The organism is Streptomyces sp. NPDC037301 (genome assembly GCF_055602785.1).
Map to the genome: position 1 here is coordinate 1 of NZ_JBVJWD010000040.1, position 56,527 is coordinate 56,527.

Here is a 56,527-nt window from a genome sequence, read left to right on the forward strand (position 1 = left end):
CCCCCCCCCCCCCCCCCCCCCCCCCCCCCCCCCCCCCCCCCCCCCCCCCCCCCCCCCCCCCCCCCCCCCCCCCCCCCCCCCCCCCCCCCCCCCTCACCCCCCCCCCCCCCCCCCCCCCCCCCCCCCCCCCCCCCCCCCGCTCCCGTCGGGGCCGGTGCCTCTTCCCCTTGCCGCACCGGCCCGGTCGCTGCCTCAGCCGGTGGCCGTCACCCCTCGGCCGGCAGCACGTCCAGGCAGCGCCGTGGGCCAGTTGGCCAGCGCCGCCGTCGCCCCGTACCAGGCGGCGAGACCGGCCGCCGCGGCGAGCCAGCCGCCGGCCTCGGCCAGGCTCCCGCTGTCCGCGAACTGCCCGACTCCCAGGAGCAGAAGCGCCAGGAACAGCAGTGCGTACGTCCCCTGGGCGAGCAGACCGCCACCGGCCGCGCCGAGGGTCAGGCTGAGCGCGAACAGGGCCCAGAGCAACAGGAACAGCCCTGACGCATGGCCGGAGACATGCGCGCCGGCGCCGGTGCCCCAGGTGAACCAGAAGGCGCCGAGCCCGGCGAAGGCCGTGCCGGTGAAGCCGCTTCCCGCGCGGAACTCCAGGAGTCCGGCGACGAACAGGGCGATACCGCCGACATACAGCGCGAGCGAGACGGCGTCGGCTGCCGTCACACCGTCCACGACCCCGGTGTGACCGATACCGAACGCCAACAGGGTGATTCCCAGGGCGAGATGGCCGAGGGTAGAGGTGCTGGTGCTTCCCGCAGAGACGTCATTGTCCACGGCGGGCTCCCTTCACATGCAGTGGTCCTGCTTCCCAATGACCCTTATGTACCCTTCACAAGCGCACAATCCACCTCTACGCATCGGTAGATTGCCGGTTTCCACAGGCGAGTTGACGCCACGTCGACTGAGGGGTCCGGAACCGGTGACGAGGGTGATGGCAGGGGCGTCCGGGACGGGGAACGCTCAGGGAATGACGACGACCGGGCGCTGTGCGCGCCGCGCGAGGCGCCCCGCCACCGAGCCGAAGATGCGGCCGACGATGCCGTGCGTGGAGCCGACGACGATGGCGTCGGCCGAGTACTCCCGGCCGACCTCCTCCAGCTCGTGACAGATGTCCCCGCCGCGCTCGACGAGCACCCAGGGAACCTCGGAGAGGTAGTCCGCGCAGGCGAGCTCCAGGCCGAGGACCTCGGTGCGGTGGTCGGGCACGTCGACGAAGACGGGCGGCTCGCAGCCTGCCCAGACTGTGGTCGGCAGCCGATTGGCGACATGGACGATGATCAGGCCCGAACCTGATCTGCGGGCCATGCCGATGGCGTACGCGAGGGCGCGCTCACTGGACGTCGAGCCGTCGAAGCCGACCACGACCCCATGCCGGAAGGCGGGGTCGCAGGAATGACGCGTTTCTTCGACCGCCTGCGGGTCCGACATGGGGTCGGCTACCTGCTTGCGGTCGGCGGGTTCGGGGATTTCGTGACCGGCCATCGGTGTCTCGGCGAAGAGAGTCCTCGTGAGGAGAGCGACTTGGGGAAGGTGCGTCAGCGGGCGGTGTTGCGGTGTCCGGGAATCATCTTCCCAACCCCTTACCCCCAAGGGTACGGCGCCACTCCTCCACTGCCCAGACCCGCGCAAAGCGCGTGCGACGTTTCACGGAGCATGCCCGAGGCGGACCCGTATGGCAATGCCGGTTGCTCTGTACATCGACGTCGGCGGGCCGGAACGACTGCCCTCGGTGACCGGACAGGTCCGTATCCGTCACCCACTCCACGGCGCCCCGGGGCCGCCGCACCCCCGGTGTGGATCACCGCTCCGCCGCCGGGCGCCGAGCCGGCGGTCCACTCCCAGGAGTCACACCGCGCCGGCCCCGGCACGTCCGCCCCGTCCGGAGCCCTCCACCCAACCCCGGACCGATATCGGCCCGCCGGTCGGGATTCCGCTGCCCGCCGGCACACCGAGCCCTTCCGTACGATCGGCCGTCCAACCTGCCTAGGGGCGTAAAGAAGCGGCCGCCCATCGGGGTTGTGCGCCGGGCGACTGACTGAATCACGTACGCACAACCGTCTATTTTCAGCCAACTTCACCCCCCTGTCGCTTCCTTGCCGAATTGGCCGATCAACCCCCTTGCCACCAGGCAGGAAGAGACCGCGCGGTACGCTTCCACCCGACGGGGACGGGCCATGAACCGGAGGCGCACTTCCCTGCACGGCCGCTGGATGAAACCCTTCGTGATCGAATGCTTCCCGCCAAGTTGCCTTGTCGACATAACGCCGGTTGGTGAACTTGTCACGCCGGCACCACGGGACGCAGTAGATTCGATCTTGAGTATCGAAGACGGGGACTCGTGCAGGACCGAGGGGAAAAGTGCAGGAGCGACAGGCCCGTAAGGACCAGGAAGACGCGAACACCGAGGGGGGCTTAGCGTCATGAGCCAGGACTCCGCCGCCGCAACGGAGGCTGTACGGAAGCTCAGTGGACGACGACGACGGGAAGTCGTCGCCGTACTGCTGTTCAGCGGCGGCCCCATCTTCGAGAGCTCGATCCCGCTCTCCGTGTTCGGAATCGACCGCCAGGACGCGGGAGTTCCGCGCTACCGACTCCTCGTCTGCGGCGGGGAAGAGGGGCCGCTGCGGACCACCGGGGGACTCGAACTGACCGCGCCCTACGGGCTGGAGGCGATCAGCAGGGCAGGCACCGTCGTGGTGCCCGCCTGGCGTTCGATCACCTCGCCGCCGCCCGCGGAGGCGCTGGACGCGCTGCGCCGCGCCCACGAGGAAGGGGCCCGCATCGTCGGGCTGTGCACCGGCGCGTTCGTGCTCGCCGCCGCCGGCCTGCTGGACGGCCGCCCGGCGACCACGCACTGGATGTACGCACCGACGCTGGCCAAGCGCTATCCGTCGGTGCATGTCGATCCGCGCGAGCTCTTCGTCGACGACGGCGATGTGCTCACCTCCGCCGGGACAGCGGCCGGGATCGATCTCTGTCTGCACATCGTCCGCACGGACCACGGCACGGAAGCCGCCGGGGCACTGGCCCGCCGGCTCGTCGTGCCGCCGCGGCGCAGTGGCGGTCAGGAGCGCTACCTCGACAGGTCTTTACCTGAGGAGATCGGCTCCGACCCGCTCGCCGAGGTCGTGGCCTGGGCGCTGGAGCATCTCCACGAGCAGTTCGACGTGGAGACGCTGGCCGCGCGCGCCTACATGAGCAGGCGGACCTTTGACCGGAGGTTCCGCTCGCTCACCGGCAGCGCACCGCTCCAGTGGCTGATCACCCAGCGGGTGCTGCAGGCGCAGCGGCTGCTGGAGACGTCCGAGTACTCGGTCGACGAGGTCGCGGGCCGCTGCGGCTTCCGCTCGCCGGTCGCGCTGCGCGGACACTTCCGGCGCCAGCTGGGCTCCTCCCCCGCCGCGTACCGGGCCGCATACCGGGCCCGCCGTCCGCAGGGCGGTGGCGCGGAGGCCCTCGCCCCGGCGATCGAGCCGATGGTGCCCGCACAGGGCACCTCGGCGGGCCGGCGTGCCACGGCTGCGGCCACCCCACCGGGTCCGCATGCCGTCACGTCGGCGACGGCCGGAGCGGGGCAGCCGGAGCACGGGAAACCGGGCCCCGACGCGTACTCCACCGGTCGCCCGACCCTGCCGGGTCAACGGAGTGCCCCGTAGGGTGGAGCCATGAACGATCGCATGGTGTGGATCGACTGCGAGATGACCGGGCTCTCGTTGACGGAAGACGCACTCATCGAGGTGGCCGCGCTGGTCACCGACTCGGAGCTGAACGTGCTCGGCGAAGGGGTGGACATCGTGATCCGCCCGCCGGACGCGGCCCTGGAGACGATGCCCGAGGTGGTGCGCCAGATGCACACCGCCTCGGGTCTCCTCGACGAGCTGGCCCAGGGCACCACCCTGGCCGACGCCGAGGCCCAGGTGCTGGCCTATGTCCGCGAGCATGTGAAGGAGCCCGGCAAGGCCCCGCTCTGCGGGAACTCGGTCTCCACCGACCGCGGCTTCCTGGCGCGGGACATGTCGGCCCTGGAGGGCTACCTCCACTACCGGATCGTCGATGTGTCCTCGGTCAAGGAGCTGGCGCGCCGCTGGTACCCGAGGGCGTACTTCAACAGTCCCGACAAGAACGGCAACCACCGGGCGCTCGCGGACATCCGTGACTCCATCACGGAGCTGCGTTACTACCGCGAGGCGATCTTCGTGCCGCAGCCCGGACCGGACTCGGAGCGTGCCAAGGCGATCGCGGCACGTGTCGCGCCGCCCACGCCGTAGGACGTTGCGAAGCCGCTGGTCATGGGCCTTTCGGGGGCCAGGATCAGCGGCTGAACAACTGGGGCGCGAGCACCCTCTCGGACCCTGTACACTTTTTCTCGGCCGGTCAGAAAAAAGACCGGACATGGTGGGTATAGCTCAGATGGTAGAGCACCTGGTTGTGGTCCAGGATGTCGCGGGTTCGAGTCCCGTTACTCACCCTGAAGGGAAGGGCCCCGGTCAATGACCGGGGCCCTTCTCATGCCTGAGCCACCCTCACCGGCGGCTGTGTGACGGTCGTCACGAGGAGTCGCGGACAATCAGTTCCGTGGGGAGCACGATCTGCGGACGCTCCTGGTTCTCGCCCGCGATCTCCTGGAGCAGTACGCGGGCCATCGTGCGGCCCATCTCCTCGATCGGCTGGCGCACGCTGGTGAGCGCCGGGTCCATGTGACGGGCCACGGCCGAGTCGTCGAAGCCGATGAGAGCCACATCGTCCGGGATGCGCCGGCCGGCCCCGCGCAGCACCTGGCGGGCCCCTGCGGCCATGACGTCGGAGGCGGCGAAGACCGCATCGACGTCGGGGCGGCGGGCGAGCAGGTCACGCATGGCCTGTGCGCCGCCTTCCTCGGTGAAGTCGGCGGGGGCGATCAGCTGCTCGTCCGGTCCGAGACCGGCCGCCAAGACCGCCTTGCGGTAGCCGTCGAGGCGGCGCCGGGCACCGTAGACATCGAGGCACCCGGTGATCGTGGCGATGGAGCGGCGATCCCGGGAGATCAGATGGTCGACGGCTGCGCGGGCGCCCTCGAAGTTGTCGGAGTCGACCGCGGCGAGCGGTTCCGAGGCGGATCTGCGGCCGCTCATCACGGCCGGCATGCCGAGTTGCTCCAGCAGTCGGTGCTGCGATCATCATGACGAGGCGCGGCCGAGGGGGAGCGGGATGATTTCTGAGCCGGAGATGGCGGGGGAGTTCGGTGGGGTTGAAACCCGCGAGGTGATCGGCGACTTCGACCGGGAGTTCATTGGGGAACGTCGGCCGCGAAGGCCGTGGCTGTGGGCACTGGGCGGGGTGGTAACGGCGTCGGCCCTCTGGGCGGCGGCGCTGTTCCTGTATGGAGTAGGCGATCGGAAGCCGGACATGCATGGGTACCAGCTGAGCCAAGACCCTTGCCCATCTCTACAGCTGAAGTCGATCGGCGCGGCGATCGCACCGAGAGAGCCCACCGCCAAGGTCGAATCAGGGCTGTTGAACCATGCCGTCCTCGACCAGATCCAGTGCTTCATTCCTCTTCGGTCCCGGGCCGGGGCGGAGCGGCCCGAGAACGGCTGGTCCATCGAGTACACCGTCGGAATCACGGTGGCACTGCACAAGAAGACCGACCCCGGCGCCGAATTCGAGGCGCGGCGAGGGGTGACCGAGCTCGGCGTTGATCCTGAAGCGAAGCTGGAGATAGTTCCGGAACTTGGTGACAAGGCGTATCTGCTGACCCGGGATGACGGTAACTCGGAGCTGCGGGTGCTGGAGGGCGGAGCGGTCCTCACGCTGAGTCTCTCCGCCTTCACGGTGCACCAGAGCGGCGACCGCAGCGAAGACGAGGCCGGTGACGGGCCGGACGTCCCTGACCTGTCCCCGCACCAATCGGCCATGATCAGCGACATGCGTGACCTGATGTCAAGCCTCAAGCAGTGAGCTTGAGATTCAACCTCCGCGAACATCGACCGGCGCGTCACCGGACCCGGCGAGCATTCGTGGTCACCGCACTAACCGAATGCCGACGGCGGCGGCGCCGGTGAAGGCCTGGCGTCCGCGTCGCTCACCGCCGCCGCGCCGCCGGTGAAGTCGGCGAGCGCCCGCCCGTGTTCGACGCGTCCGGGGTGCGGGTCGGTCGCGACCCGGCGGGTCAGCTCCGCGACCTTCAGCGGCAGATCCGAGGCGAGCAGCACGGCGTTGCCGAAGCGACGGCCGCGCCACACGGTCGGGTCGGCGGCGAGCGCCAGTTCGGGGAAGACCGTGGCCGCGGTGGCGATCTGGCCGCGCAGATGGGTCAGCGGCGGGCCGTCCGCGAGGTTGGCCACGTAACTCCCGCCGGGCTTGAGGATCCGGCGCACCTCGGCGAGGAACTCGGTGCTGGTGAGGTGTGCGGGGGTACGGGCCCCGCTGAAGACATCGGCGATGACGAGATCCGCCCAGTCGTCCTGGATCTTTCCGAGCCCGGCGCGGGCATCGGTGGCCCGGACCCGGATCCTGGCCTGTGGGTCCAGTGGCAGCTCCCGGCGGACCAGTTGGACGAGCGCGGCGTCCACCTCGACGATCTGCTGGGTGGAGCGGGGCCGGGTCGCGGCGATGTAGCGGGCGAGCGTGAAGGCGCCGCCGCCCAGGTGCACCACGTGCAGGGGCTGCCCAGGGGGTGCGACGAGGTCGGCGATGTGGCCGATCCTGCGCTGGTACTCGAAGGACAGATACGTGGGGTCGTCGAGGTCCACATGGGACTGGGGGGCTCCGTCGAGCGTCAGCGTCCAGGCGTGCGGGCGCTCGCGGTCGGGCACCAGCTCGGCGAGACCGCCGTCCACCGGTTCGGCGAGGGGTTCCGTCCTGCGCCCGCTCCCGCGTTCGCCCCTGCCGTCGGCCTTGCGGTCGGACCGCTTACGGGCGCCCGCGCCTGCGCTCGACGCTCCTCGACGTGCCACTGCTGCTCGTGCCTGCTCACTGCTCATCGCTCCGGGCCGGTACGGAACCGGCCGTGCCGGGGAAACCCGGCCACCGGCCCATTATGGGCGCGCGGGCGGGGAGCCCGCGGTCAGCGGCAGTTGTCGGCCGCCTCGATCAGCCGGGCCGCCTGGTCGAGAGCGGCCCGCAGCACGGCCGGGTCGGTGACCGGGGCGTCCTCCTCGGGCGGCAGCAGCCAGCCGCTGCCGGTGACGGGCGGCTCGGCGGGGATGCGCAGCCCGCGGCCGTCGGTCCGCGTACAGGCGCTGCCCGGTACGTCCCATGCCTCGGCGGTCCCCGGGGGAACCAGGAAGCCGAGGGTGTCACAGGCGCCGTCGTGCAGGACCGGGCCGACGGCTTCCTGGTCGGCGCCCCGGCGCAGGATGTCCACGGCCTCCAGTCCCTGGCGTGCCGGGACGGTCACCAGGTCGCAGGGTACGGCGCCGTGGTCCTCCGTGGGCGCGGTGGGCACCGTGGCACCCGTTGCGGCCGTGGTCGTCGCAGTCGTCCGCGAGCCGGTCTCCGTGCCGATGTGCAACAAGGGACCTCTCCTCTCATCGCCGGGCGGAGCCGGATTCCGTCTCCACGTGGACCAACGCGCCGACGGCGTCAAGGGCTACGGTGCCACGCCGCCGCAAAGGGTGGCAGTTCATGGCGGATCACGGGCGAGATATCCCTTTTGTAGGCAAACGCTGTGTGTGTGGTCCGTCACAACAGGTACGTTCTTGCTCCGCCGGGACACCGGAAGCAGGAGCCCGGCTGCACCAGAGAGGGCTCAGCCATGGTGTCGACAGGGGCAGTTCCCAACCTCGCCTTCCGGCGGCTGCGCGGACCGCGCTCCGCCGGAGAGTTCGCTGCCGCGGTACGCAGGTCCGCCCGCGAGATCGGCGAGCAGGTCGCGTGCGACGCCCGGTACATCGGACGCGTGGAGTCCGGCGAGATCCGCTGTCCCAACTACGCGTACGAGCGGGTCTTCCTGCACATGTTCCCCGGCGCCACCCTGGCGGACCTGGGCTTCTCACCGCGCGAATCGGTACGCGGCCGGGGGGCACGGACCACTGCCGAAACCCCACCGCCCCCCACGCTCCACAGCGACACCGACGAGGAGAGCGACGTGCTGCGTCGCGTATTCATGACGAGCGGCACCACCACGATGGCGGCCGCAACCCTGGGCCTCGGCCTCGGCGGCACGTCCGCCGCCGCCCTGCCCGACCGGCACCGGGTCGGAGAGGCCGAGGTGAGCGCCGTCGAGAAGGCAGTACGGCAGATCCGGCTGCTCGACGACCGGCACGGCGGTGACGGCCTGTACCGCAGGGCGTCCCAGCCGCTGCGGGCGGCGTACGCACTGCTCGACTCCACAACCGCCACCAAGCGTTCCACGGCCGACCGGCTGCATGCCGGGGCGGGCGAACTGGCCATCTCGGTGGGCTGGCTGGCCCATGACTCGGGCCGGTTCGAGGACGCCCGCTCGCACTATGCGGAGGCGCTGGCCACGGCGCGGGTGGCGGGTGACGCGGCGCTGGAGGCGCATGCGTTCTGCAATGCGTCGTTCCTGGCCAGGGACACGGAGCGGCCCCGCGAGTCCGTACGCGCCGCCGAGGCCGGGCAGCGGGCGGCGCAGCCGCTGGGCTCGCCGCGGCTGCTGGCGCTGCTCGCGCTGCGGGAGGCGGGGGGCCGGGCGGGGCTCGGGGACCGTACGGGCTGCGAACGGGCGATCGGCCGGGCGCACACCGCGTTCGAGCGCGGTCCGTCCGACGCCGATCCGGAGTGGATGACCTTCTTCCGGGAGGCGGAACTGGAGATGCTGGAGGCACAGTGCTGGTCGGCGCTGGGCGACTGGTCGCGGGCGGCCCGCCATGCGCTGCGGGCGACGCGGCTCCAGGACCCGCACTTCACCCGGAACCAGGCGCTGTACCGGGCCGAGCTGACCACGGACCTGGCCCGGGCGGGCCGGGCCGCGGAGGCGGCGACGGCGGGCCACCAGGTGCTGGACCTGCTGGACCGCGTCCAGTCGTCCCGCATCCGGGCGATGCTGGCGGGGGCGGCGGGGGTACTGGCGCCGCAGCGGGGTGCGGCGGAGGTACGGGGGTTCCTCGAGCGGCACGCGGAGGTCTCCGCGACGGGGGCGTAAGGGTTCGCCGAACGGCCCGGATTCCAGACGCCCCGCGCCACGTGACCGGTTCCGTCCTCAATCACCGGACGGGCCGGCTTCACCGCGCGCCGGCAAGATCAAGCCCGTCCGGCGATCGAGGACCCCCGCTGCCGGGGGCGGCAGGACTAGCTGTCCAGGTGGCCCGTGTCGTTCCAGCGTTCTACCGCGGGCGCACCGTACGCCCACCCCAGCACCGACAGCGATGTCGGATCGAGCCGTATGCGCGCCGCGAACGACACGTCCTCGCCCAGCCACCGCGCCCCCAGCGCCCGCAGGATGTGACCGTGGGCGAAGACCAGGACGTCGCGGTCGGCCGAGCGGGCCCAGTCGACGATCTCGTCGGCGCGGGCGGACAGCTCGGCCAGGGTCTCCCCCTCCGGCACCCCGTCGCGCCAGATGAACCAGTCGGGACGGATCGCCTTGATCTGTGCCGGGGTCATCCCCTCGTACGCCCCGTAGTCCCACTCCAGCAGCGCGTCCCACGGCTCGGCCCGGTCCCCGAAACCCGCGATGTCGCAGGTCTCCTTGGCCCGCAGCAGCGGACTGGTGCGGACTTCCAGGCCCGGCAGGTCCGCCCACGGCTTGCGGTGCAGCCGCTCACCGAGGAGCTTGGCGCCCGCACGGCCGGTGTCGAGCAGTGGGATGTCCGTCCTGCCTGTGTGATTGCCCTTGACGGACCATTCCGTCTGGCCGTGCCGGGCGAGCAGGATACGCGGTGCCATGACGGCTCTCCCTGGGACTGAGATCTGAGGCCGGAGATCGAGACAGAACGGATCGTCCGGTTTTCCCATCATCGCGCACGTCTTCTGGAGGCAACCTCCGGGGCCGAACCGGCGTCACTTCCTGCGCGGAGAAATCTGTGCACACACGGGGCACCCGACAAGGACCCCCGGGGGAATCGCGGCCGACACGCACCGTACGGTTGAACGCTCGCCGTTGGTCGCATGAACACATGATGGAGAGCTTCCGGATGCAGCCTGCCAGCACCGCGTACGTGCCGCGCCCGCGGCCCCGTTGGTGGACCGAGCTGCCGTTGCTGGCGCTGGTGTACGCAGCCTACTCGGCGGGCCGGCTGGTGGCGCGCGGCGACGTGTCCACGGCCGTCGACAACGGTCTGCGCATCCTGCACCTGGAGAAGACGCTCCACATCAACTTCGAGCACCCGCTCAACCGGCTGCTGACCGCCCACCCCTCGATAGGCATACCCGCCGACTTCACCTACGCGTCTCTGCACTATCTGGTCACCCCGGCCGTTCTGATCTGGCTCTTCCGCCGCCGCCAGGCCCTGTACCGCCGGGCCCGCACCTGGCTGATGACCTCCACACTGCTCGGCCTGATCGGCTTCACGCTGATGCCGACCTGCCCGCCCCGGCTGCTCCACGCCACTCACGGCTTCGTCGACACGATGGCGCAGTACAGCTCGTACGGCTGGTGGGGCACCGAGGCGAGTGCTCCGCGCGGCATGGGCGGAATGACGAACCAGTACGCGGCGATGCCGAGCCTGCACGTCGGCTGGGCGCTCTGGTGCGGAATCCTGCTGTGGCGTCACGGCCGGCACCCGCTCGTACGGGCCGCGGGCATCGCGTACCCCCTGGTCACCACGTTCGTGGTGATGGGCACGGCCAATCACTACTTCCTCGACGCGGTCGCGGGCGCTGCCGTGATGGGCGTCGGAGCCCTGCTGGCCGGACCGGTGATGCGTATCGCCGACCGGTTCGCAGCCCGCTTCCCGCGGTTCGCCCGGACCACGAAGTCCCCGGTTGTCAGTGCCGGATGCAAGACTTCGGCGGGTGAGCGAATCCCTGGCCAGCGGACCACCTCCGCAGATTCCACCGATGCCGCAGCATCGGCCGACGCAGACGCCTCGGCCGGTCGCGCACCCCGGGCCGACGCCGCTGCCCCCGCAGGCGCGGGAGCAGCGGGGGACGACACTCCGGCAGCGGCTCGCTGAGCTGCGGGGCCCGGCTGTCGCACCGCGTCCGCTGGATGCCCGCGCGCTGGCCGCCCTCGCCGCCAACCCCGGCTGCCGGCGCCGCGCCCTGCTGGACGGCGCCGGGGTGGACAAGGCCGCGCTGGCCACGGCGCTCGGTTCACCGGCCCCCTTCGGCCAGTCGCAGTTCGCTTTCGTCCGGGGCAACGCCTTCGAGGCCAAGGTCAAGGCCGACGGCGGTACGGAGCTGATGCGGCTGCTCCACGAGCGCCTCGGCGGCGCCGCCGAGGCGCCGCACGAGGTCCTGGTGCCCGATCTGACCGCGGCCGGTCCCGAGGGCCGCGCGGCGCGTACGGCGCTGGCGCTGCGGGAGGCGACCGAGACAGGCGGCTGGGCGCTGCTGGACCACCCGATGCTGGCCCTGGATGTGGCGGGCTCCCCCACCTATCTGGAGCCGGACGCGGTCGCGGTGCACCCCGACGGCACCTGGACGGTCGTCGAGATCAAGTCCTTCCCCATGATCGACGGTTCTGCCGACGCGGCGAAGGTCGGTGCGGCGGCCCGGCAGTCCGCCGTCTATGTACTGGCGCTGGAGCGGATCGCGGAGCTGACCGAGGGCGCGGAGGTCGGCCACCGGGTGCTGCTGGTCTGCCCGAAGGACTTCTCCAATCTGCCCACCGCCTCGGTCGTCGACGTACGCAAGCAGCGTGCGGTCACCCGGCGCCAACTGGCCAGGCTGACCCGGATCGAGGACATCGCGGCGGCCCTGCCCGAGGGCACCACCTTCGATCCGGAGTGCTCCCCGCAGCAGCTCGACGCCGCGGTCGAATCCGTCGGCGCGGCGTATGCCCCGGAGTGCCTGGCCGCTTGTGAACTGGCCTTCCACTGCCGGGCGAAGGCCCGCGCGGCCGGTGCCGTGGAGGCGCTGGGGCGGAGCGTGCGGGGTGAGCTCGGCGGGCTGACGACGGTGGGTGCGGTGCTGGCCGCCGCCGCGGGCAAGGAGGGCGACCCGGCGGATCCGACGGTCGTGGCCCTGCGGCGTGCGGCGGCGCTGCGTGCCGAGGCGCTGGAGGGCAGTGCGGCATGTCGCTGATCAGCACCCTGGCCCGGCTGGAGGCCGTGGAGAGCGGCCGGGCGCAGCCGACGACGACGGTCCTGCACCGCCATCTCACCGACCGGCCGCTCGTCCTGGTGCCGCTGACCACCGCCGGTGAGGCGGGCGCCCCGCTGGGCGCGCTCGTCGGGACCGACCGGGAGGCGCCCCGGCTGCTGGCGGTTTCGCAGCCGCGCGACCGGGATCTGCGGTTCGCGTTCCTCGCCGAGCTGGCCGAGGCGGTGCTGCCGCACATCGAGGCGTACGAGGATGTCGTCGAGCCCGCCGAGCGCAATGAGACCGATCCGGAGACCGGGAAGAAGGTCAAGGTCGAGGTCGAGCTGTGTGCGGACGCACCGCAGTTGATCGTGCCCAGCCGGGCGGGCATCGATTTCGTACGGCTGCTCGGCCGCTCCATGCGGTTCAGGCGCACGGCTGAGGACGATCCCGACACCCCGTGCCCCGCCCCTGCCCGTGTCCCGCTGCTGGGTCGCTGGCTGACGCACTACGGGGAGCGGGCCAGGGTGCCGGGCTCCTCGCTGCTGCTGGCCACGACCGATCTGCTGAACCGGCACTGGGCGACCGGTCAGAGCAGCCTGGAGGATCAGCATCTGGGCGCGCTGCTGGCCTGGATCGCCGCCCCGGCGGGCGAGTCCGGGGCGCGGGCCGCACTCCGTGCGGAGCTGGAGCGGGACGGCGAAGGACAGCTGCTGTGCCCGCCGGCCGGTCCGGCCACGGACCCCGCGTTCGACAACCGGCTGCTGGCGCCCGCCATCGAGAAGTACGACCGGGCGCGCACCTCCCTCGCAGCGGCCGAGGACGGTCTGGCGGCCGATGCCCGGCTCGCCGGACTGACCGCCGCCGAGCGGGACATCAGGGCGCTGCTGGCCGGGGTGATGCGGCCGACCTGGGACGCGGTGTGGCGGGGGCTCGATCTGCTGAAGGAACTGCCCGAGGGGTCTCGGGCCGAGGACCGCTGGACGAGGGACCGCTGGTCGTTCACCGGTCACCGGGACCGGGTGCGGTCCGGTGAGCCGCCGCAGCCGCGCCGGGACGACGCGGTGACGGCCGCGCAGAAGCTGGCCTCGCGCGAGACGGCGCAGGCCCAGCTGGAGGCGCAGGAGGCGCTGGACGATCCGCTGGTGCTGGCCGGGCGGCGGCTGGCCGGTGAGGCGTTCGTCGGCGACGTGACGGAGGTGGTGATGGCGTACAGCGAGTCGAAGCGCCCGTCCCCGCGCCCGCTGGTCACGGTCCGCACGGACGAGCGCCCGCATCTCGGGGAGCGCACCAAGGTGTACCGCTCGCTGGACGGCAAGCCGCAGACCGCCGAGTTCGTGGAGTACGCCGCGGAGCCGGAGGACGGGAGTGCGCCCCTGCTGGTGCTGAGGATCACCGACCGGATGGGCCGGAGCAAGGAGCCGGTGCCGGGTTCGGTGCCCGAGCCGGGCGACCGGATCGCCTGGACGCTGTTCGAGCACGATCAGCGCGGCGGCCCGAAGCTGCCGGATCCCGAGGAGACGCCCTGGACGCACGGCGGCCCGCCGGGCGCCACTGCCGGGCAGGCCGAGAGCCCCGATCCCGTGACCGCGGAGGACCTTCTATGACGGCCGTATTCGACCCGGGCGCCCAGGCCGCGCGGGCGACCGACGCGATCCTCGCCGACACACTGAGCGGTACGTCGCGCGGCATCGTGGTGGACTCCCCGCCGGGCGCGGGCAAGTCGACGCTCGTGGTGCGTGCCGCACTCGAACTCGCGGCGGCCGGGCACCCGTTGATGGTGGTCGCGCAGACCAATGCCCAGGTGGACGACCTGGTGGTGCGGCTGGCCGAGAAGGACCCGGGGCTGCCGGTCGGGCGGTTGCACAGCAATGACTCCGACCCGTACGACAAGGTGCTGGACGGCCTGGCCAATGTACGGAAGTCGGCCAAGGCGTCGGATCTCGCCGGACTCGATGTCGTCATCTCGACGGCCGCCAAGTGGGCCCATGTGAAGAACGTCGAGCCGTGGGGGCACGCGATCGTCGATGAGGCGTACCAGATGCGTTCGGATGCGCTGCTGGCCGTCGCGGGCCTTTTCGAACGGGCGCTGTTCGTCGGCGATCCGGGCCAGTTGGACCCGTTCTCGATCGTGGGCGCGGACCAGTGGGCGGGGCTGTCGTACGACCCGTCCGCGAGCGCGGTCTCCACGTTGCTCGCGCACAATCCCCAACTGCCGCAGCACCGGCTGCCGGTGTCGTGGCGGCTGCCCGCCTCCGCCGCGCCGCTCGTCTCAAACGCGTTCTACCCGTACACCCCGTTCCGCAGCGGTACGGACCACGGGGACCGGCGGCTTTCGTTCGGCGTCGCGTCCGACGGCTCGGCGCCGGACCGGGTGCTGGACGAGGCCGCGGAATCCGGCTGGGGCCTGCTCGAACTCCCGGCCCGGCACACCCCGCGCACCGATCCGGAGGCGGTACGGGCGGTGGCCCTGGTCGTCCGCCGGCTCCTCGACCGGGGTGGCGCGGCGACGAGCGAGCGCTCCCCGGATCCGGTCCCGGTGACGGCGGACCGGGTCGCGGTCGGCACCGCCCACCGTGACCAGGCGGCGGCGGTACGGGCGGCGCTGGCGGATCTGGGTGTGTCGGGTGTGGCGGTGGACACGGCGAACCGGCTCCAGGGCCGCGAGTTCGATGTGACGGTGGTCCTGCACCCGCTGTCCGGCCGCCCGGACGCCACGGCGTTCCATCTGGAGACGGGCCGGCTGTGCGTTTTGGCCTCGCGCCACCGGCATGCGTGCATCGTGGTGTGCCGGGCGGGCGTCGCGGAACTGCTGGACGAGCACCCGTCGACGGAGCCGGTGCAGCTGGGGGTCACGGTGAAGTTCCCGGACGGCTGGGAGGCGAACCACGCGGTGCTGGCGCATCTGGGCGAGCACCGGGTGCGGTGGGAGGCGTGAGGGCGCCCGGTCCCGGCAGGTCGCAGCCCCGCTTCCAAGGAGCCACGGAGCCCCCTTGCGCGACGTTGGACAATGGAGCGTGGCCGTCGGGCCCACCGAAGGAGGAAACACCACATGCCACAACCCGAGCGGAACGAGCAGCAGCGGCTGCGCCCCGCACCCCTGCTCTTCGAGCCGTCGGCGGCAGTCGCCGATCCTGAGCACTTCTTCGACCTGGAGTCGATGGACGACCCGAAGGAGATGCTGTCCCGCGCCACCGAGCTGACCCTGGCGTTCAGTGCCGCGGCCGACCGTGCGGCCGAGTTCCAGGCGATCGCCGCCGCCCAGCTCGCCGATCCGCGCCGGTTCGACCGGCTGACGACCGCGGACATCGCGCAGCGTGCGGAGTGGACCGAGGACTATGCCAAGAAGATGGTCGAGTTCGGCCGGAGCCTGCTGGGCGGCTCCACGCCCTGACCGCCGTACCGGCCCCGGCGCGACCATCGCACCAGTCCCACCGGGCCTGCCGTCGGCCCCAGCCCGCCATCGCGCCGATCCGTCCGGACCACCCGTCCACGCCAGGTCCTGACACCGGGTACAACCAGTGGCATATGCCCGGGCGCAAGATACTCCTCCCCACCCCCGCCTGTCCCGGTTTCCGGCAACTCTCGGAATCCATTTGATCACTCCCGGTAGACATGGGCACATGAGCGCATGGCTGCCAGACGACACGACCCTGCATCACGGCGACGGCCCCCACCACGGCGCCGACATCTTCGCCCTCCTGCGGGACCGGGCCGCGGACCGGACGGCTCAGGTCACGGCGGCCGGCGCCGCCTGGCTCGCCGGCGCCGCGGCCTATCCGCGCAGCACGCTGGCCCAGTGGGAGGCCCACCCCTCCTCACCCGGGGTGCTGCCGTGCGGTTCGGCCTTCGACGTGGTGAATGTACCCACCCTCTTCGGGCGCCGGATGCTGGAACACCTGTGGGCGGACGGCCCGGGCTCCGGACCCGTCGCCACTCACCGCGGACGGATGCTGCTCTTCGCCTCCCCCGGCACCGCCCAGCGGCTGCCGTCGCTGCTCGACTGGGAGGAGTGGGGCGGCGGCCACGAACCGCGGACCGGCAGGGGCGCGCAGGGGCGGGACGGCATCGACGGCAAGGTCCCGCCGCTGCTCTGCCACGGCATCGGGGACGCGGTGACCGTACCGCCCCTGACCTGCGCCTCCTCCATCTCCGGGCCCCGCTGGGTGGTAGCCCCCGACACCCGCAGCCCCTGGCTGCCGGGGCCGGACGTACTGCTCTGGGCCTGTGTACGGGTGACCAGGTCGACGCCCTCGTCGGCGGCCAGGAATTCGATTTTTCCTCCCGCCGACCAGGATGCTAATGTCTACGACGTCAGCAGGCGCCGCTAGCTCAGTTGGTTAGAGCAGCTGACTCTTAATCAGCGGGTCCGGGGTTCGAGTCCCTGGCGGCGCACAGACGGAAGAAGCCCTCTCGCGGAAGCGAGGGGGCTTCTTCGTGTTCGCGGGAGCCTACGTCCCCGTGGTGATGCGGACCGTCCAGGCGCCCGACGGTGTCCGGTCGGCGACCTCGACCCTGGCGTGCGCGCCGGGGATGCTGTACGTCTCGCCGACCCGCAGCGGGGCGTCCGCGAGCGGCGCGTAGACGGACAGGTCCCAGCAGGCGTCGGTGCGGGGGTGGGTGTCGATGACCTCGACCGGTCCACCGCCGGACGGAGTTGCGTTGCGCACCCGGTAGAGCAGGACGCCTTCGGTGCAGGTCGTCCGGTCGTTGCCGGTGGCGCTGCGCGCCTCGATGGCCACGGCACTGCCCTCACCGGTCCTGATCACCGCGAGCCGGGTGCCGATGGAGGCCCCGGGCACGGGCACGGCGGCGATCGACTCCAGGGTGATGTCCCGGCTGCGCTGGACGCACACCACCTGCCTGCGGTCCAGCCAGCCCAGCTTCCACTTGTGCCAGCCGAAGAAATCCGGTGCGAGACCGAACTGACTGCCCATCACGTCCCAGTCGCCGACATAGGTGTCCCAGTCGCCCTTGCCGTCGGACGGCCGGTGGTAGAGGTCCGGCAGGTCGAAGACGTGTCCGGTCTCGTGGGCCAGCACATTGTGGTCCGGCGGGTGCTGTTCGAAGACGGTGACGACGCGCCGGATGTCCGTACCGTCGGCGTGCAGCGGCTGGTCGAAGTTGACGACCTTGGTGGCGTCGGAGTCGACGCCCGGGGCGTCCGGGTCGGCGACCAGGTAGACGACGCCGAACCGGGAGAAGTCGACCTTCGGGTCCGCCACGGCGATGGCGTCGCGCAGATAGGCGCTGCGCCGCTCGTTGTTCCAGTCCCGCTGTATGCCGTACCAGTCGGACGCCCTGGGCATCTGGATCCACTGCCGCAGCGGGTGCGGGCGCAGGGTGAACTTCCCGTACGAGGCGCGCTGGAAGAACTGGGTGGTGGCGGGGAAGTAGTCGGCGGTGAGTTCCTTGGGGGTGATGGCGGGGCGGTGGTCCGGGAAGGAGAGAAAGACCATGACCGCGTCGAGGGAGTGGTCGGGGCGGGGGTAGGCGTCGTTCCAGTCCCCCACGCCGAGCGAGTGGTGCGCCTCGGTCCGGGGCAGCGCGCACGGACCCGCTTCGCCGGTGGCCGCCACGGCGGGCCCGGCGACGAGGGAGGTGGCAGCGAGCGCCAGCAGGGAGGTCACAGCCGCGACCACACCTCGCAGGCTCGGCCTCTCCACTCCCCCGGTTCCGTGCTGAAGCGGCACATCTACCTCCGGGTGCGAGATGCGGTCACCCACCCACCCTGTGATGATTCGAGGCTTTCGTCCTGTTGAGCTGCCCCAGTCGAGTCAGCAGTCGGCCGCGAGATTCACCCTCACGGACGGTCACAATCAATCAGCCGGACATCACGAGGGGACGGAATCACTCAGAAACCATCAATCGCGGGCACATCGGATCGGCGCGCGACTGACCCAAGTGGGGCGAACGCGGGGCGCAGAGGGGTCGGGCGCTGGAACGGCCGACGCACCAACCTCTATGCTTCACCAGGCTTTCCCGCGCGGTTTCCGCCTCCGACAACGGCGCCCCGCGCGGCGGGCCAGTCCGGCCACACCTGTTCAGGACAGAACTGCACGGCGGGAGCGAACGGTGAGCGGAACCTCCGAAGGGCCGAGGCCTGCGGTGGGCACACCCCCCCATTCCGCAGGACCGTCGGTCACGGAGCGTCACCCTCTGCGGTTCCCTGCCGGAACCGCAAGGTCCGAGCCGCACGGCTACCGGGCCGCCTTCCGGGCCGCCACGCTCCCGATGGCCGTCATCGACCACGAGGGCCTGGTCGTCGCCGCCAACGACGCCCTCGGCGGCCTCCTCGGCTTCCCCGCCGCGGCACTGACCACACAGTCCGCAGCCGATCTGCTCGACCTCGTGGCGGACGGCCGCACCTGGCACGCGTACCGCGAGGTGCTGCGCCGTCGGCGCTCACGGTTCCGTTGCACCCGCAGTCTCAAGCACCCCGACGGGCGCTCGATGTGGGCCGAGATCACCGTTGTACCGATGCCCGAACCGGAGGCCGGCAGGGCCGACGGCCCCGGGCCCGGCCGGGTGCTGCTCTCCGTCGCGGACATCAGCGACCGGCGTGAGCTGCAGAAGCGGCTGCGCCACCTCCAGTTGCACGACCCGGTGACCCGGCTGCCCAACCGGACGCTGTTCTTCGAACGGCTCTCGGCCGCCCTGGAGACCCGTCCGTACCAGGACGACAGCATCCCCGGACACGGCCGTATCGGGCTCTGCTATCTCGATCTCGACGGCTTCAAGGCCGTCAACGACACGATGGGCCATCGGATCGGCGACCGGCTGCTCGCCGCCGTCGCCGCGCGGCTCACCGACTGTGCGGCCCAGGACGGCCCGCACCGCCCAGGTTCACACCTCGTGGCGCGCCTTGGCGGCGACGAGTTCGCGATCCTGGTCGAGGACTCCGCCGGTACACAGCAGCTCACCGACCTGGCCCGCACGGTCCTCGCCGCGCTGCAGAAGCCCTTCGACCTGGGCGGGCAGCGGCTCTCCGTGTCGGCCTCGATCGGAGTGGTGGAACGGGCCGTGGCCGGCACCTCGGCGACCGGTCTGATGCAGGCCGCCGACACCACGCTGTACTGGGCGAAGGCGGACGGCAAGGCCCGCTGGACGGTCTTCGACCCGGAGCGCAACGCCCACCGGATGACCCGGCAGACGCTCTCCTCCAATCTGCGGCCCGCCGTCGAGCGCGGTGAGTTCACCATCGAGTACCAGCCGCTGGTCGGCATGGCCGACGGAGTCGTACGCGGGGTGGAGGCGCTGGTCCGCTGGAACCACCCGCAGTTCGGCATGCTCTCGCCGAATCGGTTCGTCGCGATCGCCGAGGAGGACGGCTCGATCGTCCAGCTCGGCCGGTGGGTGCTGCAGTCCGCCTGCCGCCAGGCCCGGCGCTGGCAGCTCGACCACCCGGCCGAACCGCCGCTGTTCATCAGCGTCAATGTCGCCGTACGGCAGGTCTGGGACTCCGACCTGGTCACCGATGTCGCGGAGATCCTCGCCGAGACCGGCCTCGATCCCGGACTGCTGCAGCTGGAGCTGACCGAGTCCGCCGTGATGGGCTCGGCGGGCCGCCCGCTCCAGGCCCTCCAGTCGCTCAGCGAAATGGGCGTACGGATCGCCATCGACGACTTCGGGACCGGCTACTCGAACCTTGCCTATCTGAGCCGGCTGCCGGTCTCCGTACTGAAGCTGGACGGCTCGTTCGTACGCGGCTTCCGCCACGACGACGGCGACCGCCCGAGCCCCGCCGACGAGACGATCGTCGAGGCGATGGTGGAACTGGCGCACCGCCTGGGCCTGACCGTCACCGCGGAGTGCGTGGAGACGGCAGGCCAGGCGGAACGGCTGCGCAGGATCGGCTGCGACACCGGGCAGGGCTGGTTGTACTCACGCGCGGTGGCCCCGGAGCGGATCGCCGAGCTGATCGGCAGCGGAAGGCTGACGGTCTGAACCCCGGCTGCCGGTGTCAGTCCGTCGGCAGCCCGTACGCGTCCGCGATCAGTTCGTAGCTGCGCAGCCGGGCCTCACCGCCATGGGCGTTGGCGGTGATCATCAGTTCGTCGGCGCCGGTGCGCTTGGCCAGGTCGTCGAGGCCCGTACGGACCTCGTCCGCCGTGCCGTGGACGATGTTGACCAGCCAGCTGTCGACGAACTCCCGCTCCATGGGGCTGAAGGCGTACGCCTCCGCCTCCTCGGGTGTCGGGACCAGGCCGGGGCGCCCGGTGCGCAGGCGGACCATGGACAGTGCGCCGGAGAGCACCTGGCGGCGGGCCTCGCGGTCGTCGTCGGCGGCCAGGGCCGAGACCCCGATCAGCGCGTACGGGGCGTCGAGCACCGCGGACGGCCGGAACGACTCCCGGTACAGGTCGAGGGCCGGCACCGTGTTCTGGGCCGAGAAGTGGTGGGCGAAGGCGAACGGCAGGCCGAGTACGCCGGCCAGCCGGGCGCTGAAGCCGGAGGAGCCCAGCAGCCAGATCGGCGGGCGGGCGGGGGACTGGACCCCGCCCTCGGCGGTGGCCTGGACCGGGCCGGGTACCGCGTGGATACGGGCGTAGGGGTGGCCGTCGGGGAAGTCGTCGTCCAGGAACCGGGTCAGCTCGGCGAGCTGCTGCGGGAAGTCTTCGGCACCTTCGCCCGGCCGGTCCGTGCGGCGCAGGGCGGCCGCAGTCGCGCCGTCGGTGCCGGGGGCGCGCCCGAGACCGAGGTCGATGCGGCCGGGGGCCATGGCCTCCAGGGTGCCGAACTGTTCGGCGATGACGAGTGGTGCGTGGTTGGGCAGCATCACGCCGCCCGAGCCGAGCCTGATGCGCTCGGTGTGTGCGGCGAGGTGGGCCAGGATCACGGCGGGTGAGGAGGAGGCGACGCCGGGCATGGAGTGGTGTTCGGCGACCCAGTAGCGATGGAATCCGCGGCGCTCGGCGAGCTGCGCGATGTCCACGCTCGTACGCAGCGCCTGGGTGGCGGTGCGGCCCTGGCCCACGGTCACCAGGTCCAGCACGGAGAGCGGAACGGTGGCCGTCCCCTCCGTCTTGCCACGGATCTCGTCGCCTCGAATCTCGTCCACGTCCTGGCCTCTCCGGTGTTGCGCCTGCGTCCGGCTCATACGTCCGGAAGAGCACAACAGGAGGTGGTCTCCGTTTATTCCCCCGGCTCACCGTCCATCCCTCGACTCACCGCCCGTCCCCCTGGCTCACCAGCCGGGGTGGGTCTGCTTTCCGGGCCACCCCTTCTTCCCGCCGTGCGCACGCTCCCGGCCCGCGCCCCATGCGGCCACCGGGGCCGGGGGCGCCTCACGCTCGGCGAAGATCTTGCCGAGCCTCGGGGACCAGGACCGGCGGTCCGCCAGCCGCAGCCCCTCCCGGACCGTCACCTGGTTCCCGGTGAGGACCGGCTTGCCGAGGAGTTCCTCCAGCTCCGCCACGTGCGAGACGGTGTGCAGGGCCGTGTCGGGCAGCAGCATCACATCGGCCTCCGGCCGGTCCGCGGCCGTGACGAGTTCCTTCACCTGGTCCAGGTCCCAGGCGGCGGCCTCGGCGGCGGAGGCGAGAGAGGCGGCGTGAGTGGCGGCCACCTCGATGCCCGCGGACCGGAGAAAGGCGGTGAACAGTGCGGCGATGTGCTCGGGGTAGGTCGCGGCGACGGCGACGCGGTCGGCGCCCAGCTCCCGTACCGCATGGACGAAGCCGAAGGAGGTGCTGGAGGCGGGCACGCCGGCCGCCCGGGCCAGGGCGGCGGTCTGTTCATGGGCGCCCTCCCAGCCGTACAGGAAGCTGCCGCCGCTGCTGACCCACACGACGGACTCGACACCGGCGCGCTGCAACTCCGCCACCCCGGCGGCCAGGCGTTCGGGCGTGCCGGTCCGTACCAGCGCGTCGATCCCGTAGGCGTCCTCGTCGACGTCGGTGTGGTTCACGACCAGTCTGACGGCGTCGAGCAGGATCTCCATCCGCGGGAAGTCGTCCTCCGCGTAGTGGTGGCCCGGGTAGAGAAAACCGAGGGTCGTCATGTCCACCCTTCCTGTTCCTGCGGGTGCCTGGACGGGTATTCGGGGGCCGGACGGGTCCGGGCAGGCCCTGCCCGTGACCGTTTTCGCCCGCCTCTCCCCCAGTATTCCCCCATCCGTCGCCACCCCCACTGCGACGTGTTGACGAAGCCTGGCGCGGGTGCGAGCGTGGTCGAACCGCACATCACAGACGCAGCGGAGCGACCGTCTCTCATGTCAGAGCCCACCCTGCTCGTCCTGGACACCGACCCGTCGCCGCGTCTCGGCCGGCTGACCGGCCGGGCCGCTGTCCTGTACACGGACGAGGCCGGGCTCGCCGCACAGCTCCCGGAGGCCGACGTACTGCTGGTGTGGGACTTCACCTCCGACGCGGTACGGGCCGCCTGGCCCGGTGACGGACCGCGCCCGGCATGGGTGCATACGGCGAGCGCGGGCGTGGACCGGCTGCTCTGCCCGGAGCTGGCGGCCTCCGACACGGTGGTGACCAATGCGCGGGGCATCTTCGAACGACCGATCGCCGAGTATGTGACGGGCCTGGTGCTGGCGTTCGCCAAGGATCTCCCGGGCACGCTGGAGCTCCAGCACCGGCGGCTGTGGCGCCACAGGGAGAGCACTCAGGTCGCGGGCAGCCGTGCGGTGGTCGTCGGCGCGGGCCCGATCGGGCGGGAGATCACCCGGCTGCTGATCGCTCTCGGGGTCCAGGTGGCGCTCGTGGGACGCCGGGCGCGGCGCACCATCCACGGTGTGGCAGAGCTGGATCGACTGGCCTCCATGGCCGACTGGGTGATCTGCGCGGCGCCGCTGACGGAGTCGACTCGTGGCATGTTCGACGCGCGGTTCTTCGGGCTGATGCAGCCGTCGGCCCGATTCATCAATGTGGGGCGCGGCCCGATGGTCGTCGAGGACGATCTGGTCGCCGCGCTGCGCAAGCGCTGGATCGCGGGCGCGGCGCTCGATGTGTTCGAGCAGGAACCGCTGGGGCCGCAGAGCCCGCTCTGGGACGTACCGGATCTGATCGTGTCGCCGCACATGAGCGGCGACACGGCGGGCTGGCGGGACCGGCTGGGCGAGCAGTTCGTGGAGATGTACGAACTCTGGTCGGCCGGGGAGCCGTTGCCGAACGTGGTGGACAAGCAGCGCGGGTACGTACCCGTCCGGGACCGGAGCGAGTGACCTCGACGGGCCGGGTGCGTCGGCCACTTCACCTGCCCATCATGGACATCTCCGCATGACGGTCAGTCATGGGGAGTTCCACGCAGGGAAATACGCGCTGCGCACCGACCATCGCACTCCGCCCGCAGCAGGACACGGGAAGGTCGCACTCCGGTCACCCTTCGATCACAGGAGGTCTCTTCCTGCATAGACGTACGGGATCGGGCAGGCGCACCTCCTGTCCGGACTGTTCGACCGCTCCAGGAGATCGCGAACCATGGCTGACTTCCCGAATCTGTCCCGCCGGGGCTTTCTCAACCGATCGGCGGCCGTGGGCGGCCTGCTCGTCGTTCCCGGTCCGCTCTCCGCGTGCAGCAAGACCGACGCCGGTTCCGCGGACGGCGCGGGGGCGCTCGACAAGCTCCGCAAGCAGGGCTTCGTCCGGGTCGCGTACGCCAATGAGGCCCCGTACGGCTATCTGGAGGGCAAGCAGCTCAAGGGCGAGGCGCCCACCCTGCACCGGGAGATCTTCAAGGCGCTCGGCGTGGACGAACTGAAGCCCACGCTCTCCGAGTGGGACGGTCTGATCCCCGGGCTGCAGGCGGGCAAGTACGACGTGGTCAGCGCAGGCATGGCGATCACGCCGGAGCGCTGTGCCAATGCCATCTTCTCCGAGCCCGAGTTCATCTCGCCGACCGCGCTGATGGTGAAGAAGGGCAATCCGAAGAAGGTCACCGACCTGACTTCGGCGAAGGCCGCCGGGATCACCGTCGGCGTGATGTCGGGTGCCGTCGAGGGCTCGTACGCCGAGGATGCCGGCATCTCCAAGGACAGGATCAAGTCGCTGCAGAAGCCGCAGGACGGCGCCGACGCGGTCAAGGGTGGCCGGATCGACGCGTTCCTGCTCACCGGCATCTCACTGCGCCGGCTCGCGAAGACGAACCCCGACACCGAGGTCACCGAGGCCTTCCTGCCGGAGCTCGACGGCAAGAAGCAGTACAGCCCCGGCGGCGCCGTCTTCCGCAAGGGCAACGAGGATCTGCGGGACGCCTTCAACCGCGAGCTGAAGAAGATCGTCTCGGACAGTTCGCGTTATGTGGGCCTGCTCCGGGAGTACGGATTCGGGGCCACCGAGCTCCCGCCGGCCACCCTGAAGACGGCCGATCTGTGCAAGGGCTGACGGGGACGGAACGCACCGCATGAGTGATTTCTTCTCCGCCTTCTTCGATGATCTGCCGCAGTTGCGCTCGGGGCTGTGGGTGACCCTCCAGGCCACCGTCCTGGGCGCGCTGCTCGCCCTGCTCCTGTCGTTCGTCCTCGGTCTGATGTCGGTCAGCCGGCTGCTGGTGCTGCGCGGTGTCTCACGCGTGGTCGTGGAGTTCTTCCGCGGCACCTCGCTCTACATCCAGCTGTTCTGGCTCTACTACGCGATGCCGCCGCTGACGGGGTACGAACTTACGCCGCTGCTCTGCGGCGTCGTCGCCTTCGGCCTCAACTACGGGGCGTACGGCTCCGAAGTGGTGCGCGGGGCGGTCAACTCCGTGCCACGTGCCCAGTACGAGGCGGCCGTCGCGCTGAACATGACGCCGCCGCAACGGATGCGGAAGGTGATCCTTCCGCAGGCCTGGGTGCAGATGATCCCGTCCTTCACCAATCTGCTGATCCAGCTGCTGAAGTGCACCCCGCTGCTGTGGCTGATCTCCGCGGCCGACCTGATGACCGTGATCCAGCAGCTGCGCGACCGTACCGGTGAGACGCTCACCGCGTACATGACCCTGCTGGTCGCCTACTTCGTCCTGGCCTACGCACTGACCCTGCTGATGAATCTGCTGGAGCGGAGCGCCAAACGGCGACTCGGTCTGCAGACCGGTGCGGGCTCGCTGCTGCGCGGCCGCAGCGCCGCGGAAGCCGTCGCACCGACGGCCGGAGGTGCCCGGTGAACGGCTTCGACTGGAACGCCGCCCGGGACGTCCTCCCCCTGGTACTCGAAGGTTTCGAGGTCACGTTGCTCGCGACCGTGCTCGGCACGCTCGTCGCCGCGGTTCTCGGGCTCGCCATCGCGGTCGCCGGACGGGCCCCGAGCAGGTTCGTGACGGTGCCGGTGCGGGTCGCGATGGAGTTCATCCGCTCCACCCCGCTGCTCGTCCAACTGGTCGGCGCAGCCGCCCTGTTCACCTCCGTGGAACCGCTGACGATCGGCATCGTGGTGCTGGGCATCCACTACGCCACGTACACCTCCGAGGTGTACCGCGCCGGGATCGACGGTGTGCCGAAGGGCCAGTGGGAGGCCTGCCGGGCGCTCTCGCTCTCCCCGCGGCGGACCTGGCAGGCCGTGATCCTGCCGCAGGCGGTGCGCAATGTGCTGCCCGCCCTCGGCAACTACGCGATCTCGATGTTCAAGGAGACCCCGTTCCTCGCCGTGATCACGGTGCAGGAAATGGTCTTCGAGGCCCGGAAGTACGGCGCCGATCACTTCGCCTACACCGAGGCATTCACGCTCGCCGGACTGGTCTTCCTGGTCGCGAGCTACCCGACCTCGCTGCTGATGAGAAAGCTGGAGAAGCGCCTTGGCCACTGAACCCCTCCCCCTGCAGAAGACGGCGGCCGCGGCCCCCGTGGACATCGCCCCGGTCCCCGCCACGTCGCAGACCGGCCATCCGCTGGTCCACTTCGACAACGTCGTGAAGCGGTACGGCGACCATGTCGTCCTCGACGGGCTGGACTTCTCGGTGCGGCGCGGCGAAAACGTCACCCTGATCGGGCCGAGCGGCTCGGGCAAGACCACCATCCTGCGGCTGCTGATGACGCTGGAGAAGGTCAGTGACGGGGTGATCTGGGTCGACGGCGACCCGCTGTCCCACACCAAGGCGTCCGACGGCTCGCTGAGGCCGGCGACGGAGAAGCATCTGCGTGAGGCCCGGAAGAAGATCGGCATGGTCTTCCAGCAGTTCAACCTCTTCCCCAATATGAAGGTGCTGCGGAACATCACCGAGGCCCCGGTCAGTGTGCTGGGCATGGACCGCGACGAGGCGGAGACCCGTGCCATCGAGCTGCTCGACCTGGTGGGACTCTCGGGGAAGATCGACGCACACCCCTCCCAGCTCTCCGGCGGCCAGCAGCAACGGGTGGCGATCGCCCGCGCGCTGGCGATGCAGCCGGAGATCCTGCTGCTGGACGAGGTGACGTCCGCGCTCGACCCGGAGCTGGTGGCGGGCGTGCTGGAGCTGCTGAGCGACATCACCAGGAACACCGACATCACCACGCTCTGCGTGACCCACGAGATGAACTTCGCCCGGGACGCCTCGGAGACGGTACTGATGTTCGACGCTGGACGCGTGATCGAGTCGGGATCACCGGAAAAAATCTTCACCGATCCCGCACACGAACGTACGCGCGAGTTCCTCACCGCGGTGCTGTGACCTCGCCACTCTTCGCACGCCAATGACGCTGGCATATGCCAGACGGGTGCACCCCAGCTTGCGGCGCCGGGGCGCCCCATCAAGTCGCCAACAGCCGCCCCGAAAAGGGCTCTTGGCGGCTATCGTGAAGGCAGTGCTTGCGGTCACAACCTGGTGGGGGAACCGTGACGTTGAAGCCCGAACCGACAGCACCGTTCCATTCGGTGCAGTACGCCCTCCGTGTTCTCGAAGCGGTCTCCAAGCACGGCAACGGCGTGCCGGACACCCAGATCTCCCGGGAGACGGGACTGCCCATGGGGCATCTCACCTCTTTGCTGCTGATGCTGCGCCGCGAGGGGTACGTAGAGCAGGTCACCGACGGCGCGTATGTCATCGGCTCCTCGCTGCTGCTCCTCGGCACCGGCGCGGCCCGCAGACAGGCCCTGGAGACCAAGCTCCAGCAGATGCTTGCGCAGCTGCGCGATTCGGTCGGCGCGGCGGTCTACATCAGCCGGTACGTCGACGGCGAGATCCGCGTCACGCAGTACGCCGACGGTCCCCACACCCCCGCGGTCAACGAGTGGGTGGACTTCCGCTCCTCCGCACACGCCTCGGCCGTCGGCAAGTGCCTGCTGGCCCAGCTCGACCGGAACGGCCGCCGCGACCACCTCTCGCGCCACAAGACGGCCCGGCTCACCTCGCGGACGATCACCAACGAGAAGGTGCTCTTCTCCAAGCTGGACAGCCAGCCGGCGACGGTCCCGATGCTCGACCTCCAGGAATACGCGGTCGGCACGGTGTGCGCGGCAGTACCGCTGACGGCCGGGTCGTCGGCGGGGTGCCTGGCACTGTCCCTGCCGGTCGAGGACGCGCATCGCCTGCGCGCGGCGGCGGCCACGCTGAATCGGCGGGCGGCGCCGGTCCTGCTGTCACTGGCGCTCTGACTTGATCTTCAGCCTGGCGGCGACGGGCCGGTGGTCGCTGCTGGTCGCGGGGAGGGTCCAGGCGTCGGTAGGGGTGACGCCCCGGGTGAGGATGTGGTCGATACGGGCGACCGGGAACGCTGCGGGCCAGCTGAAGCCGAAGCCGGTCCCCGCCTCGTCCTGGACAGACGTCAGCCGGGAGTTCAGGGAGGCGAGGCCCCGGTCGGTGGTGGCGCCGTTGAGATCGCCCATCAGGAGGACTTTCTTCTGCCGTTCCTGGTCGACTGCCTGATCGAGCGCGGTCAGGACTCGGTCGCGCCGTGCGATGGTGAATCCGGAGGCGCCGACCCGGACGGAGGGCAGGTGCACCACGTAGACGGCGAGCGGGCCGCCCGGCCCCTGGACCCGGGCGCGCAGGGAGCGGCTCCAGCCGGGGTCGATGGTGACGCGCTCCGAGTCGTCGATCGGGTAGCGGCTCCACAGGGCAACGGTGCCGATGTGGACCGAGTGCGTGAGCCTGCGGCCCAGCACCTTCTGGTAGGCGGGCATCGCGTCATCGGTGATCTCTTCCAGGGCCACCAGGTCGGGGTCTGCGGCAAGCAGCGTCCGGGCGGTCCCGGCAGGGTCCGGGTTGGCGGCACCGACATTGTGGGTGACGACCGTCAGGTCCGGCTCGGCGTCCGGCCGACCGCCGAGAAACAACTGCCCGAACATCGCAGCCCACACGGCAGCGACCAGGAGCGTGGCGACGCCGGCCGGCACCGACCTGCGGAGCAGGGCGGCCGACAGCAGCACAGGCACGGCCAGACCTGTCCAGGGCAGCAGGGTTTCGAGCAGGCTGCCCGGATTGCCCACCGAGTTGGGAACCAGCGAGTGGCCGACCAGCACGATCCCCGTCATAACCGCCAGGGCGGTCGGAACCCGGCCCTTGCGCCATCCGTAGTCACGTCCATGCCGATCGGACATGTGGTCCGGCCGGTCGTGGGCTTGTTGGTCCGGCACGGGTACTGCCTCGGAAGCGGTCTGCTGTTCGGGCTCGGAATCGATGGGCGGTATCTGGGCGGGGTCGAAGAATCCGCCACCGATGTACACATCCGGGTGTGGGTCCTCGTGCAGGTTGGGCATGCCGTGTCCTTCAAAAGAGGGGGTGGGTCGGCGCGGACCGGCTCGGCGGTGCCGGCTCAGGGCGAGGCGATGGGTACCCGTCAGCCGCCGGCATTGTTCAGGGGGCCGGGGCAGGTGCCGCCGGGGCTGGTCAGCAACTCGAAGTGCCACATCTCGTTGGCGTAGACCTGGCACAGGCCATAGGCGGAGCCGTTGCGGATGAGCCAGTCGTCGGCGTCGGTGGGACCGATGTCCACCGCTTTCCCGGACACGTGGGTCGACTTCTCCGGGGTGTTCACGAACTCCCGCGCCTTTTCCAGGCTCCCGTACTTCTCGATTCCCTCCTCCAGCAGGCGCTGCTGGTGTTCCTTGCTGCGCCAGCCCGACGTGACCACGAATTCGATGCCGTCGTCCCGGGCATCCCGGGCCGCTTCCTGCACGGCCTTCAGCAGACGCTTGTCCAGACGGGCGACGGCCGTGTGCCGGGTGTCGAAAGGGGTGATTTCACGGTCGTCCGGTAGGGCACCGTCGTCGGCAGCCGCGGCTGGGACCTCCGCGGGCGCTCCGCCGCTGTCCGGCGAATGCTCTGCTGGTGCGGTAGCCCGTGCGGCCGGTTCGCTCCGGGTCGTCACGACCCATATCGCCGACAGCATCAGAACCAGGGATGCGCCGATTCCTGCCATCATCCAGCCGGGGAATCGGCGCGCCGCCGTGGCTGAGCGGTTCGCCACGTGGTTGTCGTGCATCGCAGCCTCCAGGCATCACGGACACAGCGGCGGGTGCCGCTCGGTAATGCCTTGAGTCAAGGGCGGGCCGTGTTGTCGGGCCGTCTCGATTTCCCGATACGTTTTCGATAGGCCCGGACCGCTCCAATAGGGATGGCCGGGTACAGGACCGGCGTCCGGTCCGGCTCGCGGCGGGAATCTCGGCAGGAGCCCTCCGCAGTGCGGAAATCACTCTTCGCCACCGTTCCCTCATAGGGCCGTAGGCTGGACCGGAAGTCGGGTATCGGCCGGTTTGAGACAGGGTGGGAGAGGCCGCATGCGGGTGCTGATTGTCGAGGACGAGCCGTATCTCGCCGAGGCGGTGCAGGCGGGTCTGAGGCTTGAGGCCATCGCCTCCGACATCGCCGGGGACGGCGACACCGCCCTGGAGCGCCTCGACGTGAACGAGTACGACGTCGTCGTCCTCGACCGCGACATCCCCGGCACGCACGGCGACGACGTGTGCCGGATCATCGTGCAGCGGCGCCTCGGCTGCCGCGTGCTCATGCTGACGGCGGCGGGCCTCCTCAGCGAGAAGGTCACCGGGTTCGAGATCGGCGCCGACGACTACCTGACCAAGCCCTTCGACCTGAAAGAGCTGGTCGTACGGCTCCGCTCACTGGCCCGCCGGCCCAAGGACAGCACACCCCCGGTCCTCGAGTACGCCGGAATCCGGCTGGACCCGTTCCGGCGCGAAGTCTTCCGCGACGGGAAGTACGTCGCGCTCACCAGGAAACAGTTCGCCGTCCTGGAAGTCCTCATGACGGCGCGGGGCGGGGTCGTCAGCGCGGAGACACTGCTGGAGCGGGCCTGGGACGAGAACGCCGACCCGTTCACCAACGCGGTCCGCATCACCATGTCCACGCTCCGCAAACGGCTGGGCGAACCGTGGTCCATCCGCACCGTGCCCGGCGTCGGATACCGGCTCGACGAACCGGCGGGACACGGACAGTGAACCGGCGATCAGCACCCCACCGAGCCACCGCCGCGGCACCGGCGGCGGACGACCCGGCGCGCCCCATTCGGCCGCGGCGGCTGACCGCCCGGATGAAGCTCACCCTCACTTATGCCCTGTTCGTGGTCGTCGCGGGCGCGTTCACCCTTGCCGTTGTCTACCTGGCCATGCGCTTCGTGCCCAACTACCCTTTGACCGCCGCGAACTCACGGGACGACAGCGGCGCCCCTTCCCGGCAGGAGATCCTTCAGAACCTGCTCGAAGCCTCCGGCCTCACGCTGCTCCTGCTGGCGCTCGTCGGGGTCGGCGGCGGCTGGTTCATCGCGGGCCGCGTCCTGCGGCCCCTGCAGGACATCACCCGAGCTGCCAGGCGGGCGGCCGACGGCTCCCTGGACCACCGCATCGGACTCACCGGTCCGCGCGACGAGTTCACCGATCTCTCCGACACCTTCGACACCATGCTCGCCCGCCTGCAGCGGTCCTTCGACGCCCAGCAGCGCTTCGCCGCCAACGCCTCGCACGAACTGCGCACCCCGCTCGCCATCAACCGCACCATGCTCGACGTCGCCACCGCCGACCCCGACGGCCAGGAGTACCCCCGACTCGTGGCCCGGCTGCGCGAGACCAACCAGCGCGGCATCGAGGTCACCGACGCCCTGCTGCAACTCTCCGCCCTCGACCACACCCCGCCCACCACCCAGCTCCTCGATCTCGCCGGCACCGCCGAAGAAGCCCTCGATCTCGTCCGCGAGGAAGCCCGGACACGAGGCATCACCCTCTCCACCGACATCCACCCGGCCCCGGCCACCGGCGACGGCGTACTGCTCCGCCAGCTCACCCTGAACCTGCTCCACAACGCCCTGCGGCACAACCTGCCCACCGGCGGATCGCTCACCCTGACCACCGGCCCCGACCCGGTACACCCTGGCCGCGCCGTCCTGACCGTCACCAACACCGGGCCCCTCCTGCCCGACACGGTCGACCACCTCACCGAACCGTTCCTGCGCGGCAGCGGACGCATGGCCGAGAAGGACCCTGCGCGCCGCGGGCACGGCCTCGGCCTGGCCATCGTCGCCGGTATCGTCCGCGCCCACCACGGCGACCTGACCTTGACCCCCAACCCCGGCGGCGGGCTCACCGCCCGCGTGTCACTCCCCAGCCACTAGGGGCCGTCCGGTCAGGCCGGATGTCCCCGCGGACCCGTCGCGGGCGCGTGTCATCAGCACCCCTCGGGACCAGGTATTATTTTCTGGTCAGCAGGCGCCGCTAGCTCAGTTGGTTAGAGCAGCTGACTCTTAATCAGCGGGTCCGGGGTTCGAGTCCCTGGCGGCGCACAGACAACGCACTGGGCGGTTCACGTACACACGTGAACCGCCCAGTGCGTTTTTTGCTGCCCATCGAGATGTACGAATGTTTTACACATCCGTACTAGACAAGCGTTTTAAACGTTCGTACATTTCCTGGCATGACGAACGCTACGAGCACCACCGCCGAGCGCGGCCACCTCGCCGGTCGCCGGGAATGGACCGCCTTCGTGGTCCTCCTGCTGCCCCTCCTCCTCGTCTCGATGGACGTCTCCGTCCTCTTCTTCGCAATCCCGTCCATCGACCGGGACCTCGCCCCCAGCGCCACCCAGCAGCTCTGGATCTTCGATGTGTATGCCTTCGCCCTGGCCGGTCTGCTCATCACGATGGGCTCGCTCGGCGACCGGATCGGCCGCCGCAAGCTGCTGCTCCTCGGGGCGTTCGCGTTCAGTACCGCGTCCGTCGCGGCCGCATACTCCACCAGCCCCGAGATGCTGATCGCGGCCCGCGCCCTGCTCGGGATCGGCGGTGCGACGCTGATGCCGTCGACGATGGGGCTCGTACGCAACATGTTCCGCGACGAACGGCAGCGCGGCCGGGCCGTCGGCATCTGGTCGGGTGCCATGGCCGGCGGGATCGCGCTCGGCTCGGTGCTCAGCGGGGTCATGCTGGAGCACTTCTGGTGGGGCTCGGTCTTTCTGATCAATGTGCCGGCCATGGTGTCGCTGCTGGTCCTGGTGCCGGTGCTGGTGCCGGAGTTCAAGGACCCGAGCCCCGGCCGGTTCGACTTCCTGAGCGTGCCGCTGTCGATGGGGGCCGTGCTGCCCGTTGTCTACGGGGTCAAGGAGAGCGCCGCGCACGGGCTCGATGTGCGGAACACGCTGATCACCGCCGTCGGGCTCGTCGTCGGCTGGTTCTTCGTCCGCCGCCAGCGCGGCCACGGCGACGCGATGATCAGCCGGGAGCTCTTCCGCAACAGCGGCTTCGCGGCCGGGATCGGGCTGAACGCGCTGGCCGCGTTCGCCATGATGGGGTCCTCGTTCTTCACCACGCAGTATCTGCAGTCGGTGCTCGGCATGAGCACGATGGAGGCCGCGCTGTGGAGCCTGGCCCCGTCACTTGCGGTGGGTGCCGCCGCCCCGACGGCCACGGCGATCGCCCAGCGGACCGACCGTACGCGCGTCATCTGCGCCGGTTTCGTCATCGCCGCCGCCGGTTTCGCGGTCCTCGCCCTGACGGGTACGGACTCGCTGTGGCTGCTGCTCGGCGGCTGCGCCGTGATGAGCTGCGGCATCGTCACCGTGATGGCGCTCGTCTCGGACCTGGCGCTGTCCACTGCCCCGCCGGAGAAGGCTGGTTCGGCGGCCTCGCTGCTGGAGACCGGGCAGGAGTTCGGCGGTGCGTTGGGGATGGCCCTGCTGGGTGCTGTGGCCACGGCGGTCTACACCGCGGACATGCCTGGCTCGGCACCGGAGGCGGCCCGCAAGACGCTGCCAGGCGCGGTGGCCACGGGGGACGGTTCGCTGATCTCGGTCGGGAGGGAGGCCTTCGTGCACAGCATGCGGTACGCCTCGGTGGCTGGGGCCGCACTGTTGCTGGCGGGGGCGGTGCTGGCCGTGACGCTGCTGCGGCCCAGGTCCGCGGTGGCGGACCGGGAGGAGCTGGCCCTGACGAATTAGTGCGGGTCCACCCACCTCGCCGCTCTGCCCTCGATCGCCGGACGGGCTTGATCCTCAAGCCCGTCGAGGGGCCCCCATGCCCTTCAGGCTATGGGAGAGATCGGGGGCAGCAGGCCGTCTCGCCCGTGTGCCTTGAACTCGTTCAGCAGGGCTCCCATTTGTTCATCGCCGAACGCCTCGTACCCGCCCCGGGCACCTTTCCACCACACAGATCCCCCGCACCGGAAGCCCTCGCGGCGCAGCCCGACCCGGTGCACCTTGTTCGTCGCCGTCACCGGCATCGCCGGGACGATGCGTACGAAGCGGGGCGCCATCTTCGTCCCCAGGTCCGGCTGGGCCGCCAGGAACGCGGCGAAGGAGTCCGGGTCGAACGCAGCCCCCTCCCGCATCGCGAACGCCGCCATCACCTGGTCCCCGGCGACCGGGTCCGGCACCGCGTACACCGCCACGGCCGCCGCGTCCTCCCAGCGGGCCAGGATGTTCTCGATCACCGCGGCGGCCAGGTTCTCGCTGTCCACCCGCAGCCGGTCGTCCGTACGGCCCGCGAAGTAGAGGAAGCCGTCTGCGTCGCGGAAGAAGAGGTCCCCGGTCCAGTACCAGCCGCCGCGCACCCGGTCCGCGTCCGCCGCCGCGTTGCGCCAGTACCCCTCGAAGGGTGTACGGCCCCGGTTGACCAACTCCCCTATCGCATCCGCCCCGTTGGCCAGCCTTCCGGACTCGTCGAAGACCGCGGCGGCCCGCTCCTCGCCGGTCTCCGGGTCGACGACCGCGAGATCGTCGCGCGGCGCCGCCTTCCCGATCGCGCGCTCCGGGGTGTCCGGGGTCCGCTGGATCGCCGCGCCGCCCTCGGAGGAGCCGTAACCCTCGACCAGCCGCACCCCGAACCGCTCCCGGAAGCGGGCCGCGTCCACCGCGCCGGCCTCGGTGCCGAAGCCGAGCCGCAGCGGGTGCTCGCGGTCGTCCGGGCGCTCGGGGGTGGCCAGCAGATACTGCACGGCACGGCCGACATAGGTGAAGTACGTAGCCCCGTGCGCCCGTACGTCGTCGAGGAATCCGGAGGCCGAGAAGCGGCGGCGCAGCGCGACCGCGGCCCCGCCGGCCAGCGCGGGCGCCCAGTCGGCGATCACCGCGTTGCCGTGGAACATCGGCATGCAGATGTAGTGGACGTCCTCACGCCGGACGCCGAAGTGATCGACGAGGGACCGCCCGGCCGCCGCCAGCCGCCCCTGGGAGCAGATCGCGGCCTTGGGGGCGCCCGTCGAACCCGAGGTGAAGTAGAGCAGCATCCGGGTTCCGGGCCCGACTTCGGCCAGGACCGTGTCGCCCGGTTTCGCTCCGGCGTACGGAGCGAGCAGTTCGGTGTACGCATCGGTGTCGGTGACCAGCACCCGTACACCCGGAAGATCCAGGCCGTCGAGCAGCGAGAGATGCGCGCGTTCGGTCACCAGGACGCGGCAGTCGGTGTGCAGGATGTCGCGGGCGAGTTCGGCGCCGCGCCGGGTGGGGTTGATACCGGCGACGGCGACCCCGGCCAGGGCCGCCGCGCTCAACCAGAAAGCAAATTCAGGGGTGTTGTCCATCAGCACCCCGAGGTGCGGTTCGCTGCCCGCCGGCAGCAGATCCGCCAGCAGCGCGGCCCGTGCGGCAGCGCCCGAGGCGACCTGGTGATGACTGAGGACGGTGCCCTCAGATCTCAGTCCCGGCCGGTGGTCGCCCCATTGGCGCTGTACGAGCTCCGCGACGGTGCCTGCGCTCCCCATGGCGCCGCACGGTAACCGACTACACGTCAGAACTGAACATCGGAGCAGGCGTAGAACGCGTTCGCCGTGTCCGCGATCGTCCAGACGCTCAGGATGATGTGCTTCCCGGTCTTCTGGGTGGGGATGGTGCCCTGCTGGGTCAGGGTCGCCGGGGGCTGCTTGCCGCCGTACGGGACCGTCATGAAGGGCTGCGACTCCAGGTCGGCCCTGGTGAGGGGCTTGGTGGGGTCCCAGCCGTTCTTGGTGATGTAGTAGCGGAAGTCCGTCGTGGCGTGGCGCGCGGTGAACTGCCAGCGGAAGCCGAAGCCCTGCCCCGCGGTGACATTGGTGGCGGGCCAGTTGCCACCGCGCGGGTCGTCGAGCTGGGCGAACTCGGAGTGGCCGCCCGAGCAGATCTTGCCGTCGGCCGGACCTGCCGCCGGGAAGCCCTTGGGGCCCTCGACGCTCTGCGGCTCCCACTGGATGTTGCCGCAGCCCGTCACCGTGCCATTGGCGCAGAGCTTCTGACGGCTGATGGGGTTGTCGGTGTAGCCGTGGCTACTGGCACTGCCCGTCGCGAACATCGAGACGCCCGCTATCGCCAGGCCGACTACGGCCGCGCTTGCCCTTGTACGCATTGCTGTCGCTCCTCAAGAACGTGGGGGAGGTTCCATGAGCCCTGCTGCGCGCATGTGCTGCGGTCTAGACCAAGTCTTAGATTATTGACGCGACATGAACATGTCCAGACCAATGGGAGTTGGATTCCGCTTCGCCGCCGGAGCGCCCCCCGAAGTCCTCAGGCGCCCTCCCCGCCACTGCGTCCGGTGTAGAAGGCCACCGTCAAGTCCTTGACCAGCGCCTTCCGTTCGTAGTCGTCCAGCTCCACGAGCCCCCTCGCGGTCAGTCGGTTGACAGTGTCGTCCACCGCGTCAACCACCGAAGTCAGCACACTGTCGCGGTGCTTGGCGTCGATGGCGGCGATCCGGCGGCGCTGCATGGCCGCGGCGATCTCCGGTGCGTACTCGATTCCGGTCGGCTGCGCGGAGTACACCTCGATGCCGACGGGCTCGCAGTCCGCCTTCAGCATCCGGGTCAGCGCATCGCCGACGGCCTCCGCGTTGCGCAGGGTGTGCGCGTCCTCGTGGAAGGCGTCGGCGGGCAGCTGCGAGAGGACCCGGGCCATCGCCGCCTCCACCTGCTCACGCAGATACGCCTCGTGGTCCGCGACCCCGAGCGCCGCCCGGACGGTGTCCCTGATCCGCCAGACGACGAGGACGACGACGCGCAGCGCCGTACCGTTGGCATCCACGGCGGGGAGCGGTTCGCTGCGCCAGTGCCGCAGGCGTACGTCGACCCGGCGGCGCAGCAGCAGCGGGCTGATCCACATCAGCCCGGTCCGCCGCACACTCCCGCGGTACTCGCCGAAGAGCGTCAGCACCCAGGCGTACCCGACCCGTCCGCGGCTCAGGCCGCCGAGTGCGAAGAGCACCGCGGTCACCAGCACGGTGAGCGCCGCCCAGGCGCCGGAACCGATCCCTTCGTAACGACGCGAGCCGATCCCGAACCGGGCGAGCGCGGCGGCGGGCAGCGCGCCGACCCACCAGAGGGCGGCGCCACCGGCGACGATCCCGGCCAGCCCGGCGAGCAGCGCCACCCAGCCGGGCAGCGCGGGCCCCGACCGCTCGGCAAGCTGTGGATCACCGACCGGCGCCGGCCGCGTCGAGGGCTGCACCTGCGGCCCCCTCGGCACGGGCGTCCGACGCACCCCCGCCGCCGGCTGGTCACCGCCGGCCCCCCGCCGCATCACACCGGCGGGGAGCGCGGCCGCGTCGGTGTGCTCGGGGTTCTCACGGAAGAGCTGGTGTACGGGGATGGCGGCGGTCCGCTCATTGGCGATGACCGCACGATGCCGCCCGGTCCTCCACGGGGCGTCGCCGGACTGCTCGGCCCCGTCGCCCCCGGCGACGGGGAGGGAGTCGAAGACGGTGTCGGGAACGGCCCGGCTCGTGGACGGGGACGGGGACGAAGACGGAGACGGAGACGGAGACGGAGACGGAGACAAGGACGGAGGCAAGGGCGGGGACGGAGTGCCGGAACCGGGCCCGGTGCGGTGGCCGGCCAAGGCCGGGACGGGCGCGGTGTCCGGGACGGGTTCGGCGCCCACGGCCGGGACCGATACCGAGGCCGAGGTCGCGCCGAGGGTCGCGGAGTCCGCCTCCTCACCCGGGACCAGGTCCAGCACAAGGTCGACCACCGAGTCGGGGCCGACACCCGGCTCCGCGTCCGGGGCTGCCCCCGAACCCGATGCCGCCACTGAGCCCGCACCGCTCCCCGAATCCAGAGCCGAATCCGAGCCCGCACCGCCCCCCGGGCCCAGGGCCGTCTCCTCGCCCGGCCCCCCCGCCCCGCGGCGCGCCTTCACCTGGTCCGGACCCCACACCGGCACCGGCATCTCCCCCTGCTCCCGCTTCCCTTCCCGTTCCCCTTCCCGCTCCCGCGCGTTCTCCGGGGTTCCGGAGCTGTCCGACACCGTGGATCCCATTCCCGCCTCCGTCATGTCCGTTTTGTCACGCGAAGAGTCGTCGCCAGGTCTCCGGGCCGGGGTAGCCGTCGGCCGCTCCGCCCCGCCAGCCCTGGGCCCGCTGGAAGGCCTCGACATTGCGCCGGTCCGCCTCGGTCCACCGGGGCCCCGGTCCCGACAGGTAGTGCTTGCCGTATCCCTTCTTCACCAACTGCTTGCCGAGCCTGTCGACATGGCTGTTCGACCGACCGGGCCGGAAATAGCCCCGCCCGGGGAACTTCGAAGCCGGATTCGAATCACCCCGGCCGCTCCCGCTCCCGGTGGCGGGGATGTCGCGACCGGTCCCGTTGGCCAGGTGCTGCCAGGTGTGGGGGCCGGGGACGCCGTCCGCTTCCTTGCCCTTCCAGCCCTGGGCCTTCTGGAACGCCTGGGTCGCGCGCCGGTCGGCGTCACCCCAGCCCGGTCCCGGGCCGACCTTGTAGAAGCGCTTGCCACCCCGGTCCACGAGCATCTTCCCGAGCTGGGTGACGTGGGTGTTGCTGATACCGGGGCCGAACTTCCCGGCGCCCGGGAACGCCTTCGTCGACACGCCGCTACCGCTGCTGAGCGCCTTGTAGCTGTACGCGACGTACTTGCCGGAGTTGGTCCAGTACGCCATGGGCGTCGTCTGCTTGCGGGTGTGCGGCTTCTTCTGCTCGTACGCCGTGTAGTGGGTGTGCGTGCCGTCGGTCCAGCCGCCGAAGATCGTGACGTGCGAGCCCTTCGAGGGGTTGGCCGGATTGTGGAAGAGCAGGATGTCGCCGGGCTGCAGCTTCGCCCGCGCGATCTTCTTCCCGTACTTGGCGAGGCTGCCGGTCCACTCGTTGCCGGGCAGGTTCCAGGCCATCGACACATAGCCGGAGCAGTCCTGCCGGTAACCGTCGGTCCAGTACTTGCTCATGCTGTACGGAACCTGCGCGGACACCCACTTCTTCGCGCGGTTCATGATCGCGGCCCGGCTGGTCTTGCGCAATGTGGTCCCGGTGGACGAGGGCGGACCCGAGGCCCCCGTGCCCCGCAGCGGCCCCGGCCCGCCCTGCGGACTGTCCGGATCCCGGTCGGCCGGGGTGACCGGGTCGCCCTCGTCGGCCGGGGTCTCCGGGTCCACCGACACCGTCGTCTCATCCGTACGGGCGGCTCCGGTCGCCTCCGCCGCCCGGTCGCCCGGCGCGCTCGCCGCCTCGGCCGCGCCGGTGCTCAGCACCACTCCGGCCGCGGTGACCAGCACCAGCGCGCGGCGCGCGCCATGTGCGGCCGGATGACCTCCGTACCGCAGGGGCAAGGCACTGGCGGCGGTGCGCCGTTGTGCGGCGCATCCCGCGCAGGTGCAGTCGCTGGCGGGTACGTACTCCTCGAAAGCCGGCACAGTCATGCGATTCCCCTCCGCACTCGTCAAGATCTTTGGGCGCATCTGCACGGGCGCCAGTGTCTCAACTCTCCTGACATATCGCATTTTGACGGACAGAAGAGAAAAAACGACCATCCGACAGGCCGTGACGGACGGGAAATGGTCAGGAGCACACCTCACCTTCAGGTAGAGTTCTCCAGGTCAGCAGGCGCCGCTAGCTCAGTTGGTTAGAGCAGCTGACTCTTAATCAGCGGGTCCGGGGTTCGAGTCCCTGGCGGCGCACGCAGAGTCAAGACCCCCTCACTACGCGTGAGGGGGTCTTGTTCGTTCATGAACCGGGCCCCCGCGTCGCCGCTTTCACGGGACCCTTGGGCGGCGCACAGCTGTCACGCAGTGACCGTCTCGTCACTCAGGGGCTCGAAGAGCCCTCGCTTACGCCTCCGCGCACCCCTTCCGCAAGGGTTCCTCAAATCGCACGTATGACTGGTAACCCACCCTTTTCACCCTTGCGATCGGGACCTGGGTCGGACAACCTGTCTAGAGGCCGTCAGCTCCAACCAGGCTGATGCGCCGTGCAGTTGGGGGATGCAGAGGGGGAAGTTCCGGTTGTCCGCTACGTGGGGTGGGGGCCCCGCTCGGGGACAGATGCCGGGGAGGCATCAGACAGCCGGAAGGGCGCCGTTCCGTGTCTGAGCGGAAGGTCGCCCGCCATTGATGTCGTCCGCGGCGACCGAGGGGAATCGCCGTGGCCGAGACGACCGATCAGTCACGCACTGACCACGCGTGCAGGGGGATGACCCATGACGTCGACGCCGACAGGCGCCCGGCAGCAGAACGACGACCCTTCCCGGACCACTCAGCTCCGGATACCGGCGCAGCCGAGGACCGGGGAACAACAGCGGCACCCGAAGAACGCATTGCCGCGTTACGACTACGAGCACTACAGCCGGCTCGCCGGCCCACTGACCCGTCCCGATCCGGGCAGACCGTACCGGGTGCAGTACCGCTCGCTGCTCTCGCAGGAGCCGCACAGAATCCGCGCGGCGCTCCTGCTGGGCGCCGCGCCCCTCGTCTCGCTCGGCCTGTTCGTCTGGCTCATGCAGCCGGATCACTGGACGCGGCGCGACCCGAATCTCAAGAACGACACGCTGCTGTTCCTCGACATCGTGATGCTGGTCTCGATCGGCCTGATCGAGCTCTTCCGCACGCTGAACGTCCTGTCGAACGCGCACGCGACGCTGGTCGCGCGCGACCCGGTCCCGGTCGTACCGGAGACCGGCACCAGAGTCGCCTTCCTCACCTCCTTCGTCCCGCGCAAGGAGCCCCTGGAGATGGTGACGAAGACCCTTCAGGCCGCGGTCCGCATCCGGCACCGCGGGACGGTGCACGTCTGGCTGCTCGACGAGGGCGACGACCCGGCCGTGAAGGAGGTCTGCGCCCGGCTCGGGGTGCACCACTTCACCCGCAAGGGCGTCGCACACTGGAACCGGGCCGAGGGTGCGCACCGCGCGAGGACCAAGCACGGCAACTACAACGCCTGGCTCGACGCGCACGGCGGCGCGTACGACTTCTTCGCGTCCGTCGACACCGATCACGTACCCCTGCCCAACTATCTGGAGCGGACGCTCGGCTACTTCCGCGACCCGGACGTCGGCTTCGTCATCGGCCCGCAGGTCTACGGCAACTACGACACGCTGGTCACCAAGGCCGCCGAGTCCCAGCAGTTCCTCTTCCACGCACTGATCCAGCGCGCGGGCAACCGCTACGGCGCCCCGATGTTCGTCGGCACCAGCAACGCGGTGCGGATCTCGGCCCTCAGACAGATCGGCGGTCTGTACGACTCGATCACCGAGGACATGGCGACCGGCTTCGAGATGCACCGCGCCCGCAATCCGCGGACCGGCCGCAAGTGGCGCTCGGTCTACACCCCGGACGTGCTGGCCGTCGGCGAGGGCCCGACCGCGTGGACGGACTTCTTCACCCAGCAGCTTCGCTGGTCGCGGGGGACGTACGAGACGATCCTCAAGCAGTACTGGAAGGGCTTCTTCTCGCTCCCCGTGGGCAAGCTCTTCAACTACACCATGATGATCATCTTCTACCCGATGTCCGCCCTGAACTGGATCCTCGCGACGCTGAGTTGCGCACTGTTCCTGGGGATGGGCGCCTCGGGTGTGCAGATCGACCCGACGGTCTGGATGATGCTGTACGGCAATGCCTCGGCGCTCCAGATCGGCCTGTACATCTGGAACCGGCGGCACAATGTCTCACCGCACGAGCCCGAGGGCTCCGGCGGCCTGGCCGGCATGATGATGTCCGCGCTCTCCGCCCCGGTCTACGCACGCTCGCTGCTGGATGCCGTGCTCCGCCGCAAGAGCTCGTTCGTGGTGACGCCCAAGGGCGACTCGTCCAGCCCGGACACCCTCTTCGGCACCTTCCGGATCCACCTCTTCTTCATCCTGGTCTTCGGCGGCTCCATCGCCGCCTCCTTCGTACTCGGACACAGCCATCCGGCGATGCTCACCTGGGCCGCCATGGCGCTGCTGATCACCGCGGCACCGATCCTCGGCTGGCAGTACACCGTCCGCACGGAGAAGCGGAAGCGCCGCACCACCCCACCCCCGCAGCCGGCGCACATGCAGGCCGATCCCGAGCGGGCCGACGACGAACAGACCATGCAGACCGCTCCTGGGGGACGTGAACGATGAATTACCGTCCGAGCCTCCGTACCCGCCGCATGGCGATCAGTACGGCGGTGGTTCTGGCACTCTCGGGAGCGAACGGGCCGTGGGTGTACCGCTTCAGCAGCGAGCGCTACCACGAGTACAAGATCAACAAGCCGGACTACAAGGCCGCGAACGGCCACTGGGACTTCCTGGACATCCCTCCCGGGTACCGGATCAATACGATCCACGCGGCACTGCTGCACACCGGCAAGGTGCTGCTCGTCGCGGGCTCCGGCAACAACCAAAAGAACTTCGACGCGAAGAGTTTCCGGTCGGTGCTGTGGGACCCGAAGACCGATGAGTTCAAGAACATACCCACGCCCAAGGACATGTTCTGCTCGGGTCACACCCAGCTGCCCGACGGCAAGCTGCTCATAGCCGGCGGCACCAGGCGTTACGAGAAGCTCAAGGGCGATGTCACCAAGGCCGGCGGCCTGATGATCGTCCACAACGAGGACCCGGACAAGCCGGTCACCCTGCCCGCGGGCACCCGGTTCACGGGCAGTGCCAACGGCAGGACGTTCGTCTCCAAGGACCCTGTGCTGGTCGAGAGGGCCACCAAGGTCTTCGACAGGAGGACCGGTGCGTTCCTGCGCAACGACGCCGGCCTCGGCCGGATCTATGTCGAGGCACAGAAATCCGGTGAGGAGTACGGGACGGGCACCGAGGACAACTACCGGATCGCGGGCCTGACCGGCTCCGACGCGCGGAACGTATACGGAATCGCGCAGAAGCTCGCCCTCGACAAGAAGGACTTCCAGGGCATCCGGGAAGCCTTCGAGTTCGACCCCGTGGCGGAGAAGTACATCACCGTCGACCCGATGAACGAGGCGCGCTGGTACCCGACGCTGACCACTCTCCGGGACGGCAGGGTCCTCGCCCTTTCCGGGCTGGACGAGATCGGGCAGATCGTCCCCGGCAAGGACGAGATCTACGACCCGAAGACCAGGAAGTGGCGGTACACCGGCATCGTCCGGAGGTTCCCCACGTACCCCGCGGTCTTCCTGCTGAACGACGGAAAGCTCTTCTACTCCGGTTCGAACGCCGGATACGGCCCCGCCGGTGTCGGCCGCGAGCCCGGCATCTGGGACCTGGCGACGAACAGTTTCAGGAAGATCCCCGGCCTGAGCGACGCCGACGAGATGGAGACGTCGGCGACGGTACGGCTGCCCCCGGCCCAGGACGAGAAGTTCATGGTCATCGGCGGTGGCGGGGTCGGCGAGTCCGACAGGTCAAGCGCGAAGTCACGTCTGGTCGACCTGAAGGACCCCGCCCCGAGGTTCCGGGACGGCGCCTCGCTGGAGAAAGGCACCCGTTATCCGAGCGCCTCCCTCCTCCCCGACGACTCGCTGCTGGTCACCGGCGGCTCCAACGACTACCGCGGGCGCGGCGGGTCCAATGTGCTGCAGGCCCGGCTGTACGACCCGAGGACGGACACGTACAAGCGGGTCGCCGACCCGTCGGTGGGCCGCAACTACCACTCGGGGTCCGTACTCCTCCCCGACGGCCGGGTCATGGTCTTCGGCTCGGACTCGCTCTACGCGGACCGGGCGAACACCCGGCCGGGCGTCTTCGAGCAGCGCATCGAGATCTACACGCCGCCGTATCTGTACCGCGGCTCGCGCCCGGAGCTGACGGCCGGGCCGAAGAGCATCCGACGCGGCGGTACGGGCAGGTTCACGACAGCGCACGGGGCGACGATCACCTCGGCGAAGCTGATACGGCCGAGTGCGGTCACCCATGTCACGGACACCGACCAGCGGTCGGTGGCACTGGGCCTGAAGAGGACGGCGGGCGGGATCACGGTGACGGTGCCGGGGAGCCGGGCGTTGGTGCCGTCGGGGTGGTACATGCTGTTCGTGACGGACGACAGGGGGACGCCGTCCGAGGGGATGTGGGTCGAGGTGCCGTAGGTGCGGGTCCCCGGGCGGGCGTCCGGTGATTCCGGGCGCCCCGTACCCTATTTCGTCGCCCGGGCCAGCCCCAGCGCGTACTCGGGCCACCAATCGCCCGCCTTCGGGCCGCCCTTGCAGTCACCGTCGGACTCACCGGGCCGCTTGACCCAGAGGTATGCGTCGACCAGTTCGTCACCCGTGTCGGTCGTCGGCGTCTCGCCGAGCGCGCGGCCGGGCGGGTTGCACCAGTTCTCCTCGGGTGCGCCCCCGCTGTACGGGCCGTTGCCGTTGCGGCTGGTGTCGATGACGAACGGCTTGTCGCCGATCTTCGCCGAGAGCCGCTTACCGAAGTCCGTACTGGCCGCCGTGGTCTGGAAGTTGGAGACGTTGACGGCGAATCCGTCGGCCGCTTCGACGCCCGCCCGCCGGAGCGGCTGGAAGAGTGCGTCGGGGGTGCGCCAGCCGGCGTTGCCGGCGTCCATGTAGACGCGAGTGTCCGGCTGCCGCTTGAGCCGATCGACGGCCCCCTTCAGCAGGTCGTACCGCTCCTCGTGAAACTCCTGCGGTGTGCACCCGTCGACCATGTGCAGCAGCGCGTCCGGCTCCAGGATCACCGTGGCGCGCCGGTCACCGATGCCCTTGGCGACGCCCTCCAGCCAGGCCCGGTACGCATTGCCGTCGGCGGCGCCGCCCTTGGAGAACTGGCCGCAGTCGCGGTGCGGGATGTTGTAGAGGACCAGCAGCGCTTCCCGGTCGGCCTTCTCGGCCGCCTCCGTGAAGCCCTTCGCCTCGGCCTCCGGATCGTCCGGGCCGATCCACTCGCCGACGGGCTGCCGCGCGATCTTCTCGATCAGACCGGCGTTCTCCCCGTCGCCGTCCTTCGTGTACGCGGCGACCTGCCTGGCCGCGTTCCCGTCCGGGTTGACCCAGTACGGGTCGCTGCCCCGGGGACGCTGACCGATGGCACCGGCATTCTTCCCCGCGCCGCCGGAGCCGTGGGACGAGCCGGACGAACCCGCGCCGCCGGAGCCGGGGGACGAGCCGGACGAACCCGCGCCGCCGGAGCCGGGGGACGAGCCGGACAAGGATGAGCATCCCGCGAGCAGCAGAACAGCCCCGACCACGGCCACCGCACCCGCCCGCACCATGCCCGACCGGCCGTTGCAACTGCCGTACATCCACTCCCCCTCGGGTGCGACGGCGGTGCACTGCCGCGTCCCCTTCATCCTGGCACAGGGCTTCTGTCCGTTCGCCCGGAAGCCGAGAGTGACCGATTATCGACGGTGCGTCAGAAAAGCTCTGGGCCAAGGCGGTTCGCCGCCCTAGAGTGTCGGGCACGGTCCCCCCCTGGCCTCCCGTGTCGGCGTCGGCTACTCCCGCACCCGCCCGCCGCGGTCGAGGACCGGCCCGGCCGGCGCCCCGGGGGAAGAGGGCTGCCGGCCGGGCCGGATACCGGCGTCGTCAGTCGCTGCCGCTCCCCGCGGACTTCTCGCCGGTCAGGTAGGCCGAGACGACCACATTCGCGTCGTACGAGCGTGCCGCCCGGTCATAGGTGCCGCCGCAGGTGATCAGGCGGAGTTCCGCGCGGCCGTTCTTGCGGGGGCCGTACGCCTTGTCGGCGTTGAAGCGTTCCCGGGTGAAGACCTGGACGTCGTCGATGGTGAATTCGGCGACCCTGCCGTCCGCGCGGGTCACCTCGACCTTGGCGCCGGGGCGGGCCGCGCTGAGCCCGTAGAAGACAGCCGGCTGGGTCTCGGTGTCGACATGGCCGACGAAGAGGGCGGGGCCTTTCGCGCCGGGCTCGGTGCCGTTGCCGTACCAGCCGACGGTATGGGGCGTGTCGAACGGCGGTGGTTCGATCGCCCCGTCCTTGTCCAGGCCGCGGGCGACCACGGGCGCCTTGATCCCTATCGACGGGACCTCGACCCGCTCCGGCGCGGCGCCCTCGATCGGGTCGTGCGGCGGGGGCAGCGGGACGCCGAGCGGTCGCCCGACCGCGGCGATGTCGCCGGTGGTCGGGGCGGAGCTGGCGCCGGAGCCGTCGGCGATGTCGCGGCCCCAGAGCCACAGGCCCATCAGCAGGACGGCCCAGGCCACTCCGGTGAGCAGCCGGCCGCGACCCTCGGGGCGGTCGGGGGCGGACACGTCAGTCCTCGGCCGGGCGGCGACGGCGCACGCTGCGGAACCCGACGGCGGCGGCCGCGACGGCGGCCAGGGCCAGACCGATCACCACATGCACGGCGCCGGGGCCGTCCTGATGGGCTTCCTTGTCGGTGAGGACGGCGGTGCCGCCGCCTCCCGCGCTGACCGGGGCGAGGGGCGTGGCCTGGTCGCGGTCGATGACGGTGACCCTGCCGGATGCCTTGGTGCCTTTGTCGTCCGTACAGACGATCTGGATGTCGTGGTCGCCCGGGGAGGCGCCCGAGCTGATCCGGGCCTGCGCGAAAAGGCCCCCGTCCGCGGCGGGCGAGAAGCGCGCCTCCGAGACGAAGGCATCGGAAGTGCCCCTGGCCTCCTTGCCCCCGCAGGCGTCCAGCCTGAGGGCCACGTCGCCGCCCGGGGCGGCGGAGGGCGGGGTCACCGAGAGTGTGGTGCGGGAGTCCGAGCCCGTCTGGTCGGACCCGGATTCGGCCAGTGCGGCGGAAGCCGGCACCAGGGTCGCCGCGACGGCCGCGACGGCACAGAACGTGAGGGGTATCGAACGCATCGTGAACCTCCTTAGGGAAGGTTCACGCCTGCTCCGGCTTTTCGCATCCGCAGGGGCACGGGAGGGGCGGGCGGGCAAGGCCCGCTCGGAACGCTCCCCCCTCCCCCCTCGGGCCAGTGCCCCGCCGGGCTCAGCTCACGTCGACGAGGTCGACCAGATCGGCGATGGAATCGACGACCCTGGACGGCCGGAAGGGGTACTTGTCGATGTCGGCCATTGTGGTGAGACCGGTGAGGACCAGGAACGTCTGCATCCCCGCCTCCAGTGGCCAGCACATCAATCTTCGAAGCTGTATGTACGAACCTCACCACGCACACATCAAACGTATACTTTGGCCCAATCTTGATGGCAGCGCTGGCGGGGACAGACATGCTCGCAGTAGGTGGATACGCCCGAATCTCGGACATCGGGCAGATAGGTGACGGGCGCGACGGCCGAGAGGGAGTCGTCCGCCAGCGCGAAGACGTGTACGACTTGGCTCAGCTCAAGCGCGTCAACGTGCACCGCGTCTACGAGGACAACGACACCTCCGCCTACAAGCGCCGCGTGAAGCGCAAGGACTTCGAGGAGATGGTCCTCGACCTTCAGAACGGTGTGATCAGCGGCATCCTGGCCTACAACATCGACCGCATCGCCCGCCAGCCGCGCGACCTTGAACGTCTCATCGACATCTACGAGCAGGCTCGTCGGCCCATGGTCTTCGGTACCACCGCAGGTGACTATGACCTGACGACCGGAGACGGGCGTTTCCAGGCCCGCATCTACGTGACCATCGCCAACAAGTTCTCCGCGGATGCCGCCCGCCGAGTCGCCCGGCAGAAGCTGGCCGAGGCCACGGACGGGAAGCCGCACAAAGGGCAGCGGGCTTTCGGCTGGAAGGACGTAGAGCACGTCGACGAGTGGGAAGCCGAGCTTCTTCGGAAGGCCCGCAGGGACGTGGTCAAGGGCAAGACGATCGCCACTCTCCATGAAGAGTGGACGGAACTGGGTGTGCGCGGCCCCCAGACTCCCCCCGGCAAGACGATCGGGTACACCAGCGTGAAGTACGTGCTGAGGAACCCTCGCCTGTGCGGGTACCGCGCCTACATCCCGCAGGAAGTTCGCGAGAGGTCCGGCCGCGTGGACCCCACCGAATACCTGGTTGAGCGCACGGACGGCACACCGGTCATCGGGCAGTGGGAGACGATCTTCACGCCTGCGGAGTGGCGGGAACTGATCGATGCACTGGACGCCCGGAAGAACACCGGCAGGGGCCGCAAGACTGGGACCACGGTCACGAAGCGGCTGCTCACTGGCATCGCCCGCTGCGCGAAGTGCGGAACCGGCCTGCAATCCGCCATGTACGCGAAGGGCACTCCCAGCTACGAGAAGTACGGGTACTACTACCTGTGCAAGAAGGCGAGCGGCGGGTGCGGAAAGCTGTCCCGCAGCGGTCCCCCCGTCGATGACTACGTAGAGAAGGTCCTTCTCGGCAACCTCAAGAAGCAGGCTCGCAATGTGCAGCCCGCTGAAGAGGAAGACCCCGAGTTGGTCAAGGCCAAGAAGACATTGGAGCAGATCGAGGCGGACAAAGCCGAGGCTCGACAGCTTCGGGCTGACGACCTGCTCTCTCTCGGCGAGTTCGCCCGCGAGATCCGCCGCCTGGAGGACAAGGAGCGGGACACGAAGGAAAAGGCCTCGGCGCTTTCGGGGACTCCCGCCCGAGCAGGCTCCGCGGCCGGTCGCATCGTCCGCGAATGGGAGGGCTACACCGTGGACATGAAGCGGCAGGAGATCATGAGGAGTATCGAATCTGTGGTGATCAGCGGAGCAGGTAAGGGCGGCGCACAGCGCGGAGTGTTCCGCCCGGAACTCCTTGAGATCGTGTGGAAGTAGCCCGTGTACAACAAGACCGCCCGGCGACCGGTCCGGGCTGCGAGACGTTCAGGCCCTGAGTGCGACGAGTGAATAGCATGGTCATCCCGTGAGTCCTCGTATGGCAGGAGCCGCACCCATGACAGATCACAAGCCCATCGATTCGTGGCTCACCGACATGGACGGGGTGCTGATGCACGAAGGCGTGCCGATCCCTGGCGCGGATGCCTTCATCAAGAAGCTCCGGGATTCGGGCAAGCCATTCCTCGTTCTGACGAACAACTCGATCTACACGGCGCGAGACCTGCATGTACGGCTCAGCCGGATCGGCCTCGACGTACCGATTGAGAACATCTGGACCTCGGCCCTGGCCACCGCCAAGTTCTTGGACAGCCAGCACCCCGGCGGCACGGCTTACGTCATCGGAGAGGCCGGGCTCACCACCGCCTTGCATGAGGCCGGGTACGTGCTGACCGACGCCGAGCCCGATTTCGTGATCCTGGGTGAGACTCGGACTTACTCGTTCGAGGCCCTGACGAAGGCCATCCGGTTGATAAACAACGGTGCCCGCTTCATCGCCACCAACCCCGACAACACCGGGCCCTCGCCCGAGGGGGCGTTGCCTGCAACTGGTTCCGTTGCCGCGTTGATCACGAAGGCGACCGGCAAGGAGCCGTACTTCGTCGGCAAGCCCAACCCGCTGATGATGCGCAGTGCGCTGAACACGATTGGTGCGCACTCCGAGAGCAGCGCCATGATCGGTGACCGGATGGACACGGATGTGTTGGCCGGGCTGGAAGCCGGGATGGACACCTTCCTGGTGCTCACCGGGCTGACGGCCAAGGCCGACATCGAGCGCTACCCGTACCGGCCGACGAAGGTCGTGGACTCGATCGCGGACCTCGTCGACCTCGTCTGAGTGGTGGTCCGGCACTCCGCCCCGCCGCGGAGTGCCAGGCAGCCAAAATAAGACGTTCAGGGCCCTGGGAACGGCGTTTCCGCACCTCAGGGCCTTACATCCTTTGTGTGCGCCAGGCTCCGAAGACCATGCGGCCCCGAGTCCCGCAACCGCTTGATGAAGGCATCCGCCCCGGGGATCGGCGTCCGCTCGTGGATCAGGACTCCGTCCATGTCGGTGAGCCAGGATGAGATCGGCTTGCGCTCTGCCATGTGGGACTCCTGCCGTACGCCGTGTGCGGGGACGCCGGCGGCACCGCGTCCGGGGTGGTCCAGACCCGTTACCTTTGCGCGACAATCCGCCGAAGTCCCTTTTCCTCAAGGTGAATCGCCGGCCTGCGGTCAGCTGCCGGTGGCCGACTTCCAGGCCTCGACGTACGTGTCCAGGTTGGTGCCGATGTCCGACCAGTCGGGCTGGAATATCTCCACGCCGTCCATCAGCTCGGCGAGCTCGATGGCGTTGGCGTCGGTGGCCTCGACGTCCTTGCGGGCCGAGAAGCCGCCGCCGACCGCGCTGACGTCCTTCTGGGCCTGCTCGGAGAGCATGAAGTCGAGGAGCTTCTTGCCGTTGGCGCTGTGCGGGGCCTTGTCGACCAGGCCGGCCGCGTACGGCAGAGCGAAGGTGGTGGGCTTGCCGCCCCCCTTCGCGGGGAACCAGATGCCGAGGTTCGGCATGTCCTTGGACTGTGCGTAGTTCATCTGGACGTCGCCGTTGGCGGCGAGCAGTTCACCCTTGTCGACCTTGGGGGCGAGCTTGCCGGTGGAGGCGGACGGGCCGACGTTGTTCGCCTGGAGCTTCTTCAGGTACTCCATCGCCGGCTCCTTGCCGCCGAAGTCGTGCATGGCCTTGATCAGTACGGCCGTGCCGTCACCGGCGACTCCGGGGGTGGAGTACTGGATCTTGTTCTTGAACTTTCCGTCGAGCAGTTCCTCCCAGGTGGTGGGTGCCGACTTCAGCTCCTTCTTGTTGTAGACGAAGCCGAAGTAGTTGTTGACGACGGAGGTCCACTTGGAGTCGGACGCCTTGTCGGCGCCGTCGACCTGGTCGGAGCCGGCCGGTGCGTACGCCGTCAGGAGGCCCTTGCTGTCGGCCTGCTGGATGAACGGCGGCAGGGTGACCAGCACATCGGCCTGGGTGTTGGACTTCTCGCGGACGGCGCGCTGCACCATCTCGCCGGAGCCGCCCTCCACGTACTTGACCTTGATGCCGGTCTTCTTCTCGAAGTCCTTGAAGACCTTGTCGTACCAGCCGTCGCCGTTCTCGCCCTTGAGGCCGTCTGCGCTGTAGACGGTGACGACCTTCTCGTCGGAGGCGGCCGAGGAGCCGCCGCAGGCGGAGAGGGTGGCGGCGAGGGCGAGGCAGCCGGTGACGGCGGCTATGGGCTTGAGGTGGTTCTTGCGCATGGCAGTCGTATCTCCTGGATGTCGGCCGGAAGCCGGCCGGAGTCAGTACGGGGGGGGTATCGGCCGATCCACGGATCGACGGATCAGCGGTACGAGGCCCTGGTGCGGATTCGGGCGACGCCGAGCAGCACGAGCAGCGTCGTTCCCATCAGGACCACGGCGACGGCCGCTCCGGTGAACAGCGAGCCACGGTCGGTGGCCGCGAAGATCTGCACCGGGAGCGGTGTCCAGTCCGGCGGGTAGAGCATCATCGTGGCGCTCAACTCACCCATGGACAGCGCGAAGCAGAGCCCTGCGGCCGCCGTGAGGGACGGCAGCAGGAGCGGCAGCTTGATACGCCACAGGACGTACGAGGGCCGGGCGCCGAGACTGGCCGCCGCCTGTTCGTACATCGGGTCGAGATGCACTATTGCCGCCGAAACCGACGAATAGGCGAACGCCGTGACAAGAATCGTGTGCGCCAGGATCACGATCCAGCGCGTCCCGTTCAGCAGCACCGGCGGCTTGCTGAACGCGACGAGCACGGCGAGGCCGACGACGACCGACGGCACGGCGACCGGCAGCATGAACAGCGCGTCGAGGAACCTCCTGCCGCGCCTGCGCAGCGAGGCGGCGGCGAGCGCGGCCCAGGAACCGACGGTGACGGCGAGCAGACTGGCACTGACGGCGGTGATCAGGCTGGTGGTCAGGGCCTGGAGGGAGTCGCCGCCGGTCGCGGCCGCGTAGTGCTCGGTGGTCGGGCCCGAGGGGAAGGCGCCGGACCAGTTGGTGGTGAACGATGCGGCGAGGATGACCAGCAGCGGCACCGCGAACAGCGGGACGAAGAGCACGAAGAACACGGCCCAGACGGCCCACTTCCCCGTACGGCTATGCACCAACACGGCGGCTCACCGTCCGGTACAGGCTGTAGAGACCCACGGAGATCGCGATGTTGACGACGGCGACGACACAGGCGGCCGGGTAGTCGGCCTCCAGGATTGCCTTGCTGTAGACGAGCATCGGCAGGGTCGTGACCCCTTTCGCACCGGTGAACAGCACGATGCCGAACTCGTTGAGACACATCACGAGGACGAGGCTGCCGCCCGCGGCGAGCGCGGGGAGCGCCTCGGGGAGGATCACCTGCCGCACGATCCGGGCAGGCTTGGCGCCCAGCGAGGACGCCACCTCCAGTTGCGCGGTGTCGAGCTGCGAGAACGCGGCGAGCAGCGGACGCATCACGAACGGGGTGAAGTACGTGACCTCGGCGAGCAGCACGCCCCAGGGGGTGGTGAGGAAGTCGAAGGGCCCGCTCGATGCCCCGGTGACGTCCGTCCACAGGCCGTTGGCCATGCCGGCATTGCCGTAGATGAACAGCAGGGCGAGCGTGATCAGGAACGACGGGAAGGAGAGGAAGACGTCGATGAACTTGGCGACCGCCCTGCCGCCGGGGAACGGCACGAACGCGATGACCATGGCCAGGACGAAGCCCAGCACCAGACATCCGATCGTCGAACCGACCGCCAGCCACACGGTGGTCGTCAGCGCGGAGCGGAACGACTCGGAGGCGAAGACGTCACCGTACGGGGCGAGCGAGGTGCCGCCCTCGTCCGGGCTGACGGACTGCTGAACGACGAGGGCCAGCGGATAGAGGAAGACGAGTGCGAGGACGGCGACGGGCGGCAGCGCCCAGACGAAGCGGGGGATCCGGCGGTCGCCCGCACCCCGGTCCGGGCCCTCGACCGGCTTGCGTGGGCCGTCGATCGAGCCCGTCCGGAGCCTGAGGACGGACCGGCTGCCGGACGGTCCCGGGCGGATGTCCGCGGTCGGCGCGCTAGGCATGCGCCCCTCCCCCGGCTCCCGGTGCTGTGCCCGCAGGCAGCAGCACCGCGTCCTCCGCGGCAAAGTGCAGCGTCACCGCGTCTCCGAGCGCCGGCGTCTCACGCAGCTCGCGGAGGTCCGCCTTGACCCGGTGCCCGTCGACGTCGACGTACAGCCGGTGGGTGGAGCCCCGCCACTGCACCTCGGCGATCGTGCCGCTCAGCGCGTTGGGCCCGTCGCCGAGCCCGACCAGATGGGGTCGGACGCACAGCGTGGCGGTGGCACCGCCGGCCGCTTCGCCGGTCGGTACGTCGAGCGCGCGCCCCGCGAAGTCGACGGTGCCGGCGCCGTCGGCGACGGTGACCGGCAGCAGATTCGCGTTGCCGACGAACGACGCGGTGAACTCCGTACGCGGACGGCGGTACAGCTCCTGCGGGGTGCCGCAGTCCTGCAGCCGCGCCTTGTCCATGACCGCGATCCGGTCGGCGAGGGTGAGCGCCTCGACCTGGTCGTGGGTGACGTACAGGATGGAGACGTCCGGCAACTCCCGGTGCAGTCGCGCCAGTTCGGCGAGCATTCCGGAGCGCAGCTGGGCGTCGAGCGCGGAGAGCGGTTCGTCGAGCAGGAGCACGCCGGGGCGGATGGCGAGCGCGCGGGCGATGGCGACGCGCTGCTGCTGGCCGCCGGAGAGTTCGCGCGGGTAGCGCCCGGCGTAGGCGGCCATGCCGACGAGTTCGAGGGCCTCGGCGACCCGCTCGGGGATCTCCGCCTTCGCCGTCTTGCGGGCCTTGAGTCCGAAGGCGACGTTGTCCTGGACCCGCATGTGCGGGAAGAGGGCGTACTGCTGGACGACCATGCCGATGCCGCGCTTGTGGGGCGGCAGCCCGGTGACATCACGGTCGCCGAGGTACACCCGCCCCGAGGCGGGCTGCACGAATCCGGCGACGGCGCGCAGGGCGGTGGTCTTGCCGGACCCGGAGGGCCCGAGCAGCGCCATGACCTCGCCGGGTTCGACGGTCAGATCGAGCCGGTCGAGGACGGTGTTCCCGCCGTAGGCGACGCTGACCTGATCGAAACGGATCCCGCCGGTGGCCCCGCCGGTCATACTTCCGCCCGGGCGACGAGGTCCGGCAGCTCGGCGACCGAACGCAGGACGTGGGTGGCCCCGTTGCGGGTCAGCTGGTCCTTGTCGTGTGCGCCGGTCAGCACGCCCGCGACGATCCCGGCCCCGGAGCGGATGCCGCTGAGCATGTCGTACGAGGTGTCCCCGGCGACCACGGTCTGCTGGACGCCGTCCACCGCACCGGTGCGCAGGAAGGCGGCGAGGACCATGTCCGGGTGGGGGCGCCCGCGCCCGCCCGCGTCGGCGGGGCACAGGGTCAGGTCGGCCAGGTCCTGCCAGCCGAGTGCGGCGAGGATCGCGTCCTGGGTGACGCGCGCGAACCCGGTGGTGAGGACCACCGTGCGGCCGGCTGCCTTCAGCTCCTCGATCGCCTCGCGGGCGCCGGGGACCGGGGCGATGAGGCCGCCGTCGACCAGCTCCCCGTACGCCTCCTCGAAGGCGGTGTTGGCCTGCTGGGCCCGGCCCTCGTCACCGAAGAGGTGGCGGAAGACGGAGATCTTGGACTCGCCCATGGTGGCGCGTACGTAGTCGAGCTTCCCGGCGTGGTCGGCGGAGCCGGGCTCCACGCCGAGGCGCTGGGCCGCGGCGGAGAAGGCCTGCTCGACGAGGCCGCCGTCGGCGACGGTGGTGCCGGCCATGTCGAGCACGATCAGGTTGAGGGGGTTCTGCGAGGTCAACTTCTTCACCAGCCCAGTTCGTTGGCGGTCGTTTCGGCGATTGCGGGCGAGCAGGTCATGCCGCGGCCGCCCGGTCCGGTGACCAGCCAGACGCCGTCTCGCACCTGCTGGCGGTGGACGACCCGGCCGGCGTCGGTGCACTGGGCGTAAACCCCGGCCCAGCGGTGGCGGATCCTCGGCAGCGGGCGGCCGAGGAAGGATTCGACGACCCCGGTGAGGTGCTCGTACGGCTCCTCGACGGTGTCGAAGGAGAAGGGGTGCTCGTACTCGTGGGTGTCGCCGATGGTCAGTCCGCCGTCACGGCGCTGCACCATCAGGAGCTGCATCCTGTGCTCGGCGGCGGTCGGCTCCTGTGCCTGCCGGGCGTTGAGGGTGTCCAGCGCCTCGCTCCGGTACGCCGGGTAGTAGCGGAAGCTGTCGGCGTCGGCGACGGAGGTGGTGAGCGGCTCACCGAGCGGGTCGGTCTGCATCATCTGGAGGCGTACGCGACGCACCGGCAGATCGGGGCCGGCCAGTTCGCGGACGAGTCCGCCGAGCCAGGCGCCGGTGGCCAGGATCACGGCGTCACCGTTGTGCACATCGCCGTGGTCGTCGCGGACGGAGGCGGTACCCCTCACCTCGCGGACCTCACGCCCACCGAGGTACGTATACCGCCCGGACTTCAACAGCTCCTGCTTCAGCGCCAGTTGGGCGGTGCGCGGCTCGACCGCCGCATCCCGCTCGCACCACAGGGCGGCGGTGAAGCCGCCGCGCAGCGCGGGGTTGATCGCGCGGGCCTCGCCGGCGGTGAGCAGCTTGTAGCCGCGGGCCGCCGCGTCGGGGCGGGCCACGGCCGCCTCTGCGACGGCGGTCTCCAGCTCGGTGCGGAGCGGGGTGAGCGAGCCGCAGCCCCGGAAACCGAGGCCGGGGACCCGGACCCCGATGCCCTCCCACAACTCACGGGCGCGAAGTGCGGTCTCCAGCTCCTCGCCACCGGCCCGGCCGCTGACCCATATCTGTCCGAAATTGCGGAGCGATGCCCCGCGTGCCTCGCTCTCGCGCTCGATCTGTACGACCTCGTGGCCGCGGTTCACTGCGTGCCAGGCGTGCATGGTTCCCACCACGCCGGCTCCTACGACGATGACTCTCACGACGGCTACGCTCCTCGGGGCTGGTGGCCCGTACGGATCGGTACGGCAACGGGAGGGTGAACTGGGCCCCAAGCTTGGCCTAGACCCGTTACATTCTCGTTATCGTGGTGAGTCGATCGGCGGCTGTCGCGTCCGGGGTCGTTCAGCGTCCGCCCTGCGCGCCCAGGTGCGCGGTGAAGGAGAACCTGTCCCCGCGGAAAAGGGTCCGTACGCGCTCCAGCGGCTTCCCGCCCGTATCGCGCGAGATCCGGTGGATCAGCAGCATGGGCAGTGCGGGCGGCGTACCGATGAGCAGCGCCTCGCGCGGCGTCGCGAGCACGGTCTCGATCCGCTCGTCCGCATCGCCGAAGGAGATCCCGAGCCGGTCGCGGAGGTAGGCGTAGAAGGACGAGTCGGGGTCGAACCCTTTGTCGAGATCCGGTACGCGGGCGACGGAGACGTACGTGCTCTCCAGGCCGACCCGGTCGTCGTCGGCGAGCAGCACCCGCTCCAGGTGCCAGACCGGTTCGCCGCGCCCCACCCCGATGTCGGCGGCCAGCGCCTCGGGGCAGGGGAACCGCTCCAGACCGATGAGGTGACGGCCGGGCGTGCGGCCCTGGCGGCGTACACCTTCCGTATAGCTCGCCAGCGAGAGCGGCTGCTCCAGCTTGGGGCCCGCGACGACGGTGCCGCGCCCCTGGCGGGCGAGCCGCCCCTCCAGCAGGAGTTCGCGCAGCGCCTGGCGCACCGTCTCGCGCGAGACTTCGTAGCGCTCGGCCAGATCGCGTTCGGTGGGCAGCATGCCGCCCTCGCCCAACTCCTCTATGAGGAGGGATACACGGGCCTTGACCGCGTAGTACTTGGGGATACGGCCGTGCTCCGGGATGCCGGAACGGATGGGTGCGCCAGGTGCCTGGTCGTACGGGTAGTCCACGGCCCGATGGTGGCAGACGGACATGAACACCCGTGAACGCCCAGGCGCGGACGGACCTGACGACGGGTAAGGAAGGGGCGGTTCAGGGGCGGGGGCGGCGGCGCAGGCGGCGGGACCAGACCACCATGGCCCCGCCGCCGATCAGGAACCCGGCAACGGTGATGCCGGAGTACGGAACGGTGGCCGGGCCGGTTGCGGCCAGCTCGGGAAGATCGCTGTCGGCAGGGGCCCGGCCGGGTGCGAGCGGCCGCGGAGCGTCACCGGTGCCGGCGGTGTCACCGGTGCCGGGGGTGGCGCTGGGTCT

Annotated in this window: 49 protein-coding genes, 4 tRNA genes and 3 pseudogenes (1 of these 56 cut by a window edge); 28 read left to right on the top strand and 28 right to left on the bottom strand. The window is 70.2% G+C overall.

The window, feature by feature from the left end:
- Window positions 1-192: 192 nt before the first annotated feature.
- Window positions 193-765: an acetate uptake transporter gene (locus ACZ7IB_RS37545; RefSeq protein WP_470918912.1), complete on the bottom strand. Its 573-nt coding sequence runs from the start codon at window positions 763-765 to the stop codon at window positions 193-195.
- A 186-nt stretch (window positions 766-951) separates the two neighbouring features.
- On the bottom strand, window positions 952-1,473 hold the full coding sequence (locus ACZ7IB_RS37550; protein WP_072489220.1) for a universal stress protein: 522 nt from the start codon (window positions 1,471-1,473) through the stop codon (window positions 952-954).
- Between the two features lie 938 nt (window positions 1,474-2,411).
- Between ACZ7IB_RS37550 and ACZ7IB_RS37555 the strand changes: the two genes are divergently transcribed.
- The 3 genes from ACZ7IB_RS37555 (at window position 2,412) to ACZ7IB_RS37565 (ending at window position 4,459) form a co-directional block, all read left to right on the top strand.
- Window positions 2,412-3,647, top strand: a complete 1,236-nt coding sequence (locus ACZ7IB_RS37555) for a helix-turn-helix domain-containing protein (protein WP_470918913.1) — start codon at window positions 2,412-2,414, stop codon at window positions 3,645-3,647.
- 9 nt (window positions 3,648-3,656) lie between these two features.
- Window positions 3,657-4,259, top strand: a complete 603-nt coding sequence (orn, locus tag ACZ7IB_RS37560; protein ID WP_351254018.1) for an oligoribonuclease — start codon at window positions 3,657-3,659, stop codon at window positions 4,257-4,259.
- 127 nt (window positions 4,260-4,386) lie between these two features.
- Window positions 4,387-4,459, top strand: a tRNA-His gene (locus ACZ7IB_RS37565).
- Window positions 4,460-4,538: 79 nt separating this feature from the next.
- On the opposite strand, the pseudogene ACZ7IB_RS37570 reads toward ACZ7IB_RS37565, so the two are convergent.
- Window positions 4,539-5,132: pseudogene (locus tag ACZ7IB_RS37570) on the bottom strand (LacI family DNA-binding transcriptional regulator); the annotation flags it as partial.
- Between the two features lie 64 nt (window positions 5,133-5,196).
- On the opposite strand from ACZ7IB_RS37570, the gene ACZ7IB_RS37575 reads away from it, so the two are divergent.
- Entirely contained in the window at window positions 5,197-5,928 is a 732-nt protein-coding gene (locus ACZ7IB_RS37575; protein WP_470918914.1) for a hypothetical protein, read from the top strand.
- Between the two features lie 71 nt (window positions 5,929-5,999).
- Here the strand turns inward: ACZ7IB_RS37575 and ACZ7IB_RS37580 are convergent, their stop codons facing one another.
- Window positions 6,000-6,926, bottom strand: a complete 927-nt coding sequence (locus tag ACZ7IB_RS37580; RefSeq protein WP_470918992.1) for a spermidine synthase — start codon at window positions 6,924-6,926, stop codon at window positions 6,000-6,002.
- A 110-nt stretch (window positions 6,927-7,036) separates the two neighbouring features.
- Entirely contained in the window at window positions 7,037-7,486 is a 450-nt protein-coding gene (locus ACZ7IB_RS37585) for a hypothetical protein (RefSeq protein WP_470918915.1), read from the bottom strand.
- Between the two features lie 240 nt (window positions 7,487-7,726).
- On the opposite strand from ACZ7IB_RS37585, the gene ACZ7IB_RS37590 reads away from it, so the two are divergent.
- Window positions 7,727-9,076: a tetratricopeptide repeat protein gene (locus ACZ7IB_RS37590; RefSeq protein ID WP_470918916.1), complete on the top strand. Its 1,350-nt coding sequence runs from the start codon at window positions 7,727-7,729 to the stop codon at window positions 9,074-9,076.
- Between the two features lie 146 nt (window positions 9,077-9,222).
- Here the strand turns inward: ACZ7IB_RS37590 and ACZ7IB_RS37595 are convergent, their stop codons facing one another.
- A complete protein-coding gene (locus ACZ7IB_RS37595) occupies window positions 9,223-9,819 on the bottom strand; it encodes a histidine phosphatase family protein (RefSeq protein WP_470918918.1) in 597 nt (198 codons plus the stop codon).
- A gap of 233 nt (window positions 9,820-10,052) precedes the next feature.
- Between ACZ7IB_RS37595 and ACZ7IB_RS37600 the strand changes: the two genes are divergently transcribed.
- From ACZ7IB_RS37600 to ACZ7IB_RS37630, 7 genes are all read left to right on the top strand, one after another.
- On the top strand, window positions 10,053-11,048 hold the full coding sequence (locus ACZ7IB_RS37600; RefSeq protein WP_470918993.1) for a phosphatase PAP2 family protein: 996 nt from the start codon (window positions 10,053-10,055) through the stop codon (window positions 11,046-11,048).
- Window positions 10,933-12,120, top strand: a complete 1,188-nt coding sequence (locus ACZ7IB_RS37605; protein WP_470918919.1) for a hypothetical protein — start codon at window positions 10,933-10,935, stop codon at window positions 12,118-12,120. Before ACZ7IB_RS37600 ends, ACZ7IB_RS37605 begins: the two co-directional genes overlap by 116 nt.
- A complete protein-coding gene (locus ACZ7IB_RS37610) occupies window positions 12,111-13,724 on the top strand; it encodes a hypothetical protein (RefSeq protein WP_470918921.1) in 1,614 nt (537 codons plus the stop codon). The genes ACZ7IB_RS37605 and ACZ7IB_RS37610 overlap by 10 nt, the downstream gene beginning before the upstream one ends.
- Complete coding sequence (locus tag ACZ7IB_RS37615) at window positions 13,721-15,055, top strand: AAA domain-containing protein (protein WP_470918922.1); 1,335 nt, start codon at window positions 13,721-13,723, stop codon at window positions 15,053-15,055. The genes ACZ7IB_RS37610 and ACZ7IB_RS37615 overlap by 4 nt, the downstream gene beginning before the upstream one ends.
- Before the next feature lie 114 nt (window positions 15,056-15,169).
- Window positions 15,170-15,511 (top strand): hypothetical protein, encoded by a 342-nt coding sequence (locus tag ACZ7IB_RS37620; RefSeq protein WP_114244663.1) that lies wholly within the window; start codon window positions 15,170-15,172, stop codon window positions 15,509-15,511.
- 229 nt (window positions 15,512-15,740) lie between these two features.
- Window positions 15,741-16,448 carry a hypothetical protein gene (locus ACZ7IB_RS37625; RefSeq protein WP_470918923.1) on the top strand — a complete coding sequence of 236 codons (708 nt, stop codon included), beginning with the start codon at window positions 15,741-15,743 and terminating at the stop codon, window positions 16,446-16,448.
- Window positions 16,439-16,512, top strand: a tRNA-Lys gene (locus tag ACZ7IB_RS37630). Before ACZ7IB_RS37625 ends, ACZ7IB_RS37630 begins: the two co-directional genes overlap by 10 nt.
- Window positions 16,513-16,568: 56 nt before the next feature.
- On the opposite strand, the gene ACZ7IB_RS37635 is transcribed toward ACZ7IB_RS37630, so the two are convergent.
- Window positions 16,569-17,783, bottom strand: coding sequence for a M6 family metalloprotease domain-containing protein (locus ACZ7IB_RS37635; protein ID WP_470918924.1), 1,215 nt, complete (start codon window positions 17,781-17,783; stop codon window positions 16,569-16,571).
- Window positions 17,784-18,192: 409 nt separating this feature from the next.
- Between ACZ7IB_RS37635 and ACZ7IB_RS37640 the strand changes: the two genes are divergently transcribed.
- Window positions 18,193-20,064, top strand: a complete 1,872-nt coding sequence (locus tag ACZ7IB_RS37640) for a putative bifunctional diguanylate cyclase/phosphodiesterase (RefSeq protein WP_470918926.1) — start codon at window positions 18,193-18,195, stop codon at window positions 20,062-20,064.
- 16 nt (window positions 20,065-20,080) lie between these two features.
- Here ACZ7IB_RS37640 and ACZ7IB_RS37645 read toward each other — a convergent pair whose 3' ends face one another.
- Together ACZ7IB_RS37645 and ACZ7IB_RS37650 are read right to left on the bottom strand one after the other, a co-directional pair.
- Complete coding sequence (locus ACZ7IB_RS37645; RefSeq protein WP_470918928.1) at window positions 20,081-21,178, bottom strand: LLM class flavin-dependent oxidoreductase; 1,098 nt, start codon at window positions 21,176-21,178, stop codon at window positions 20,081-20,083.
- A gap of 126 nt (window positions 21,179-21,304) precedes the next feature.
- Complete coding sequence (locus ACZ7IB_RS37650; RefSeq protein WP_470918929.1) at window positions 21,305-22,120, bottom strand: maleate cis-trans isomerase family protein; 816 nt, start codon at window positions 22,118-22,120, stop codon at window positions 21,305-21,307.
- Window positions 22,121-22,330: 210 nt separating this feature from the next.
- Here ACZ7IB_RS37650 and ACZ7IB_RS37655 point away from each other — a divergent pair, with 210 nt between their 5' ends.
- The 6 genes from ACZ7IB_RS37655 (at window position 22,331) to ACZ7IB_RS37680 (ending at window position 27,611) form a co-directional block, all read left to right on the top strand.
- Window positions 22,331-23,290, top strand: coding sequence for a D-2-hydroxyacid dehydrogenase (locus tag ACZ7IB_RS37655; RefSeq protein ID WP_470918930.1), 960 nt, complete (start codon window positions 22,331-22,333; stop codon window positions 23,288-23,290).
- Between the two features lie 256 nt (window positions 23,291-23,546).
- Window positions 23,547-24,449: an ectoine/hydroxyectoine ABC transporter substrate-binding protein EhuB gene (gene ehuB, locus ACZ7IB_RS37660; protein WP_470918931.1), complete on the top strand. Its 903-nt coding sequence runs from the start codon at window positions 23,547-23,549 to the stop codon at window positions 24,447-24,449.
- Window positions 24,450-24,468: 19 nt separating this feature from the next.
- Entirely contained in the window at window positions 24,469-25,209 is a 741-nt protein-coding gene (gene ehuC, locus ACZ7IB_RS37665) for an ectoine/hydroxyectoine ABC transporter permease subunit EhuC (RefSeq protein ID WP_470918933.1), read from the top strand.
- Window positions 25,206-25,847 carry an ectoine/hydroxyectoine ABC transporter permease subunit EhuD gene (ehuD, locus tag ACZ7IB_RS37670; protein WP_470918934.1) on the top strand — a complete coding sequence of 214 codons (642 nt, stop codon included), beginning with the start codon at window positions 25,206-25,208 and terminating at the stop codon, window positions 25,845-25,847. The genes ehuC and ehuD overlap by 4 nt, the downstream gene beginning before the upstream one ends.
- Window positions 25,837-26,688, top strand: coding sequence for an ectoine/hydroxyectoine ABC transporter ATP-binding protein EhuA (ehuA, locus tag ACZ7IB_RS37675; protein ID WP_470918936.1), 852 nt, complete (start codon window positions 25,837-25,839; stop codon window positions 26,686-26,688). Before ehuD ends, ehuA begins: the two co-directional genes overlap by 11 nt.
- Before the next feature lie 164 nt (window positions 26,689-26,852).
- Window positions 26,853-27,611, top strand: a complete 759-nt coding sequence (locus ACZ7IB_RS37680; protein ID WP_470918938.1) for an IclR family transcriptional regulator — start codon at window positions 26,853-26,855, stop codon at window positions 27,609-27,611.
- Here ACZ7IB_RS37680 and ACZ7IB_RS37685 read toward each other — a convergent pair.
- Window positions 27,597-28,556: an endonuclease/exonuclease/phosphatase family protein gene (locus tag ACZ7IB_RS37685; protein WP_398628964.1), complete on the bottom strand. Its 960-nt coding sequence runs from the start codon at window positions 28,554-28,556 to the stop codon at window positions 27,597-27,599. The two genes, ACZ7IB_RS37680 and ACZ7IB_RS37685, sit on opposite strands and share 15 nt — an antisense overlap.
- Window positions 28,557-28,795: 239 nt before the next feature.
- The gene (locus ACZ7IB_RS37690) at window positions 28,796-29,440 is read right to left on the bottom strand and encodes a M15 family metallopeptidase (RefSeq protein ID WP_470918940.1); all 645 of its coding nucleotides are present in this window, start codon (window positions 29,438-29,440) and stop codon (window positions 28,796-28,798) included.
- Between the two features lie 295 nt (window positions 29,441-29,735).
- Between ACZ7IB_RS37690 and ACZ7IB_RS37695 the strand changes: the two genes are divergently transcribed.
- The 4 genes from ACZ7IB_RS37695 to ACZ7IB_RS37710 all read left to right on the top strand — a co-directional run bounded on the left by ACZ7IB_RS37695 (window position 29,736) and on the right by ACZ7IB_RS37710 (window position 33,396).
- Window positions 29,736-30,413, top strand: coding sequence for a response regulator transcription factor (locus ACZ7IB_RS37695; RefSeq protein ID WP_266361318.1), 678 nt, complete (start codon window positions 29,736-29,738; stop codon window positions 30,411-30,413).
- The gene (locus ACZ7IB_RS37700; RefSeq protein ID WP_470918942.1) at window positions 30,410-31,579 is read left to right on the top strand and encodes a sensor histidine kinase; all 1,170 of its coding nucleotides are present in this window, start codon (window positions 30,410-30,412) and stop codon (window positions 31,577-31,579) included. Before ACZ7IB_RS37695 ends, ACZ7IB_RS37700 begins: the two co-directional genes overlap by 4 nt.
- Before the next feature lie 94 nt (window positions 31,580-31,673).
- Window positions 31,674-31,747, top strand: a tRNA-Lys gene (locus ACZ7IB_RS37705).
- 131 nt (window positions 31,748-31,878) lie between these two features.
- The gene (locus ACZ7IB_RS37710) at window positions 31,879-33,396 is read left to right on the top strand and encodes an MFS transporter (protein WP_470918944.1); all 1,518 of its coding nucleotides are present in this window, start codon (window positions 31,879-31,881) and stop codon (window positions 33,394-33,396) included.
- Window positions 33,397-33,479: 83 nt separating this feature from the next.
- Here the strand turns inward: ACZ7IB_RS37710 and ACZ7IB_RS37715 are convergent, their stop codons facing one another.
- From ACZ7IB_RS37715 to ACZ7IB_RS37730, 4 genes are all read right to left on the bottom strand, one after another.
- Complete coding sequence (locus tag ACZ7IB_RS37715) at window positions 33,480-35,156, bottom strand: AMP-binding protein (RefSeq protein WP_470918946.1); 1,677 nt, start codon at window positions 35,154-35,156, stop codon at window positions 33,480-33,482.
- Between the two features lie 26 nt (window positions 35,157-35,182).
- A complete protein-coding gene (locus ACZ7IB_RS37720; protein WP_470918948.1) occupies window positions 35,183-35,773 on the bottom strand; it encodes a lytic polysaccharide monooxygenase auxiliary activity family 9 protein in 591 nt (196 codons plus the stop codon).
- Between the two features lie 158 nt (window positions 35,774-35,931).
- Complete coding sequence (locus ACZ7IB_RS37725; protein ID WP_470918949.1) at window positions 35,932-37,677, bottom strand: SPFH domain-containing protein; 1,746 nt, start codon at window positions 37,675-37,677, stop codon at window positions 35,932-35,934.
- A gap of 25 nt (window positions 37,678-37,702) precedes the next feature.
- Entirely contained in the window at window positions 37,703-39,067 is a 1,365-nt protein-coding gene (locus ACZ7IB_RS37730; protein ID WP_470918951.1) for a peptidoglycan-binding protein, read from the bottom strand.
- Between the two features lie 184 nt (window positions 39,068-39,251).
- Here ACZ7IB_RS37730 and ACZ7IB_RS37735 point away from each other — a divergent pair.
- The 3 genes from ACZ7IB_RS37735 (at window position 39,252) to glxA (ending at window position 43,679) form a co-directional block, all read left to right on the top strand.
- Window positions 39,252-39,325: transfer RNA gene (locus ACZ7IB_RS37735), tRNA-Lys, on the top strand.
- Between the two features lie 518 nt (window positions 39,326-39,843).
- Entirely contained in the window at window positions 39,844-41,748 is a 1,905-nt protein-coding gene (locus tag ACZ7IB_RS37740) for a glycosyltransferase family 2 protein (RefSeq protein WP_470918953.1), read from the top strand.
- Window positions 41,745-43,679, top strand: a complete 1,935-nt coding sequence (gene glxA / locus ACZ7IB_RS37745; protein WP_470918955.1) for a radical copper oxidase GlxA — start codon at window positions 41,745-41,747, stop codon at window positions 43,677-43,679. Before ACZ7IB_RS37740 ends, glxA begins: the two co-directional genes overlap by 4 nt.
- 47 nt (window positions 43,680-43,726) lie before the next feature.
- Here the strand turns inward: glxA and ACZ7IB_RS37750 are convergent, their stop codons facing one another.
- The 4 genes and pseudogenes from ACZ7IB_RS37750 to ACZ7IB_RS37765 all read right to left on the bottom strand — a co-directional run.
- Window positions 43,727-44,839, bottom strand: coding sequence for a glycoside hydrolase family 6 protein (locus tag ACZ7IB_RS37750; RefSeq protein ID WP_470918995.1), 1,113 nt, complete (start codon window positions 44,837-44,839; stop codon window positions 43,727-43,729).
- A gap of 283 nt (window positions 44,840-45,122) precedes the next feature.
- Window positions 45,123-45,806, bottom strand: a complete 684-nt coding sequence (locus ACZ7IB_RS37755) for a class F sortase (RefSeq protein WP_470918956.1) — start codon at window positions 45,804-45,806, stop codon at window positions 45,123-45,125.
- Between the two features lies 1 nt (window position 45,807).
- Window positions 45,808-46,368, bottom strand: a complete 561-nt coding sequence (locus tag ACZ7IB_RS37760; protein WP_470918958.1) for a hypothetical protein — start codon at window positions 46,366-46,368, stop codon at window positions 45,808-45,810.
- A gap of 130 nt (window positions 46,369-46,498) precedes the next feature.
- Window positions 46,499-46,633: pseudogene (locus ACZ7IB_RS37765) on the bottom strand (HAD hydrolase-like protein); the annotation flags it as partial.
- 104 nt (window positions 46,634-46,737) lie between these two features.
- Between ACZ7IB_RS37765 and ACZ7IB_RS37770 the strand changes: the two are divergent.
- Both ACZ7IB_RS37770 and ACZ7IB_RS37775 read left to right on the top strand, forming a co-directional pair.
- Window positions 46,738-48,243, top strand: coding sequence for a recombinase family protein (locus ACZ7IB_RS37770; protein ID WP_470918959.1), 1,506 nt, complete (start codon window positions 46,738-46,740; stop codon window positions 48,241-48,243).
- Window positions 48,244-48,361: 118 nt separating this feature from the next.
- On the top strand, window positions 48,362-49,141 hold the full coding sequence (locus tag ACZ7IB_RS37775) for an HAD-IIA family hydrolase (protein WP_401989508.1): 780 nt from the start codon (window positions 48,362-48,364) through the stop codon (window positions 49,139-49,141).
- A gap of 134 nt (window positions 49,142-49,275) precedes the next feature.
- Here the strand turns inward: ACZ7IB_RS37775 and ACZ7IB_RS37780 are convergent.
- The 9 genes and pseudogenes from ACZ7IB_RS37780 to ACZ7IB_RS37820 all read right to left on the bottom strand — a co-directional run.
- Window positions 49,276-49,455 (bottom strand): annotated as a pseudogene (locus ACZ7IB_RS37780) (TIGR01457 family HAD-type hydrolase); the annotation flags it as partial.
- Window positions 49,456-49,521: 66 nt separating this feature from the next.
- A complete protein-coding gene (locus tag ACZ7IB_RS37785; protein ID WP_470918960.1) occupies window positions 49,522-50,583 on the bottom strand; it encodes a 2-aminoethylphosphonate ABC transporter substrate-binding protein in 1,062 nt (353 codons plus the stop codon).
- A gap of 83 nt (window positions 50,584-50,666) precedes the next feature.
- Window positions 50,667-51,464, bottom strand: a complete 798-nt coding sequence (locus ACZ7IB_RS37790) for an ABC transporter permease (protein ID WP_470918962.1) — start codon at window positions 51,462-51,464, stop codon at window positions 50,667-50,669.
- Window positions 51,451-52,401, bottom strand: a complete 951-nt coding sequence (locus ACZ7IB_RS37795; protein ID WP_470918963.1) for a 2-aminoethylphosphonate ABC transporter permease subunit — start codon at window positions 52,399-52,401, stop codon at window positions 51,451-51,453. The genes ACZ7IB_RS37790 and ACZ7IB_RS37795 overlap by 14 nt, the downstream gene beginning before the upstream one ends.
- The gene (locus tag ACZ7IB_RS37800) at window positions 52,394-53,485 is read right to left on the bottom strand and encodes an ABC transporter ATP-binding protein (RefSeq protein WP_470918965.1); all 1,092 of its coding nucleotides are present in this window, start codon (window positions 53,483-53,485) and stop codon (window positions 52,394-52,396) included. The genes ACZ7IB_RS37795 and ACZ7IB_RS37800 overlap by 8 nt, the downstream gene beginning before the upstream one ends.
- The gene (locus ACZ7IB_RS37805; protein ID WP_470918967.1) at window positions 53,482-54,189 is read right to left on the bottom strand and encodes a phosphonatase-like hydrolase; all 708 of its coding nucleotides are present in this window, start codon (window positions 54,187-54,189) and stop codon (window positions 53,482-53,484) included. The genes ACZ7IB_RS37800 and ACZ7IB_RS37805 overlap by 4 nt, the downstream gene beginning before the upstream one ends.
- Entirely contained in the window at window positions 54,186-55,310 is a 1,125-nt protein-coding gene (locus tag ACZ7IB_RS37810; protein WP_470918969.1) for a TIGR03364 family FAD-dependent oxidoreductase, read from the bottom strand. Before ACZ7IB_RS37810 ends, ACZ7IB_RS37805 begins: the two co-directional genes overlap by 4 nt.
- Window positions 55,311-55,452: 142 nt before the next feature.
- Entirely contained in the window at window positions 55,453-56,223 is a 771-nt protein-coding gene (locus tag ACZ7IB_RS37815; RefSeq protein ID WP_470918970.1) for a GntR family transcriptional regulator, read from the bottom strand.
- 82 nt (window positions 56,224-56,305) lie between these two features.
- Window positions 56,306-56,527, bottom strand: partial view of a hypothetical protein gene (locus tag ACZ7IB_RS37820; protein ID WP_470918972.1) — the 3' end only. It continues 996 nt past the right edge of the window; only the last 222 of its 1,218 coding nucleotides appear in the window; the start codon falls outside the window, past its right edge; the stop codon is at window positions 56,306-56,308.

Bases quoted from the DNA above. Each gene is read 5' to 3' on its own strand.
- ACZ7IB_RS37725 (WP_470918949.1), bottom strand. From the start codon at position 37,677: ATGGGATCCACGGTGTCGGACAGCTCCGGAACCCCGGAGAACGCGCGG.
- ACZ7IB_RS37600 (WP_470918993.1), top strand. From the start codon at position 10,053: ATGGAGAGCTTCCGGATGCAGCCTGCCAGCACCGCGTACGTGCCGCGC.
- ACZ7IB_RS37695 (WP_266361318.1), top strand. From the start codon at position 29,736: ATGCGGGTGCTGATTGTCGAGGACGAGCCGTATCTCGCCGAGGCGGTG.
- ACZ7IB_RS37590 (WP_470918916.1), top strand. From the start codon at position 7,727: ATGGTGTCGACAGGGGCAGTTCCCAACCTCGCCTTCCGGCGGCTGCGC.
- ACZ7IB_RS37650 (WP_470918929.1), bottom strand. From the start codon at position 22,120: ATGACGACCCTCGGTTTTCTCTACCCGGGCCACCACTACGCGGAGGAC.
- ACZ7IB_RS37625 (WP_470918923.1), top strand. From the start codon at position 15,741: ATGAGCGCATGGCTGCCAGACGACACGACCCTGCATCACGGCGACGGC.
- ACZ7IB_RS37610 (WP_470918921.1), top strand. From the start codon at position 12,111: ATGTCGCTGATCAGCACCCTGGCCCGGCTGGAGGCCGTGGAGAGCGGC.
- ACZ7IB_RS37550 (WP_072489220.1), bottom strand. From the start codon at position 1,473: ATGGCCGGTCACGAAATCCCCGAACCCGCCGACCGCAAGCAGGTAGCC.
- ACZ7IB_RS37715 (WP_470918946.1), bottom strand. From the start codon at position 35,156: ATGGGGAGCGCAGGCACCGTCGCGGAGCTCGTACAGCGCCAATGGGGC.
- ACZ7IB_RS37770 (WP_470918959.1), top strand. From the start codon at position 46,738: ATGCTCGCAGTAGGTGGATACGCCCGAATCTCGGACATCGGGCAGATA.
- ACZ7IB_RS37710 (WP_470918944.1), top strand. From the start codon at position 31,879: ATGACGAACGCTACGAGCACCACCGCCGAGCGCGGCCACCTCGCCGGT.
- ACZ7IB_RS37555 (WP_470918913.1), top strand. From the start codon at position 2,412: ATGAGCCAGGACTCCGCCGCCGCAACGGAGGCTGTACGGAAGCTCAGT.
- ACZ7IB_RS37605 (WP_470918919.1), top strand. From the start codon at position 10,933: ATGCCGCAGCATCGGCCGACGCAGACGCCTCGGCCGGTCGCGCACCCC.
- ACZ7IB_RS37615 (WP_470918922.1), top strand. From the start codon at position 13,721: ATGACGGCCGTATTCGACCCGGGCGCCCAGGCCGCGCGGGCGACCGAC.
- ACZ7IB_RS37720 (WP_470918948.1), bottom strand. From the start codon at position 35,773: ATGCGTACAAGGGCAAGCGCGGCCGTAGTCGGCCTGGCGATAGCGGGC.
- ACZ7IB_RS37595 (WP_470918918.1), bottom strand. From the start codon at position 9,819: ATGGCACCGCGTATCCTGCTCGCCCGGCACGGCCAGACGGAATGGTCC.
- ACZ7IB_RS37795 (WP_470918963.1), bottom strand. From the start codon at position 52,401: ATGCCTAGCGCGCCGACCGCGGACATCCGCCCGGGACCGTCCGGCAGC.
- ACZ7IB_RS37620 (WP_114244663.1), top strand. From the start codon at position 15,170: ATGCCACAACCCGAGCGGAACGAGCAGCAGCGGCTGCGCCCCGCACCC.
- ACZ7IB_RS37760 (WP_470918958.1), bottom strand. From the start codon at position 46,368: ATGCGTTCGATACCCCTCACGTTCTGTGCCGTCGCGGCCGTCGCGGCG.
- ACZ7IB_RS37575 (WP_470918914.1), top strand. From the start codon at position 5,197: ATGGCGGGGGAGTTCGGTGGGGTTGAAACCCGCGAGGTGATCGGCGAC.
- ACZ7IB_RS37800 (WP_470918965.1), bottom strand. From the start codon at position 53,485: ATGACCGGCGGGGCCACCGGCGGGATCCGTTTCGATCAGGTCAGCGTC.
- ACZ7IB_RS37750 (WP_470918995.1), bottom strand. From the start codon at position 44,839: ATGTACGGCAGTTGCAACGGCCGGTCGGGCATGGTGCGGGCGGGTGCG.
- ACZ7IB_RS37740 (WP_470918953.1), top strand. From the start codon at position 39,844: ATGACGTCGACGCCGACAGGCGCCCGGCAGCAGAACGACGACCCTTCC.
- ACZ7IB_RS37785 (WP_470918960.1), bottom strand. From the start codon at position 50,583: ATGCGCAAGAACCACCTCAAGCCCATAGCCGCCGTCACCGGCTGCCTC.
- ACZ7IB_RS37775 (WP_401989508.1), top strand. From the start codon at position 48,362: ATGACAGATCACAAGCCCATCGATTCGTGGCTCACCGACATGGACGGG.
- glxA (WP_470918955.1), top strand. From the start codon at position 41,745: ATGAATTACCGTCCGAGCCTCCGTACCCGCCGCATGGCGATCAGTACG.
- ehuC (WP_470918933.1), top strand. From the start codon at position 24,469: ATGAGTGATTTCTTCTCCGCCTTCTTCGATGATCTGCCGCAGTTGCGC.
- ACZ7IB_RS37730 (WP_470918951.1), bottom strand. From the start codon at position 39,067: ATGACTGTGCCGGCTTTCGAGGAGTACGTACCCGCCAGCGACTGCACC.
- ACZ7IB_RS37655 (WP_470918930.1), top strand. From the start codon at position 22,331: ATGTCAGAGCCCACCCTGCTCGTCCTGGACACCGACCCGTCGCCGCGT.
- ACZ7IB_RS37685 (WP_398628964.1), bottom strand. From the start codon at position 28,556: ATGTCCGATCGGCATGGACGTGACTACGGATGGCGCAAGGGCCGGGTT.
- orn (WP_351254018.1), top strand. From the start codon at position 3,657: ATGAACGATCGCATGGTGTGGATCGACTGCGAGATGACCGGGCTCTCG.
- ACZ7IB_RS37690 (WP_470918940.1), bottom strand. From the start codon at position 29,440: ATGCACGACAACCACGTGGCGAACCGCTCAGCCACGGCGGCGCGCCGA.
- ehuB (WP_470918931.1), top strand. From the start codon at position 23,547: ATGGCTGACTTCCCGAATCTGTCCCGCCGGGGCTTTCTCAACCGATCG.